This is a genomic window from Dactylosporangium sp. McL0621, assembly GCF_049995355.1.
In the GTDB taxonomy this organism is placed as follows: Bacteria; Actinomycetota; Actinomycetes; order Mycobacteriales; family Micromonosporaceae; genus Dactylosporangium.
Genome location: NZ_CP188259.1, coordinates 11,196,810 through 11,251,128, shown reverse-complemented (window position 1 = coordinate 11,251,128; position 54,319 = coordinate 11,196,810). Strand labels below are relative to the sequence as shown.

General features: G+C 72.4%; 58 protein-coding genes and 2 riboswitches (1 of these 60 running past the window's edge). Of the genes, 31 read left to right on the top strand and 27 right to left on the bottom strand.

Annotated elements, in window-relative coordinates:
• On the bottom strand, positions 1–263 hold the 5' portion of the coding sequence (locus tag ACPPVO_RS53275) for an ABC transporter ATP-binding protein (protein WP_426507072.1). 1,066 nt of this gene lie to the left of the window's left edge; only the first 263 of its 1,329 coding nucleotides appear in the window; its start codon is at positions 261–263; its stop codon lies beyond the left edge, outside the window.
• Positions 264–833, bottom strand: a complete 570-nt coding sequence (locus ACPPVO_RS53270) for an ECF transporter S component (protein WP_360381812.1) — start codon at positions 831–833, stop codon at positions 264–266. It abuts the gene before it with no gap.
• Positions 834–911: 78 nt separating this feature from the next.
• Positions 912–1,029: riboswitch (TPP riboswitch) on the bottom strand.
• A 52-nt stretch (positions 1,030–1,081) separates the two neighbouring features.
• Between ACPPVO_RS53270 and ACPPVO_RS53265 the strand changes: the two genes are divergently transcribed.
• A complete protein-coding gene (locus tag ACPPVO_RS53265) occupies positions 1,082–1,912 on the top strand; it encodes an alpha/beta fold hydrolase (protein WP_426507069.1) in 831 nt (276 codons plus the stop codon).
• A gap of 53 nt (positions 1,913–1,965) precedes the next feature.
• A complete protein-coding gene (locus tag ACPPVO_RS53260; RefSeq protein ID WP_426507067.1) occupies positions 1,966–3,852 on the top strand; it encodes an acyl-CoA dehydrogenase family protein in 1,887 nt (628 codons plus the stop codon).
• 1,045 nt (positions 3,853–4,897) lie between these two features.
• Here the strand turns inward: ACPPVO_RS53260 and ACPPVO_RS53255 are convergent.
• Positions 4,898–5,278: an FAD-dependent oxidoreductase gene (locus ACPPVO_RS53255; protein WP_426507065.1), complete on the bottom strand. Its 381-nt coding sequence runs from the start codon at positions 5,276–5,278 to the stop codon at positions 4,898–4,900.
• 34 nt (positions 5,279–5,312) lie between these two features.
• On the opposite strand from ACPPVO_RS53255, the gene ACPPVO_RS53250 reads away from it, so the two are divergent.
• Complete coding sequence (locus ACPPVO_RS53250; RefSeq protein WP_426507064.1) at positions 5,313–5,498, top strand: hypothetical protein; 186 nt, start codon at positions 5,313–5,315, stop codon at positions 5,496–5,498.
• Here the strand turns inward: ACPPVO_RS53250 and ACPPVO_RS53245 are convergent.
• From ACPPVO_RS53245 to ACPPVO_RS53220, 6 genes are read right to left on the bottom strand one after another with little or no spacing between them, the layout of a single operon-like run.
• A complete protein-coding gene (locus ACPPVO_RS53245) occupies positions 5,481–6,077 on the bottom strand; it encodes a hypothetical protein (RefSeq protein WP_426507062.1) in 597 nt (198 codons plus the stop codon). The genes ACPPVO_RS53250 and ACPPVO_RS53245 overlap by 18 nt on opposite strands.
• A 53-nt stretch (positions 6,078–6,130) precedes the next feature.
• Positions 6,131–6,895 (bottom strand): hypothetical protein, encoded by a 765-nt coding sequence (locus tag ACPPVO_RS53240; RefSeq protein WP_426507060.1) that lies wholly within the window; start codon positions 6,893–6,895, stop codon positions 6,131–6,133.
• Entirely contained in the window at positions 6,885–7,184 is a 300-nt protein-coding gene (locus ACPPVO_RS53235; RefSeq protein WP_360381822.1) for an ArsR/SmtB family transcription factor, read from the bottom strand. Before ACPPVO_RS53235 ends, ACPPVO_RS53240 begins: the two co-directional genes overlap by 11 nt.
• The gene (locus ACPPVO_RS53230) at positions 7,171–8,040 is read right to left on the bottom strand and encodes a metal ABC transporter permease (protein ID WP_426507058.1); all 870 of its coding nucleotides are present in this window, start codon (positions 8,038–8,040) and stop codon (positions 7,171–7,173) included. The genes ACPPVO_RS53235 and ACPPVO_RS53230 overlap by 14 nt, the downstream gene beginning before the upstream one ends.
• Positions 8,040–8,777, bottom strand: coding sequence for a metal ABC transporter ATP-binding protein (locus ACPPVO_RS53225; protein WP_426507056.1), 738 nt, complete (start codon positions 8,775–8,777; stop codon positions 8,040–8,042). Before ACPPVO_RS53225 ends, ACPPVO_RS53230 begins: the two co-directional genes overlap by 1 nt.
• Before the next feature lie 32 nt (positions 8,778–8,809).
• On the bottom strand, positions 8,810–9,058 hold the full coding sequence (locus tag ACPPVO_RS53220) for a DUF6703 family protein (RefSeq protein WP_426507054.1): 249 nt from the start codon (positions 9,056–9,058) through the stop codon (positions 8,810–8,812).
• Between the two features lie 32 nt (positions 9,059–9,090).
• On the opposite strand from ACPPVO_RS53220, the gene ACPPVO_RS53215 reads away from it, so the two are divergent.
• The 3 genes from ACPPVO_RS53215 to ACPPVO_RS53205 all read left to right on the top strand — a co-directional run bounded on the left by ACPPVO_RS53215 (position 9,091) and on the right by ACPPVO_RS53205 (position 11,518).
• Positions 9,091–9,411, top strand: a complete 321-nt coding sequence (locus ACPPVO_RS53215) for an antibiotic biosynthesis monooxygenase family protein (protein ID WP_426507052.1) — start codon at positions 9,091–9,093, stop codon at positions 9,409–9,411.
• A gap of 29 nt (positions 9,412–9,440) precedes the next feature.
• Positions 9,441–9,965, top strand: a complete 525-nt coding sequence (locus tag ACPPVO_RS53210) for a hypothetical protein (RefSeq protein ID WP_426507050.1) — start codon at positions 9,441–9,443, stop codon at positions 9,963–9,965.
• A 170-nt stretch (positions 9,966–10,135) separates the two neighbouring features.
• On the top strand, positions 10,136–11,518 hold the full coding sequence (locus ACPPVO_RS53205; RefSeq protein ID WP_426507048.1) for a glycine--tRNA ligase: 1,383 nt from the start codon (positions 10,136–10,138) through the stop codon (positions 11,516–11,518).
• A 150-nt stretch (positions 11,519–11,668) separates the two neighbouring features.
• Here the strand turns inward: ACPPVO_RS53205 and ACPPVO_RS53200 are convergent, their stop codons facing one another.
• On the bottom strand, positions 11,669–12,136 hold the full coding sequence (locus ACPPVO_RS53200; RefSeq protein WP_426507047.1) for an XdhC family protein: 468 nt from the start codon (positions 12,134–12,136) through the stop codon (positions 11,669–11,671).
• 71 nt (positions 12,137–12,207) lie between these two features.
• On the opposite strand from ACPPVO_RS53200, the gene ACPPVO_RS53195 reads away from it, so the two are divergent.
• From ACPPVO_RS53195 to ACPPVO_RS53185, 3 genes are read left to right on the top strand one after another with little or no spacing between them, the layout of a single operon-like run.
• Positions 12,208–13,203 carry a permease gene (locus ACPPVO_RS53195; RefSeq protein ID WP_426507046.1) on the top strand — a complete coding sequence of 332 codons (996 nt, stop codon included), beginning with the start codon at positions 12,208–12,210 and terminating at the stop codon, positions 13,201–13,203.
• Positions 13,200–13,919 (top strand): TIGR03943 family putative permease subunit, encoded by a 720-nt coding sequence (locus tag ACPPVO_RS53190; RefSeq protein ID WP_426507044.1) that lies wholly within the window; start codon positions 13,200–13,202, stop codon positions 13,917–13,919. Before ACPPVO_RS53195 ends, ACPPVO_RS53190 begins: the two co-directional genes overlap by 4 nt.
• Entirely contained in the window at positions 13,920–14,645 is a 726-nt protein-coding gene (locus tag ACPPVO_RS53185) for a histidine phosphatase family protein (RefSeq protein WP_360381837.1), read from the top strand. It begins immediately after the preceding gene.
• On the opposite strand, the gene ACPPVO_RS53180 is transcribed toward ACPPVO_RS53185, so the two are convergent.
• A complete protein-coding gene (locus ACPPVO_RS53180; RefSeq protein ID WP_426507042.1) occupies positions 14,609–15,373 on the bottom strand; it encodes a potassium channel family protein in 765 nt (254 codons plus the stop codon). The two genes, ACPPVO_RS53185 and ACPPVO_RS53180, sit on opposite strands and share 37 nt — an antisense overlap.
• A gap of 116 nt (positions 15,374–15,489) precedes the next feature.
• Here ACPPVO_RS53180 and ACPPVO_RS53175 point away from each other — a divergent pair, with 116 nt between their 5' ends.
• From ACPPVO_RS53175 to ACPPVO_RS53165, 3 genes are read left to right on the top strand one after another with little or no spacing between them, the layout of a single operon-like run.
• Positions 15,490–15,966, top strand: a complete 477-nt coding sequence (locus ACPPVO_RS53175) for a YcxB family protein (protein ID WP_426507040.1) — start codon at positions 15,490–15,492, stop codon at positions 15,964–15,966.
• 23 nt (positions 15,967–15,989) lie between these two features.
• Entirely contained in the window at positions 15,990–16,736 is a 747-nt protein-coding gene (gene cobF, locus ACPPVO_RS53170; RefSeq protein WP_426507038.1) for a precorrin-6A synthase (deacetylating), read from the top strand.
• Positions 16,737–16,738: 2 nt separating this feature from the next.
• Positions 16,739–17,131 carry a RidA family protein gene (locus ACPPVO_RS53165; protein WP_426507036.1) on the top strand — a complete coding sequence of 131 codons (393 nt, stop codon included), beginning with the start codon at positions 16,739–16,741 and terminating at the stop codon, positions 17,129–17,131.
• On the opposite strand, the gene ACPPVO_RS53160 is transcribed toward ACPPVO_RS53165, so the two are convergent.
• Positions 17,128–18,120: an aldo/keto reductase gene (locus tag ACPPVO_RS53160; protein ID WP_426507034.1), complete on the bottom strand. Its 993-nt coding sequence runs from the start codon at positions 18,118–18,120 to the stop codon at positions 17,128–17,130. The genes ACPPVO_RS53165 and ACPPVO_RS53160 overlap by 4 nt on opposite strands.
• A complete protein-coding gene (locus ACPPVO_RS53155; protein ID WP_426507033.1) occupies positions 18,117–18,515 on the bottom strand; it encodes a VOC family protein in 399 nt (132 codons plus the stop codon). The genes ACPPVO_RS53160 and ACPPVO_RS53155 overlap by 4 nt, the downstream gene beginning before the upstream one ends.
• A gap of 63 nt (positions 18,516–18,578) precedes the next feature.
• Here ACPPVO_RS53155 and ACPPVO_RS53150 point away from each other — a divergent pair, with 63 nt between their 5' ends.
• Entirely contained in the window at positions 18,579–19,169 is a 591-nt protein-coding gene (locus tag ACPPVO_RS53150) for a TetR/AcrR family transcriptional regulator (protein WP_426507032.1), read from the top strand.
• 44 nt (positions 19,170–19,213) lie between these two features.
• Complete coding sequence (locus ACPPVO_RS53145) at positions 19,214–19,957, top strand: zf-HC2 domain-containing protein (RefSeq protein WP_426507030.1); 744 nt, start codon at positions 19,214–19,216, stop codon at positions 19,955–19,957.
• Positions 19,958–20,129: 172 nt separating this feature from the next.
• Here ACPPVO_RS53145 and ACPPVO_RS53140 read toward each other — a convergent pair whose 3' ends face one another.
• The 6 genes from ACPPVO_RS53140 to ACPPVO_RS53115 all read right to left on the bottom strand — a co-directional run bounded on the left by ACPPVO_RS53140 (position 20,130) and on the right by ACPPVO_RS53115 (position 25,268).
• Positions 20,130–20,771, bottom strand: a complete 642-nt coding sequence (locus tag ACPPVO_RS53140; protein ID WP_426507028.1) for an HAD family hydrolase — start codon at positions 20,769–20,771, stop codon at positions 20,130–20,132.
• Positions 20,772–20,780: 9 nt separating this feature from the next.
• Entirely contained in the window at positions 20,781–21,104 is a 324-nt protein-coding gene (locus ACPPVO_RS53135; protein WP_426507026.1) for a hypothetical protein, read from the bottom strand.
• Between the two features lie 55 nt (positions 21,105–21,159).
• Positions 21,160–22,416: an NAD(P)/FAD-dependent oxidoreductase gene (locus ACPPVO_RS53130; protein WP_426507025.1), complete on the bottom strand. Its 1,257-nt coding sequence runs from the start codon at positions 22,414–22,416 to the stop codon at positions 21,160–21,162.
• Between the two features lie 205 nt (positions 22,417–22,621).
• Positions 22,622–23,851, bottom strand: a complete 1,230-nt coding sequence (locus ACPPVO_RS53125) for a deoxyguanosinetriphosphate triphosphohydrolase (RefSeq protein WP_426507023.1) — start codon at positions 23,849–23,851, stop codon at positions 22,622–22,624.
• A complete protein-coding gene (locus ACPPVO_RS53120; RefSeq protein WP_426507022.1) occupies positions 23,848–24,948 on the bottom strand; it encodes an AI-2E family transporter in 1,101 nt (366 codons plus the stop codon). Before ACPPVO_RS53120 ends, ACPPVO_RS53125 begins: the two co-directional genes overlap by 4 nt.
• Positions 24,945–25,268 carry a VOC family protein gene (locus tag ACPPVO_RS53115; RefSeq protein ID WP_426507020.1) on the bottom strand — a complete coding sequence of 108 codons (324 nt, stop codon included), beginning with the start codon at positions 25,266–25,268 and terminating at the stop codon, positions 24,945–24,947. Before ACPPVO_RS53115 ends, ACPPVO_RS53120 begins: the two co-directional genes overlap by 4 nt.
• 336 nt (positions 25,269–25,604) lie before the next feature.
• Between ACPPVO_RS53115 and ACPPVO_RS53110 the strand changes: the two genes are divergently transcribed.
• The 4 genes from ACPPVO_RS53110 to ACPPVO_RS53095 all read left to right on the top strand — a co-directional run bounded on the left by ACPPVO_RS53110 (position 25,605) and on the right by ACPPVO_RS53095 (position 27,414).
• The gene (locus ACPPVO_RS53110; RefSeq protein ID WP_426507018.1) at positions 25,605–25,958 is read left to right on the top strand and encodes a hypothetical protein; all 354 of its coding nucleotides are present in this window, start codon (positions 25,605–25,607) and stop codon (positions 25,956–25,958) included.
• A complete protein-coding gene (locus tag ACPPVO_RS53105) occupies positions 25,955–26,491 on the top strand; it encodes a hypothetical protein (RefSeq protein WP_426507016.1) in 537 nt (178 codons plus the stop codon). The genes ACPPVO_RS53110 and ACPPVO_RS53105 overlap by 4 nt, the downstream gene beginning before the upstream one ends.
• Positions 26,492–26,530: 39 nt before the next feature.
• Positions 26,531–26,956, top strand: a complete 426-nt coding sequence (locus ACPPVO_RS53100; protein WP_426507014.1) for a roadblock/LC7 domain-containing protein — start codon at positions 26,531–26,533, stop codon at positions 26,954–26,956.
• A gap of 86 nt (positions 26,957–27,042) precedes the next feature.
• Entirely contained in the window at positions 27,043–27,414 is a 372-nt protein-coding gene (locus ACPPVO_RS53095) for a hypothetical protein (RefSeq protein WP_426507012.1), read from the top strand.
• 101 nt (positions 27,415–27,515) lie between these two features.
• Here ACPPVO_RS53095 and ppdK read toward each other — a convergent pair whose 3' ends face one another.
• A complete protein-coding gene (gene ppdK / locus ACPPVO_RS53090; protein WP_426507011.1) occupies positions 27,516–30,167 on the bottom strand; it encodes a pyruvate, phosphate dikinase in 2,652 nt (883 codons plus the stop codon).
• Positions 30,168–30,516: 349 nt separating this feature from the next.
• Here ppdK and dusB point away from each other — a divergent pair, with 349 nt between their 5' ends.
• Entirely contained in the window at positions 30,517–31,584 is a 1,068-nt protein-coding gene (gene dusB, locus ACPPVO_RS53085; protein WP_426514863.1) for a tRNA dihydrouridine synthase DusB, read from the top strand.
• A gap of 4 nt (positions 31,585–31,588) precedes the next feature.
• Here the strand turns inward: dusB and ACPPVO_RS53080 are convergent, their stop codons facing one another.
• Positions 31,589–33,514, bottom strand: a complete 1,926-nt coding sequence (locus ACPPVO_RS53080; protein WP_426507009.1) for an ABC1 kinase family protein — start codon at positions 33,512–33,514, stop codon at positions 31,589–31,591.
• Positions 33,515–33,888: 374 nt separating this feature from the next.
• Here ACPPVO_RS53080 and ACPPVO_RS53075 point away from each other — a divergent pair, with 374 nt between their 5' ends.
• A complete protein-coding gene (locus tag ACPPVO_RS53075; protein WP_426507007.1) occupies positions 33,889–34,926 on the top strand; it encodes a glycoside hydrolase family 11 protein in 1,038 nt (345 codons plus the stop codon).
• A 60-nt stretch (positions 34,927–34,986) separates the two neighbouring features.
• Here the strand turns inward: ACPPVO_RS53075 and ACPPVO_RS53070 are convergent, their stop codons facing one another.
• Both ACPPVO_RS53070 and ACPPVO_RS53065 read right to left on the bottom strand, forming a co-directional pair.
• Positions 34,987–35,814, bottom strand: a complete 828-nt coding sequence (locus ACPPVO_RS53070; RefSeq protein WP_426507005.1) for an aldo/keto reductase — start codon at positions 35,812–35,814, stop codon at positions 34,987–34,989.
• Positions 35,815–35,823: 9 nt separating this feature from the next.
• A complete protein-coding gene (locus tag ACPPVO_RS53065; RefSeq protein WP_426507003.1) occupies positions 35,824–36,726 on the bottom strand; it encodes a TetR/AcrR family transcriptional regulator C-terminal domain-containing protein in 903 nt (300 codons plus the stop codon).
• A gap of 67 nt (positions 36,727–36,793) precedes the next feature.
• On the opposite strand from ACPPVO_RS53065, the gene ACPPVO_RS53060 reads away from it, so the two are divergent.
• From ACPPVO_RS53060 to ACPPVO_RS53050, 3 genes are all read left to right on the top strand, one after another.
• Positions 36,794–37,963 carry an FAD-dependent monooxygenase gene (locus tag ACPPVO_RS53060; protein WP_426507002.1) on the top strand — a complete coding sequence of 390 codons (1,170 nt, stop codon included), beginning with the start codon at positions 36,794–36,796 and terminating at the stop codon, positions 37,961–37,963.
• A 79-nt stretch (positions 37,964–38,042) separates the two neighbouring features.
• Entirely contained in the window at positions 38,043–39,587 is a 1,545-nt protein-coding gene (locus ACPPVO_RS53055) for a diguanylate cyclase domain-containing protein (protein WP_426507000.1), read from the top strand.
• A 70-nt stretch (positions 39,588–39,657) separates the two neighbouring features.
• A riboswitch (cyclic di-AMP (ydaO/yuaA leader) is annotated at positions 39,658–39,800 on the top strand.
• A 169-nt stretch (positions 39,801–39,969) separates the two neighbouring features.
• Positions 39,970–40,698: a hypothetical protein gene (locus ACPPVO_RS53050; protein ID WP_426506998.1), complete on the top strand. Its 729-nt coding sequence runs from the start codon at positions 39,970–39,972 to the stop codon at positions 40,696–40,698.
• 73 nt (positions 40,699–40,771) lie between these two features.
• Here the strand turns inward: ACPPVO_RS53050 and ACPPVO_RS53045 are convergent, their stop codons facing one another.
• The 3 genes from ACPPVO_RS53045 to ACPPVO_RS53035 all read right to left on the bottom strand — a co-directional run bounded on the left by ACPPVO_RS53045 (position 40,772) and on the right by ACPPVO_RS53035 (position 42,839).
• A complete protein-coding gene (locus ACPPVO_RS53045) occupies positions 40,772–41,044 on the bottom strand; it encodes a hypothetical protein (protein WP_426506997.1) in 273 nt (90 codons plus the stop codon).
• Complete coding sequence (locus ACPPVO_RS53040) at positions 41,041–41,556, bottom strand: SigE family RNA polymerase sigma factor (RefSeq protein WP_426506995.1); 516 nt, start codon at positions 41,554–41,556, stop codon at positions 41,041–41,043. The genes ACPPVO_RS53045 and ACPPVO_RS53040 overlap by 4 nt, the downstream gene beginning before the upstream one ends.
• Positions 41,557–41,804: 248 nt before the next feature.
• Complete coding sequence (locus ACPPVO_RS53035; RefSeq protein WP_426506993.1) at positions 41,805–42,839, bottom strand: polyprenyl synthetase family protein; 1,035 nt, start codon at positions 42,837–42,839, stop codon at positions 41,805–41,807.
• Between the two features lie 375 nt (positions 42,840–43,214).
• Here ACPPVO_RS53035 and dnaG point away from each other — a divergent pair, with 375 nt between their 5' ends.
• The gene (dnaG, locus tag ACPPVO_RS53030; RefSeq protein ID WP_360381893.1) at positions 43,215–45,065 is read left to right on the top strand and encodes a DNA primase; all 1,851 of its coding nucleotides are present in this window, start codon (positions 43,215–43,217) and stop codon (positions 45,063–45,065) included.
• 38 nt (positions 45,066–45,103) lie between these two features.
• Positions 45,104–45,646, top strand: a complete 543-nt coding sequence (locus tag ACPPVO_RS53025) for a hypothetical protein (RefSeq protein ID WP_426506991.1) — start codon at positions 45,104–45,106, stop codon at positions 45,644–45,646.
• A 259-nt stretch (positions 45,647–45,905) separates the two neighbouring features.
• On the opposite strand, the gene mptB is transcribed toward ACPPVO_RS53025, so the two are convergent.
• Positions 45,906–47,216 carry a polyprenol phosphomannose-dependent alpha 1,6 mannosyltransferase MptB gene (gene mptB / locus ACPPVO_RS53020; RefSeq protein ID WP_426506990.1) on the bottom strand — a complete coding sequence of 437 codons (1,311 nt, stop codon included), beginning with the start codon at positions 47,214–47,216 and terminating at the stop codon, positions 45,906–45,908.
• Positions 47,217–47,270: 54 nt separating this feature from the next.
• Between mptB and ACPPVO_RS53015 the strand changes: the two genes are divergently transcribed.
• From ACPPVO_RS53015 to ACPPVO_RS52990, 6 genes are all read left to right on the top strand, one after another.
• Positions 47,271–48,200, top strand: a complete 930-nt coding sequence (locus ACPPVO_RS53015) for an ABC transporter ATP-binding protein (RefSeq protein WP_426506988.1) — start codon at positions 47,271–47,273, stop codon at positions 48,198–48,200.
• A complete protein-coding gene (locus tag ACPPVO_RS53010; RefSeq protein WP_360381901.1) occupies positions 48,200–48,961 on the top strand; it encodes an ABC transporter permease in 762 nt (253 codons plus the stop codon). Before ACPPVO_RS53015 ends, ACPPVO_RS53010 begins: the two co-directional genes overlap by 1 nt.
• A 3-nt stretch (positions 48,962–48,964) precedes the next feature.
• On the top strand, positions 48,965–49,738 hold the full coding sequence (locus tag ACPPVO_RS53005; protein WP_426506987.1) for an ABC transporter permease: 774 nt from the start codon (positions 48,965–48,967) through the stop codon (positions 49,736–49,738).
• A gap of 769 nt (positions 49,739–50,507) precedes the next feature.
• Positions 50,508–51,698: an ROK family transcriptional regulator gene (locus ACPPVO_RS53000; RefSeq protein WP_426506986.1), complete on the top strand. Its 1,191-nt coding sequence runs from the start codon at positions 50,508–50,510 to the stop codon at positions 51,696–51,698.
• Positions 51,695–53,266 (top strand): sugar ABC transporter ATP-binding protein, encoded by a 1,572-nt coding sequence (locus ACPPVO_RS52995; RefSeq protein ID WP_426506985.1) that lies wholly within the window; start codon positions 51,695–51,697, stop codon positions 53,264–53,266. The genes ACPPVO_RS53000 and ACPPVO_RS52995 overlap by 4 nt, the downstream gene beginning before the upstream one ends.
• Complete coding sequence (locus tag ACPPVO_RS52990) at positions 53,263–54,303, top strand: ABC transporter permease (protein ID WP_426506983.1); 1,041 nt, start codon at positions 53,263–53,265, stop codon at positions 54,301–54,303. The genes ACPPVO_RS52995 and ACPPVO_RS52990 overlap by 4 nt, the downstream gene beginning before the upstream one ends.
• Positions 54,304–54,319 lie beyond the last annotated feature (16 nt).

Sequence of the window (54,319 nt, the reverse complement as noted above, 5' to 3'; positions counted from 1 at the left end):
TGCGGGTCCTGGAAGACGATCCCGGTCTCGCCGCGCGCCTGCCGCGCGGGGCGCCCGTCGAGCAGGACCTCGCCCTCCTGCTCGCCGGAGTCCTCGGCGAGCAGGCCGGCGAGCGCGGCGAGCAGGGTGGACTTGCCGGCCCCGGAGGCGCCCAGCAGCAGTACCCGCTCGCCGTGCTCGATGCGCAGGTCGAGGTGGCGGACCGCCCAGGCCTTGCGCCCGGCGTGCCGCCACCCGAAGTTCCTGAGCTCGACCGTGCTCACTCAGATTGCTACGCGTTCCCGCCCGGACGGGAACCGGTCCAGCACGCCCGTCCGCGCCAGCGCGCGCTGCAGCGCCCAGCTGCCGGCCCCGGCGACGACCGCGCCGCTGGCCACGACCAGCGCGGCGTAGGTCCACTTCTGCCCGGCGGTGAACGTGTCGCCGTAGTACACGCTCAGGTCGAACAGCGCCGCCCCGGCGCCGGACAGCGCGCCCGCGACGAGCGCATTGCCCAGCTTGTACCCGCGGTAGCCGGTCGCGGCGAAGCCGAACTCGCCGCCGATGCCCTGCACCAGGCCGGACACGACGACGGTGAGCCCCCAGGCCGAGCCGAAGAGCGCCGAGACGATCGCGGCCACGAGCTCGGTGTACAGCCCGGCGCCGGGCTTGCGGATCACGAGCGGCCCGAGGACCGCGGGGATGAGCCACACGCCGTAGATCACCGCGCGCCACGGCAGCGCGAAGCTGTCCAGCGCGTTCCACAGGTTGTTCCAGGCGTAGAACACCCCGGCGAAGGCGACGGCGATGATGGACGCGACGACGATGTCGACGGTCCGCCAACGAGTCTGCATTGTTGGATACCTCCCAGTTCAGGCGAACCAGAAGGAGACGCGACGCCGCACCGCCGGGGTACGGCGGCATGGCGTGCTGGCGTGAGGTGACCGAGCTCCCTGCGCTGGCATTACCCAGATCAGGTTCGAGGGTCTGCGGGGCCGGTTTGACGCGGCCGCCGCACTCTCAGCGCTGTGCGCTCCCCTGTCGGATGTGCAGTTGTTTCCCGACGGTAACAGTGAACGTCGTCTGCTCGTAGTCTCGGGTCATGAAAATCACGGCGCGCTCGCTCACGTTCGATGTGTTCGACGGCGGCCCCGAGGACGGCGAGCCGGTGCTGCTGCTGCACGGCTTCCCGCAGCACAGCGGCGAGTGGGCGGACGTCGCCCCGCGGCTGCACGCGGCCGGGCTGCGCACCTACGCCCTCGACCAGCGGGGCACCTCGCCGGGCGCCCGGCCCGCGGAGGTCGAGGCCTACCGGATCACCGAGTGCGCCCTGGACGTGGTCGCCGTCCTCGATGCGCTGGACATTCCGGCGGTACACCTGGTGGGGCACGACTGGGGCGCCATCTGCGCCTGGCACGTGGCGCTGCGGCACGCCTCCCGGGTGCGCACGCTCACCGCGGTTTCGGTGCCGCACCCGCACGCCTCGGCCTACGCGTACGCCAACGATCCGGACCAGAAGGAGCGCTCGGCGTACATCAAGCTCTTCCGGCAGCCGGGGAAGGCCGAGGAGGTGCTGCTGGCCGACGGCGGGCGGCGGCTGCGGGCAATCTTCGCCCCGCTGGCCCACGCCGACGCCGACGCCTACGTGCGGGCCCTGCTCGAGCCGGGCGCGCTGACCCCGGCGCTGAACTGGTACCGCGCGATGAGCCCCCTCGACCTGGTCGGCCTCGGCCCGGCGACGGTCCCGACCACGTATGTCTGGAGCGACGGCGACGTGGCGATCGGCCCGACGGCGGCCCGCGCCTGCGCCTCCTACGTCGCGGGGGACTACCGGTTCGTCCCGCTCGCCGGGATCAGCCACTGGATCCCCGATGAGGCGCCCGCCGAGGTAGCCGCGGCGATTGTCGGCATAGTCAACGCTACTCGCGGGTAATAACCTGGAGGTTCAGGAGCGTCCACCTGGGGGTGTCCATGGTTTCGACGTCGGTGCGCGCGGAACGCGAGGCGCGCAAGGTCATCGAGGAGAACCGCGAGACCGAGTGGAGGAAGCCCAGCTTCGGCAAGGAGCTCTTCCTCGGCCGGCTCCGCCTCGATCTCATCGACCCGCTGCCGGAGCTCGACCCCGCCGCCGAGGCCCGCGGCGTCGAGTTCCGCGAAAAGCTCACCGCCTACGTCGAGACCGTCGACGGGCAGCAGATCGAGCGCGACGCGCGCATCCCCGACGAGGTGCTCCGCTCCCTCGGCGAGCTGGGCGCGTTCGGGATGAAGATCGACCAGAAGTACGGCGGGCTGGGCCTGACGAACCTCGACTACTGCCGCGCGCTCATGCTCGTCGGCTCGGTCAACCCGTCCATCGGCGCGCTGCTGTCGGCGCACCAGTCGATCGGGGTACCGCAGCCGCTCAAACTGGTCGGCAACGACGAGCAGAAGCAGCGGTTCCTGCCGCGGCTGGCCGCCGGCGAGGTCTCGGCGTTCCTGCTCACCGAGCCGGAGGTCGGGTCGTACCCGGCCAACCTGCGCACCGCCGCGGTGCCCACCGAGGACGGCGACTACCTGCTCAACGGCGTGAAGCTGTGGGCCACCAACGGCACCCTGGCCACGCTGTACGTGGTCATGGCGCTGGTCCCGAAGAGCGAGGGTCACAAGGGCGGCATCACCGCGTTCGTGGTCGAGGCCGACGCGCCCGGTGTGACGATCGAGCGCCGCAACGCGTTCATGGGCCTGCGCGGCCTGGAGAACAGCGTGACCCGCTTCCACGACGTACGGGTGCCGGCGGCCAACGTCATCGGCGGCGAGGGCAAGGGCCTGCGCATCGCGCTGAGCACGCTCAACACCGGCCGGCTGTCGCTGCCGGCGATGTGCGTCGGGGCCGGCAAGTGGTGCCTCGGCGTAGCCCGCGAGTGGGCCGCCGAGCGGGTCCAGATGGGCCGCCCGATCGGCACGTACGAGGCGATCGCCAAGAAGATCGCGTTCATCGCCGGCTCGACCTACGGCATGGAGGCCATGCTCGAGGTCTCCTGCCGCCTCGCCGACGACAACCGCAACGACATCCGCATCGAGGCCGCGCTGGTCAAGCTGTACGCCTCGGAGCTGGCCTGGAAGGTCGCCGACGAGCTCGTACAAATCCGCGGCGGCCGCGGCTACGAGACCGCCGACTCCCTGGCCGCCCGCGGCGAGCGGGCCGTGCCGGCCGAGCAGATCCTGCGCGACCTGCGCATCAACCGCATCTTCGAGGGCTCGACCGAGATCATGCACCTGGCCATCGCCCGCGAGGCGGTGGACGCCCACCTCTCCGTGGCGGGTGACATCATCGACCCCGAGGCGGGCCTGGGCCGCAAGGCGAAGGCGGCCGGGAAGGCCGGCGGCTTCTACGCCAAGTGGCTGCCGACCCTGGTCACGGGCAAGGGCCAGCTGCCGGGCGGCTTCGCGGACTACGGCCCGCTGGCCGTCCACCTGCGCTACGTGGAGCGCGCGTCGCGCCGCCTGGCCCGCGAGACCTTCTACGCGATGGCGCGCTGGCAGGGCAAACTGGAGCACAAGCAGGGTTTCCTGGGCCGCGTGGTCGACATCGGCGCGGAGCTGTTCGCGATGTCGGCGGCGTGCGTGAAGGCGCGCACGGAGCTGGCGGCCCGGCCGGAGGGTCTGGAGCTCGCGGACCTGTTCTGCCGCCAGGCGGCGCTGCGCGCGGATGCGCTCTTCCACGACCTGTGGACCAACGCGGACTCGGTGGAGTTGTCGGCGGCCAAGCGTGTTCTGGCCGGGCGGTACCTCTCGCTGGAGGAGGGCGTCGTGGCGGCGCCGTCTGATGGGTCTACTACGTCTACCTGGTCGCCGGGTCCCTCTGCTGAGCAGGATGTGCGGCGGCGGTTCTGAGTTTTTGTTCGCTGGGCGGCTCCCGGGCTTTTCTTTGTGCTCGGGGGCCGCTTTTTTCGATATGTCGGGCGCTTCGCGCCGCGACATATCGGATTTTTCGCCTGACGGGGTTTATGTCGGCTTACTTGGACTTTGGGACTGACAATCGACGCTCGGCCGATGGTGGCGGGAGCTTGCGCTCCCGCAATGTGTAAGCGTGGTCCTGGTTCGTTGTTGCGTGCGGTTATTCCTCTTGGCCGTGGTTTGCCGGCGGGTTCGTGCGGGTCGTCATTCGGTGGTCCCGGATTTGTGCGCTATATGAAGTGGGGCAGCGTTGTTCGGGGGTGGGTTGGGATAATTGTGGGGTGGTGGGGCAGATATCGTTGTTCAGTCGGGCGCAAGTGGCTGCTATGCGGGATCGGACTCGGGCGCGGAATTGGTCGCCTTCTCAGGATGCGTTTCGGCGGGAATGCAAGGAGCGTCGCTACTGGGGGTTGAAGCGACGGTATGCGGAGAAGCTTCGGCGGGAATTTGGCAGTGAGGCGGCTGGGTATGCGAGCTTCGCTCGGCGGGCGGCTGAGGCGAAGGCGAACTACGAGCAGCGGGCTGCTCTTGCGTCAGGCGGGTCGGCTCCGGTGGTTGAGCAGGCCGAATGCCCGATCCCGTCGGTCCCGCAGGTTGAGCAGGCTAGGTGCGCGGTCCCGCCGGTCCCGCCGGCAAGGTGCGCGGTCCCGCCGGTCCTGCCAGTCCCGCAGGTCGAGCAGGCCAGGTGCGCGGTCCCGCCGGTCCTGCCAGCTGAGGAGGTCAGGTGCGCGGTCCCGCCGGTGCTGCCAGCTGAGGAGGTCAGGTGCGCGGTCCCGCCGGTCCTGAGGAGGTCAGGTGCGCGGTCCCGCCGGTCCTGCCAGCTGAGCAGGCTAGGTGCGCGGTTCCGCCGGTCGCGCCAGCGGGGAAGGCCGAATGCCCGGTTCCGCCGTCCGAGCAAGCCGCAGATCCAGTCCCGCCAGTTCCGCAGGAGCAGGTCAGCGCCGACAATCACAGCGAACCCGCGCCGACCCGGCCTCATATGTCAAAAACGGCACCACGATCGCGCACGGTCCGCCAATGCCTCAAGCGGCGGAACAATCAACCGCAACTCGCCCCGGCCGGCGCGGACATCAACCGAATTCCCCGCCGACGCAACTATAACAAAGCCCCGCCCGAAGCGCCGACCGCCGATTCGTTCGCGACGCTTAAGCGAACCTTGTGAGCGATCCACGGTGTCGAAACCGCGCGGGAGCATGACCCGCTCGTACGCGGCGACCGCCTCCGGCAATGGTGCGCTCCGCAGCGAACCGGCCAGCGTTGCCGCGTCCTGCAAGGCGGTGTTCGCGCCCACTCCGCCCGTCGGGGGCGTGGTGTGGATCGCGTCGCCCAGCAGGGTTACCGCGCCGGACGGCCATGGGTCCACTCGCTCGCCCGCGCGGATCGTAGCCGGTCACCGGGTGGCCGAAGTGTACGACGTCGTCCAGGCCGGTCAGCAGGGCCCGGCGCAGCTGGCGACCACCACGCTGCCGCACGTGATCGAGCCGCTGTGCGGTGCCGATCCCCGCTCACCGGAGTTCGTGACGCACTACGCGGACCAGGTCGCCGCGCTCACGGAGCTCCTGACCTCAGCGCAGGCCGAGTGAGCGCAGCTCCAGGCGCGCCAGCGCCTCGACGGTGTCGGGGTCGCCGCGGCGCCACTGGGCGGCCACCTCGGGGTCGATGCCCACGAGGCGCTTGAGCGGCTGGGTGGCCAGGGCGCGCAGGGCCAGCAGGTCGCGGCCCGCCGTCGCGGTGCGCAGCCGCGCGGCCGAGGCGGCCCGGCGCGCCCACCGGATGCGCAGCGGCAGCCACACGCCGACGACGAGCACGATCGGCAGCACGACGACGACCACGGAGAGGATCCACGCGAGGTTGTTGACGATCTCCTGCTGGTCCCGGCCGGCGTTGGCGAGCGAGTTGGCGGCCTCCGCGGCGTCCTTGAACGGGGCCGCGATCGAGTCGCCGACGCCGGGCACCTTGTTGATTTTGTCGCCGGCCGAACTGAGGTTCGAGGCCAGCCCGTTGCCGGCGCCCTCGAGCTTCCGGCCGGGCACCGCCAGCTTCTGGATGAGGTCGAACAGGGCCATCCCGACCCGGATCCAGGCGTACACCCAGACGACGACGAGCGCGTCGGTGAGCAACTGCCGGATGGCGGCGGGGGCGCGGTCGGCATAGAGCTTCATGGCTTCAGCGTGGCGCACCGGCCCGCTCGGCGCAGCGCTCGTAAACCCTCGGACTACTGCAGCGCGTCGTAGAACGAGTCGGGCGCCTGCTCGACCGTCGCCGAGTCGGGGCGGTTGATGGTGATCGTCTTGCTGCCGAAGTCCGCGAATGCCGCCGTCGTCGTCGAGGCGGGGGCGGTGCCCACGGGCGGGGTGTGGGTGACCAGCTCGGTGACGTACCCCCCGGCGTTGACCTTCGCCTCGAAGGGAACGCTCTTGAGCGCCTCGCTCGCGCCCGCGGAGGCGGTGAGCGGGTTCCTGGTCTTGTCGAGGGTGCCGCTGAACGCGCCCGGGCCGGTCCGCGTCACGGTCACGATCTCGTCGCCGATCGAGCCGAGGCCGGTCGGGCTGCCCGTCGCGTCCAGGCCGAGCTTGGACAGCGACTTGACCTTGCCGAGGTCCAGGTGCGCCCAGCGGTCGGTGGTCAGGCCGGTGACCTTGAGGTACAGGTCCGGGCCGACCAGCACCGCCGCGATGTCGATCTTCCGGTCGGTGGTGAGCAGCTCGGCCTGGTAGGCGGTCGCCTTCTGCTTCGGGTCGGCCGCGCCCTCGCCGTGCATCGTGCCGAGGGTGCCGAGGTCGGAGTCGATCGTGAACGACATCGTGGACTGGTTGGTCTTCGCGACCGCCGCGCGGAACACCGACGCCGGGTCGGTCGCCGCGGGGGCGGCGCTGGCCGGCGCCGCGGAGCCGGGCGATGCCGGTTCGGCGGAACCGGTACATCCGGTGAGCCCGAGCACCGCCACCAGCGCCACGGCGGCGAGGCGGTCAGCCCTCACGCGCGTGGCTGACGGCGTCGGCGACGATGTGCGCGATGTGCTCATCGATCAGAGCGTAGGCGATCTCGCGACCCCGTCGCGAACCGCGCACGACCCCGGCCCCGCGCAGCACGCGCAGGTGCTGGGACACGAGCGGCTGGGGCGCGCCGAGCGTCTCGACCAGCTCGTGGACGCAGCGGGGCCCGCCCGCGAGCTCGGTGACGATCCGGATGCGCAGCGGGGCGGAGAGCGCCTTGAGCAGCTCCCCGGCGGCCTCGTAGCCGTCGTGCGGGTGCTCAGGCGACGACACTGGCCTCGACCTCTTCGGTCTCGGCGGCGCTGCGGTGGCGGGCCCGGCGGGCGGCCCGCACGGCGGCGACGCCGACGGTCACGCCGAAGAAGCCGGCGATCGCCAGCAGCACGACGGTGGCGCCCGGCCCGGTGTCGATCGCGGTGGACAGCCACACGCCGAGGCCGGAGACGAGCACGCCGATCCCGACGGCGGTCAGCATGGTGGCGCGGAAGCCGCGGGTGACCTGCTGGGCCGTCGCCACCGGCACCACCATGAGCGCGCTGACGAGCAGCAGCCCGACGGCCCGCATGGCGACGGTGACGGTGACCGCGGTGGTGATCGCGAGGATGAGGTTGAGGGTGCGCACCGGCAGGCCGGAGACGCGGGCGTACTCCTCGTCGTGGCAGACCGCGAAGAGCCACGGCCGCAGCAGGATCGCCACCGTGAGCACGGCGACGCCGAGGATCAGCATGACGGTCAGGTCCTGCCGGCTGGTCGTGAGCGGGGAGCCGAAGAGGTACGTCACCAGGCTCCGGCTGCTCTGCTCGTCGGACAGGTTCACCAGGACCACGCCGCCGGAGATGCCGCCGTAGAAGAGCATGGACAGCGCGATGTCGCCGGAGGTGCGGCCGCGCTCCCGGACCAGCTCGATGACCACGGCCCCGGCCGCGGCGGCGAGCACCGCCATGATCACGGGGGACCGGTGCAGCAGCAGGCCGAGCCCGACGCCGGTGAGGGCGACGTGCCCGAGCCCGTCGCCGATCAGCGAGAGCCGCCGCTGCACCAGGTAGGTGCCGATCGCGGGCGCGGACGCGCCGGTGATGAGCGCCCCGAGCAGGGCGCGGACCATGAAGTCGTACGCGAAGATGCTCATCAGGCCGCCGCGACGTGCGGAGGCACCGGGCCGTGGCCGTCGGCGTGCGGGTGCACGTGGTCGTGGTCGGTCGGCGGGGCGCCGTCGTGCACGATCTCGCCGCGGCTGACCACGACCGCGCGGGTGATGAGCGGGCGCAGCGGCCCGAGCTCGTGGGCGACGAAGACGACGGTGCCGCCCTGGGTCACGAACCGGCGCAGGCACCCGGCGAACAGCTCCTGGCTGACCGCGTCGACGCCGGCCGTCGGCTCGTCGAGCACCAGCAGCTCCGGCCCGCCGGCCAGCGCGCGGGCGATGAGCACCCGCTGCTGCTGCCCGCCGGAGAGCACCGAGACGGGCTCGCGGGCGCGGTCGGCCAGCCCGACCCCGGCGAGGGCGTCGGCCACGGCGCGGCGGTCGGCGGCGGAGGCGGGGCGCAGGAACCCGCGGCGGGCGAGCCGCCCCTCGGCCACGACCTCCCCGACGGTCGCGGGCACGCCGGAGCCGGCCCCGACGCGCTGCGGGACGTAGCCGATGCGGTGCCAGCCGCGGAAGCGCCGCAGCGGGGTGCCGAAGAGCCGCACCTCGCCGCCGGCCAGCGGGGCCAGCCCCATCGACGCCTTCACGAGGGTGGACTTGCCCGACCCGTTGGCGCCGAGGACGGCGACCACCTCGCCGGCGCGCACCGACAGCGACACCCCGTCGAGCACGGGCCGGCCATCGTAGGCGACGACCGCCCGTTCGACCTGGAGAACCACCCTCCGAGCGTGCCCGATAATGGGAATCGTTGTCAACTTGCCTTGTACGCCACCGCCGCGATCAGCAGCGCCAGGATGAGCACGCGGGGGACCCGCACCGGCGGCGGCGTGACCTTCCACGTCCTGCTCAGCAGCCAGATGAGGCCGGCGGCCAGCACCAGCAGCACCGCGGCCCCCACGATCCCCGGCAGCCACAGCCCGAGGAAGACCAGCGCCGCGGTGGCGAGGAAGGCGGCCGTCTTGTTCATCCGGGAGAGGCGGAAGAGCACACGCTCGGTCATGGGGCTGGGAGTCCTTCCGTATGCTCGGCGGCATGCTCGTGATGACCAGGTTCGTCGTCGAGGAGGACGACGGCTTCGCCGGACGTGCCCACGACGCGCTCGCCGCCCTGGCGGCCTGCCCAGGGTACCTTCGCGGCCGCCTCGGACGTGCGTTCGACGATCCACGCCACTGGAGCATCGTCACCGAGTGGGCGTCCGTGGGGGCCTACCGGCGCGCACTGTCCAACTACGACGTCAAGGTGCACGCCACCCCGCTGCTGGCCCAGGCGCTCGACGAGCCCTCGGCGTTCGAGGTGCTGGCCGAGAGCGCCCCGGGGGGCGAGCTCACGGTCACCGCCAGTGACCGGGCCTGAAGCGCGCACGGTTGGATAGGCTGAACGCCATGATGCCGCCGCAGGTCGGCCCGCCACCCCTCTGGGAGCAGCCCGACGAGGTCCCGCCGCCGCCGCGCGGGCCGGGCGTGGTCGCGCCCTTCGCCTCGCCGCCGCGCGACCGTGACCTGCGCGGGCTGTGGTGGGGGCTGGGCATCGGCGGGCTGATCCTCGTGCTGTGCTGCGTCGGCGGCGTGGTCGGCGTCACCATGCTGCTGCCCTACGCGGACTCGATCGGCAAGAGCCAGGTCGCCGCCGTCGTCGAGGACTACCTGACCGCCGTGCGCGACGAGGACTACGCCACCGCGCGGCGCCTGCTCTGCGACGACCAGCAGCGCACCCACTCGCTGGGCTGGTTCGAGGACCACTTCGGCTCGACCCCGGTCACCGACTTCACGGTCGACGCGGACAACGTGACGATCAGCAACACGATCACGGTCCCGGCCCGGGTGCGCGAGCAGACGACCTGGGTGGACCGGCGCTACACCATGGAGCAGGCCGGCACCCGGTACCTGATCTGCGGGGGAGTCGACTGAGCGCACCGCGGCGCGGAGCGCTCGGGCTCGCCCGTTAATCTGGTGCGGCTCGACGCGGCGTAACCGTACCGTCGATGGTGACGTTTGACGGTTTGCCCGGGTACGACCAGTCCGGACATCACATAACCAGCCTTGCCGACAGCCAGTCGCCGTGAGGCCGAGGAGGAACCATGGCCGCAGATCGCATCGATTCCGTCGTCAGCCTCGCGAAGCGCCGCGGCTTTGTCTTCCCGTCGAGCGAGATCTACGGAGGCACGCGCTCGGCCTGGGACTACGGCCCGCTGGGCGTGGAGCTCAAGGAGAACGTGCGCCGGCAGTGGTGGCGCAACATGGTGCAGCAGCGCGACGACATCGTCGGCCTCGACTCCGCCGTGATCCTCGCCCGCGACGTCTGGGTCGCCTCCGGCCACGTCGACGCGTTCGTCGACCCGCTGACCGAGTGCGCCTCGTGCCACAAGCGCTTCCGGGCCGACCACCTCGAGGAGGCCTGGGTCGAGAAGAACGGCGCGGGCAAGCCGTTCGTGCTCGGCGAGATCAACTGCCCGAACTGCGGCAACAAGGGCACCTTCAGCGAGCCGCGGATGTTCAACGGCCTCATGAAGACCTACCTGGGCGCCGTGGAGAACGACGAGGGCCTGCACTACCTGCGCCCCGAGACCGCGCAGGGCATCTTCGTCAACTTCAACAACGTGGCGGGCGCGGCGCGCAAGAAGCCGCCGTTCGGCATCGCGCAGATCGGCAAGAGCTTCCGCAACGAGATCACCCCCGGCAACTTCATCTTCCGCACGCGCGAGTTCGAGCAGATGGAGATGGAGTTCTTCGTCGAGCCGGGCAGCGACGAGCAGTGGCACGAGTACTGGCTGCAGGAGCGCTGGAACTGGTACATCGGCCTGGGTATCTCCGAGGCGAACCTGCGCTTCTTCGAGCACCCGAAGGAGAAGCTCTCGCACTACTCGAAGCGCACGGTCGACATCGAGTACCGCTTCCGCTTCGGCGGCCAGGAGTTCTCCGAGCTCGAGGGCATCGCCAACCGCACCGACTTCGACCTCACCACCCACTCGAAGCACTCCGGCGTCGACCTGTCCTACTTCGACCAGGAGAAGAAGGAGCGGTGGGTGCCGTACGTCATCGAGCCCGCCGCCGGCCTCACCCGCGCGGTGCTGGCGTTCCTGCTCGAGGCCTACGACGAGGACGAGGCGCCGAACACCAGCGGCTCCGTCGACAAGCGCACGGTCATGCGCTTCGACAAGCGGCTCGCCCCGGTGAAGGCGGCCGTGCTGCCGCTGTCGCGCAACGCCGACCTCTCGCCCAAGGCCCGCGACCTGGCCGCCCAGCTGCGCAAGCGCTGGACGGTCGACTTCGACGACGCGCAGGGCATCGGCCGGCGGTACCGCCGCCAGGACGAGATCGGCACGCCGTACTGCCTCACGGTGGACTTCGACACCCTCACCGACAACGCGGTCACCGTGCGCGACCGCGACACGATGAGCCAGGAGCGGGTGTCGATCGACCAGGTCGAGACCTACCTGATCGAGCGCCTCCCGGGCTGCTAGGGGCTGTATCGAAGTGGATGGCCGGGCTGCGGCGGACTCAGACGCCGCCTGGAACCACCCCGATACAACCCCGGTATCGGGGCGCGCCCGGCGCGGCCCCAGCCGACGCCTGAGCCTCGCCTCGCTCCGGCCCCCACTTCGATACAGCCCCTAAAAGACGAACCCGCCGGGCCGGTCGTTCCTGTCGGCGACCAGCCCGGCGAGGGTCGCCAGGGCGATCTCGGCCGGGGTCCGGGAGCCGATGTTGAGCCCGATCGGCCGGTGCACGCGCGCGATGTCCGCCGCGGCCACGCCCAGCGCCTGCAGCGCCGCGATGTGCGGGCCCGTGTGCCGCGGGCTGCCCATCACGCCGATCCAGCGGGCCGGCGTCCGCAGCGCGTCGCGCAGCGCCGGGCCGAGCTCGGGCCGGTCGTGGTCGCACACCACCACGTCGGTGTTCGCGTCGATCGCCACCCCGTCGAGGCCGGGGTCCGCGAGGGCTACGCGGTAACCGAGCGTCGCCGCGAAGTGCAGCAGCTGGGTGGCGACCGGCGAGTCGAAGACCGCTACCACCGCCCGCCCGTCCGGGGCAAGGTCGACCGCCCCGTGGGCCAGTGCGCACGCCTGTGAGTCGAACATGGCCTCACGCTCCGAAGTGTTCGCCGCCGCTTCATGCCGACGGTACCAATCGAAGGGGTAGCCTCCTCGTCGTGACGGTGACCGAGGAGCGGCAGATCGAAGCACCCCCGCGACGAGGCTGGCGCCCCGGGTCGGTCGAGGTGCTCGCGGCCGTGCTCGTGCTCGTGGTGCTGCTGCGGGCCCCGATCACCCGCTCGCTGGCCACGCCGGCGCTGCAGACCTGGCTGACCGTGTTCGTCTCGGTGCTCACCCAGGCGATCCCGTTCCTGGTCTTCGGCGTCGTGCTCTCCGCGGTCATCGCCGTGTTCGTCCCGCCGTCGTTCTTCGCCAAAGCGCTGCCGTCACATCCCGTGCTGGCGGTACCGACGGCATCGATCGCCGGCGTCGTGCTGCCCGGCTGCGAGTGCGCGTCCGTGCCCGTGGCCGGCGCGCTCGTGCGCCGCGGGGTCACCCCGGCCGCCGCCTTCGCGTTCCTGCTCGCCTCGCCCGCCGTCAACCCCGTCGTGCTGGTCTCCACCGCCGTCGCCTTCCCGGGCCAGCCGCAGATGGTGGTGGGCCGGGCCGTGGCCAGCCTCGTGGTCGCCTGCCTCATGGGCTGGCTGTGGCAGGCGTTCGGCAAGGGCAGCTGGCTGCGGATGCCGTCGCGCGCGCACCTGGACGGGATGGGGAAGTGGCCGGCGTTCTGGGCCTCGGTGCGCCACGACGTGCTGCACGCCGGCGGGTTCCTGGTCATCGGGGCCGCGTCGGCCGCCGTCATCGCCGTCGTGGTGCCCAAGTCCTGGCTGGAGCACGTCGCCGCCAACCCGGTCCTGGCGATCGTGACGCTGGGCCTGCTCGCCGTGCTGCTGTCGATCTGTTCCGAGGCCGACGCGTTCGTGGCCGCGTCGCTCACCCAGTTCTCGCTCACCGCCCGGCTGGCGTTCCTCGTCGTCGGGCCGATGATCGACCTGAAGCTCTTCGCGATGCAGGCCGGCATCTTCGGCCGCCGGTTCGCGGTGCGTTTCGCGCCCGCCACGTTCGTCATGGCGATCCTCGTCTCCGCGATCCTGGGACCGGTGCTGTTGTGAACAAGCAGGCGCAGGCCGTCATCCTGCTGCTCGTGGGCGGGGCCGTGCTGCGGGCCTCGCTGTCCGGGCAGTACCTCAACTACGTCAAGCCGGGCCTGCAGCCGTACCTCGTCACCGCCGGCGCGATCCTCGTGCTCGCGGGCGCGTTCACCCTCTGGTACGAGCTGCGGGGCCACAAGGCCGACGCCGACGCCGACGACGACGGGCACGGCCACGCGCACGGCGGCCCCAAGGTCGCCTGGCTGCTGCTCGCCCCGGTGCTCGGGCTGCTGCTGTTCGCCCCGCCGGCGCTGGGCTCCTATGCGGCCGGGCGCTCCGGCTCGGCGGTGACCGCCCGCTCGGAGTACGCGCCGCTGCCCGCCGGCGACCCGCTCACCCTGACGATGCTCGACTACGCCTCGCGGGCCGTGTTCGACAAGGGCGTGTCGCTCGGCGAACGCCGCATCCAGCTCACCGGCTTCGCGATGCGCGGGCCGCAGGACCAGTGGCTGCTGGCCCGGATGATGGTCAGCTGCTGCGCGGCCGACGCCCGCCCGGTCAAGGTCGCGCTCGACGGCGAGCTGCCCGAGGGCCTCGCCGACCAGCAGTGGGTGCGCGTGACCGGCAAGTACAGCGGGCGCGAGATCACCGATGACGTCAACGGCGAGGCGATCCCGTTCATCTCGGTGTCGGACGTCACCTTGATCCCGGTGCCGCAAGAGCAGTACGAGTCGTAGATGGACTCCTCCCGTCCCGCCCTGCTGGTCCTCGTCCGCCACGCCGAGTCGGCGCGCAACCAGGCCAAGAAGGGCAGCGTGTACTTCGCCGACGACGCCGCCCGCCAGGTGGTGCGCGGCGTGCCGGACCATCTCATCGAGCTGACCGCCGACGGGCGCAAGCAGGCCGAGCAGACCGGGCACGCCGTCCGGGAGCGCTTCGGCGCCTTCGACTACGTCTTCACGAGCGGGTACGCGCGCACCGAGCAGACCGCCGAGGGCGTGCTGGCCGCGTACAGCACGGCGGAGCGCGCCCGGATGCGGGTCAAGGCCGATCTGTTCATCCGCGAGCGCGACCCCGGCTTCGCCTACGACATGACGACCGCGGAGGCCGAGGCGGCGTTCCCGTGGCTCAACGAGTACTGGCAGACCTTCGGCGGTTTCATGGCGCGCCCGCCCGGCGGGGAGAGCCTCGCCGACGTCGTCGGCCGCGTGCACACGTTCCTCGACGGGCTGCTGCGCGACCACGCCGGCCAGAAGGTCATGATCGTGACCCACGGCGGGACGCTGCGCTGCTTCCGGTTCCTGCTGGAGGGCTGGACCTACGCGCAGGCCCAGAAGTGGCCGCCGGGACAGTCCCCGGCCAACTGCGGGGTCACCACCTACCGGGACAACGGCGAGCACCTCGAGCTCGCCGACTACAACCGGGTCTACTGGACGGTGGGCTCGGCCGCCGACGGGATCTGAGACCGCAGGTCCGCGACCTCTTCCCGCAGCGCCCGGACCTCGGCGAGCACCTGCGCGATGTCGCTCTTCGTGGCGTCCTGGGTGTTGTCGTCCTTGACCGAGATCCGGTCCACGATCCAGGTGGCAAGCGAGCCCGTCACGAAACCGATGAGCCCGATCCCGCCCATCATGAGCCCGACCGCGACGAGCCGGCCGTCCGTCGTGACCGGGAAGTGGTCGCCGTACCCGACCGTCGTGATCGTCACGCACGCCCACCACACGGCCTCGCTGTAGCTGGTGATGTTCGCGTCCGCGTTGCCGCGCTCGGCGTCGAGCACGGCCAGCGCGGCGACGAAGATGAGCAGGATGCTCGTCGCGCCGACGTACAGCGCCAGGCGCCCGCGCGCCCAGGCCTCCGTGCGCCGGGTCAGCACCAGGACCGCGGTGAACAGCCGCAGGACGCGCAGCGGGCGCAGCACCGGCAGCAGCAGGACCGCCAGGTCGAACAGGTGCCCGCGCACGAACTGGACCCGGCGCACGTGCAGCAGGAACCGGACCGCGTAGTCCGCGACGAACAGTGTCCAGATCGCGATGTTCGCGGCCTCGCAGGCGTCGTGCCAGGCCCGGCCGAGGCCCGGGCGCAGGATCGGCACGGCGTACGCGACCAGGAACACCACCGCCAGCGCGGTGAGCGGCCCCGCGGTGCGCCGCTCCCAGGCATCGGCGCGCTGGTCACCGCGGATGTCCATGGCCACAGCATGCACCCTCGCGCCATGTTCCAAGGTCACGGTTCTGTGCCCGGGGGTGCTCCCGGCGGGCCACCCGAATGGCGTACCCTACGGCAGCAATCGATGAACGGGGACTGATGCTGATCACGCTGACGGTCCAGCCCGACGGCGGCCGGACGCGCCGGTCGGTGCGGGCGCGCATGCGGGGCAGTCTGCGCACGTGGAACCTCGCCGGCGGCGGCCTGGCGGTGGCCGGCCTCGGCGCGCTCGTCCTCGGCATCCCGATCGGCGCCGGCGTGCTGCTGCCCCCGGGACTGATCATCCTCGTGGGCCCGTGGCTGCTGACCCAGGCCGCGGCCAAGGCTCGCACCGGGGTGTACGCCGAGACCGCGACCTACGAGCTCAGCGACGACGGCGTGCGGGTCTTCACGCCGAGCCTGCGCACGGGGTACCTCTGGCCGGCCGTCGAGCGCGTCGAGGACAACGGCGAGTTCTGGATCGTCGTGGTCGGCGGCACCGGGATGCTCGTGGTGCCGTTCACCCTGCTGCCGGAGCCGGAGGAGCGCAAGATGCGCGACTTCCTGACGGAGCAGGGCCTGCTCGTACCCGTGTAGGCCGGCTTTCCTACGATTGCGGCATGCGTAAGGTGTTGATCATCGGAGTCGGTGCCGGTGACCCGGAGCACGTCACCGTTCAGGCGATCAACGCCATGAACGCCGTCGACGTGTTTTTCGTGCTCGACAAGGGCGAGGCGGCCGCGGAGCTGACCGAGGCGCGCAAGGCGCTCGTGGAGCGCTACGTCACCCGCCCCGGCTCCCGCACCGTCGTCATCGCCGACCCGCCCCGCGACCGGGCCGCGGCCGACTACACGGGCGCGGTCGAGGACTGGCGCGACGAGCGGGCCCGGCGGCTCGGCGCGGCGTTCGCGCACGAGCTCGGGCCGGACGGCGTCGGGGGCATCCTGGCCTGGGGCGACCCGGCGCTGTACGACGGCACCATCCGCGTGCTCGACGCCATCGGCGGGGTGGAGTACGAGGTCGTCCCGGGCATCAGCAGCGTGCAGATCCTGACCGCCCGGCACCGCGTCACGCTCAACCGCGTGGCCGGCCCCGTGCACATCACGACCGGGCGGCGGCTCGCGGCGCAGTGGCCGGCCGGGTGCGACGACGTCGTCGTGATGCTCGACGCCGGGCTTTCCTGCCGGCGGTACCGCGACGAGCCGATCGACATCTACTGGGGTGCGTACCTCGGCACGCCCGACGAGATCCTCCGCCACGGCCGGCTCGGCGAGGTGCTCGACGAGATCGAGGCCGTGCGGGCCGAGGCGCGGGCCCGAAAAGGCTGGATCATGGATACGTACCTGCTGCGGCGCCTACAGTCCTAGGTATGCATCAGCCGATCATGCCCGACGGGATGGCCCGGCCGGCGGCGCGCTACGCCCACGCCACGCTCGTCACCAACCCGGCCCGCTGGCTGCACCTCGCGGGCCAGGTCGGCATCGCCGCCGACGGGACCGTGCCCGACGGGGTCGCCGCGCAGGCGAAGGTCATCTGGCACAACATCGCCCTGGTGCTCGCCGAGGCGGACATGTCCGCCGACGACGTCGTGAGCATCACGACGTACGTGGTCGCGGGGGCCGCCGAGGACGGGCTCGCGCAGGCGATGGCCGAGCGCGACACCTTCATGTCGGGGCGGCTCGTGGCGAGCACGCTGCTGACCGTGCCCGCCCTGGTCCGCCCCGAGTGGCTTATCGAGATCGTGGTCGTGGCCGCGGCCTAGAGCGCGGCGCGGCCCAGCACCCACGGCTCGGTCTGGCTGATGAAGTCGGCCGGGAAGCCGGCCTTGAACCCGGTGGCGGCCTCGAGCCGGCCGGACATCTCGGGCGTGAGCTCGATCTGGGTGCAACGCAGGTTGTCGAGGAGCTGGGCCTCCGTCCGGGCGCCGAGCATGGGCAGCACATCGGGCCGCTGCCGTACCCAGGCCAGGGCCACCTGGGCCGGGGATGCGCCGAGCTCGCCGGCGACCTCGCGGACCGTGCGGGCGACGTTGAGGTCGTGCTCGCTGATGTCGGCCCGGTTGAGACGGCCCTCTTCGGACAGGTCGTACTTGCCGGTCAGGACGCCGCCGCCCAGCGGGCTCCACGCCGTCACCGACAGGCCGAACGCGTCCGCCATCGGCAGGAGCTCGCGCTCGGCGTCGCGGTTCACCAGGCTGTACGGCACCTGGAGGCCGGCGAACGGGGTCCAGCCGCGCCACTCGGCGAGCGTGTTCGCGCGGGCCACGAGCCAGGCGGGGGCGTCGGAGATCCCGAGGTACAGCACCTTGCCCGCCGCCACCGCGTCGTCGAGGGCGCGCACGGTCTCCTCGATCGGCGTGTGCCGGTCCCAGATGTGCACCCAGTAGACGTCGACGTGGTCGGTGCGCAGGCGCCGCAGGCTCGTCTCCAGCGACAGCCGCAGGTTGCGCCGGTGGTTGCCGCCGCCGTTGGGGTCGGTGGCGTCGCGCGTGACCGTGTACTTCGTGGAGAGCACGAACCGATCGCGCCGGCCCTGCAGCAGCTCGCCGAGGATCTCCTCGCTGGCGCCGCCCCGGTAGTTGATCGCGGTGTCGACCATGTTGCCGCCCGCGTCCGCGTACGCGTCGAGGATCTTCCGGCACTCCTCGATCGGGGCGCCGACGCCGCCCTGCTCACCGAAGGTCATCGCGCCGAGCACGAGCTCGGAGACGCGCAGGCCGGTGCGTCCGAATGTGCGGTACTTCATGCTCATGCGAACATCGCCGCCACGTGCCGCGCGATCTCGTCCGGTTCGACGTCGCGAAGGTGCTGGTCGATCGCCCAGCGGTGTCCGGACGGGTCCAGGAACTGCGCGGTGCGCTCACCCCAGAACGCGTCGTGCGGCGCCTCGAACGGCGTGGCGCCCGCGGCCAGCGCCGCCGCCCAGACGGCGTCGACGTCCTCGACGCGCACGTGGTACGCGGCCCTGCTCTGCATGGCGGCGCCGGCGACGGCCACCACCGTGTCGCCGACCCGCAGCTCGACGGTGAGCGGGCGGCCGTCGGGCCGGTCGACCCGGCTCGTCTCCCGGGCGCCGAGGACCTCGGCGTACCAGGCGGCGGCCGCGGCGGCATCGTCCACCACGAGATGGACGGCAATCTGTGTCATGCCTCGACCATACAAGCTGTCTGGTCACACTGTCCAGACATCGCATACGGTACCGTGGGAGCCGTGAACGCCCGTCGTGACGAGCCCTCGGCCGCCGAACTGCGCGAACGCGTCCTCGACGCGCTGCGGGCGCAGCTGGACGAGCGCACCTTCGACTCCCTCAGCGTGGCCGAGATCATCGCCGCCGCCGGGGTGTCCCGGGCGAGCTTCTACTTCTACTTCCCGTCCAAGCAGGCGGCGCTGGCCGAGCTGGTCCGCCGCGCGGTGGGCGCGGGCCACGAGGCCGCCGAGCCGTGGCTCTCCGGCGCGCCGGACCCGCGGGCGGCGCTGCGCCACGGCATCGCGGCCGGGGCCGACCTGTGGCTGGCGAACGCCGGGGTGCTGCGCGCGATCGTGGAGAGCTGGGGCTCCGACCCCCTGCTGCGCGAGCTGTGGCTGGGGCAGATGGCCACGTTCACCGCCGCCACCCTGGAGCGCATCGCGGACGACCCGGCCCTGGAGGGCGTCGACGTCCCGGCCCTGGCGGCGTCCCTGACCTGGCTGGGGGAGCGGGTGTACTACCTGGCCGCCTGCGGCGTCGCGCCGTTCGACGACCGCGAGGTGCTTGTCGACACCCTGACCCACCTGTGGACGCGGGCGTTGGGCGTTCCCTGAGGGCGGGGTGGAACTATCCGGGCCCGCCCGGCGACAATCCAACCGTGGAGTGTGAGCGGTACCGCGAGGCGCTGTCGGCCCGGCTCGACGGCGAGGACGAGCCGATCGAGCCGGCGCTGGTCGACGCCCACCTGGCGGGCTGCCCGGCCTGCCGCCAGTGGGAGCGCTCGGCCCAGGCCGTGACGCGCCTGGTGCGGCTGCAGCCGATGCCCGGCACCCCGCCGCCGGTGCCGACCCTCCTGGCCGGCTTCAAGCCCCGCCGCCGCCTGATCCTCCTGCTGCGGGTCCTGCTGGGCCTCTTCGGCCTGGCCCAGTTCATGCTGGGCATCGCGCAGGCCGCGAGCGCCGCCACCGCCAACCACCTCCACGACTCCGGCCACGTCTTCCACGAGTCGGCGGCCTGGAACGTGGCCATCGGCGCCGGCTTCGCCTGGATCGCCACGCGCCGGGCGACCCCCGCGGGCGCGCTGCCGATGCTCACCGCGTTCGTGGCCCTGCTGGCGCTGCTGAGCACGAGCGACCTGCTCAACGGCACCGTCGAGACGACCCGCCTGATCTCCCACGGGTTCGTGCTGGCCGGCTACGGGATCGTCCTGGCCCTGTCCCGCCCGGCGCTGGACCCGGGCCGCCCGCCGGCGAACCGCCAGGGGCCGCCGTGGCGGTGGCGCCGCCCCGCGGCTCTCGACGAGGAGCCCCCGGCCCCGGCGCCGGGCCCGTCGCGGCTGCGCCTGATCCAGGGCCAGGCGCGCGTCGCCGACCCCGCGCCCCAGCACCGCCGGGCCGCCTAGGGGCTGTATCGAAGTGGGGGTCGGAGCGAGGCAAGGCTCAGGCGTCGGCTGGGGCCGCGCCGGGCGCGCCCCGATACCGGGGTTGTATCGGGGTGTGACCGGGGTGGTTCCAGCCGACGCCTGAGTCCGCCGCAGCCCGGCCATCCACTTCGATACAGCCCCTTGGGATCCCCTACGGCAGCTGGTCGAGGGTGGTGATGACCGTCCCGGACGCCGCTGCCGCACTCCGGTCGAGGGTCAGCCCCTGGAAGCCGAGCGCCCGCGCGGCCGCCACGAGCGCGGGGTCGTCGTCGATGAAGAGGCACTCGTGCGGCTCGAGGCCGAGCAGCCGGCGGCCCTCGGCGTACATGCGCGGGTCCGGCTTGTTGCACCCGAGGACCTCGGAGATCGCGAAGCCCCGGAAGTACCGGGCGAGGTCCAGCGACTCGAAGATGCGCACGAGCCCGGCCCACGAGTCGGAGACCACGCTCATGCGCACGCCCTCGGCCTGCAGCCGGTCGAGGGTGCGCCGCACGTCGGGGAACACCTCGACGACCGGCCCCGCCGCGGGCGCCTCGAGCTCGTCGAGCAGCCGCGCCGAGGGCTCCCCGATGCCGAGCGCGGCGAGCATCACCCGGTGGTACTCGACCCGCTCGGGCGTAGTGGGGCTCTCGTCGAGAAACCGCTGCCCGGCCGCGATCGCGCCGTCGAACGACCCGGCCCCCGGATGGTGGGCGAGCACGATGACCTCGAAGTCGTACCGCGGGTTCCACCGCCCGCCGACCGGCCCGATCAGCACCCCGCCCGCGTCGAACATCACGCCCCGTGCCCGCATGCGGCCAGGCTATCGACACATCACGATCAGCGGGAACCCGCCGCAGCACCCGGCGACGACGGCGACGACGACCGCCGCGACGGCCCGCACGCCGCGGGCGGGGGAGCGCCGCGCCGGCGGCAGGACCTGCTCGACGAGCACCGCGCCGATCCAGACGACGACGAGCAGCGGCAGGTAGACGTCCCACCGCTCGTCCCGGAACGCGCTCGCGTTGCCGTTGGCGCCCCAGTTCGGGCACTGGTGCTTGTCGGTGATCGGGTCGAGGTACAAGACCAGCAGCACCAGGCCGGCCAGCCCGGCGAGACAGGCCCACAGGCCCCGGAGTCGCTCCATTCGGGCGAGCGTAGCGACGGGTTGTGGAGAGCCTGTGGGCCGCGGGTGAAGATCGTCAGTCGAGGAGCTTGTCCAGCGGGACGTCCGGGTCCGCGAGCTTCGCCAGGTCGACGGCGGTGCCCTTGTGGCCCGCGCGGACCAGGGCCTGGATCGGCTCGGTCACGTCCCAGACGTTGGCGTTCATCCCCGCCAGCACGCGGCCGTCCTTCGTCCAGAAGGCGATGAACTCCGGGGCCTTGCCGCCGGCGATCGACGGGTCGCCGCGGAACACCACGCGGTCGTAGCCGTCCCGGGCCGCGTACCCGCTGTACTCCATGCCGAGGTCGTACTGGTCCGAGAAGAAGTACGGCACCCGGTCGTAGGTGACCTCCTCGCCCAGCAGGGCCTTGCCCGCCGCCTTGCCGCCGTTGAGGGCGTTCGCCCAGTGCTCCACCCGCACCCGCCGCCCCAGCAGCGGGTGGTCCAGGTTCACCACGTCGCCGGCGGCGTACACGTCGGCGGCCGAGGTGCGCAGGCCCGCGTCGACCAGGATGCCGTTGTCGACCGCCAGGCCGCCGTCGACGGCGAGCTCGGTGTTGGGCTGGATGCCGATGCCGACCACGGCGACGTCGGCCGGGATCTCGGTACCGTCGTCGAGCACGACGGACGACAGGGTGCCGGAGCCCTTGAAGGAGGCGACCTTCGACCCGAAGCGGAAGGTCACGCCGTGGGCCTCGTGCAACTCGCGGTACACCCGCGCCACCTCGTCGCCGAGGACCGCCTGCAGCGGCAGGTCGGCCAGCTCGACCACTGTCACGTTGGCGCCGTGGTGGCGGGCCGCGGCCGCGGTCTCCAGGCCGATCCAGCCGGCCCCGACGATGACGACGTCGGTCGCGGTGCGCAGGTGCTCCAGCAGCGCGTCGGACTCGTCGACGGTGCGCAGGTAGCGCACGCCGTTGAGCGTGGCCCCGGGGACGTCCAGCATCCGCACGCGCGAGCCGGTGGCCAGCAGGAGCCGGTCGTAGTGCAGCTCATCGACGCCGTCGAGGGTGACGGTGCGGGCGGCCGGGTCCAGGTGGGTGACGCGGGTGGCGAGGCGCAGGTCGACGTCGTGCTCGGCGTACCAGCCGGGCTCGTGGACGAACGCCTTCTCGCGCGCGCCTTCCTTGCCGTGCAGGTGGTCCTTGGACAGCGGGGGGCGCTCGTAGGGGCGCTCGGTCTCCTCGCCGATCAGGATGATCTTGCCGGTGAAGCCGTCGGCGCGCAGCGTCTCCGCCGCCTTCGCGCCGGTGAGGCTCGCCCCGACAATCACAAACGTGCGCTCATCAGCCATGGTGTAAGCCTGTCACGAACCGGCCACGCGCGCGTGCCACGCCACGGCGGGTCCAGCCGCCTACGATCCCGTGCCCGGCAAGCGGGCCGCCTGGCAAGCGGGCCGCCTGGCAAGCGGGCCGCCTGGCAAGCGGGCCGCCTGGCAAGCGGGCCGCCTGGCAAGCGGGCCGCCCGGCAAGCGGGCCGCCCGGCAAGCGGGCCGCCCGTCAGGCGTGCGTCCCGGTCAGCCGAGCGTGCCAGGCCAGGGCCGACTGGTCGGTCAGGCTCGCCACCTGGTCGATCACCACCCGGAGGCGGGCCGCGTCGTCCGGCGCCGCCCGCCACATCGGCGCGAAGACCGGGTCGAGGCCCTCGGGCGCCCGCTCCAGGAGCCGGGCCACGAGCGACTGCAGGATCGCCACCTCGTCGGCGTAGCGCTGCGCGGACCCCGGCCGGCGCATGACGTACCGCAGCGCGATCCCCTTGAGCAGGGCGCAGTGCGCGCGCACGAGCGGCGGCACGAGCAGGTCGGCGGCGTAGCGGCGCAGCGGGGCCGGGCCGTGGCGCTCCCGGGTCGCCGTGACCGCCGCGGCGGCGAAGCGGCCGGTGAGCAGGCTGGTCATGCGCTTGAGGGCGATCTGCGCGGCGTGGCTGCCGTCGTAGTCGTCGAGCGGCTCGAACACGGGGTCGGCGAGCAGCTCCAGCAGGATCGCCTCGAGGTCGGCGGCGGACTCGTGGGAGTACGCGGCGGCGACGTCGGCGCACAGGGCCGCGCGCTCGCCGGCGTCGACCCGCAGCGGGGCGAGGTGCACGTACCCGCCGTGGATGCCGTCCTCGAGGTCGTGCACGGAGTAGGCGACGTCGTCGGCCCAGTCCATCACCTGGGCCTCGAGGCAGCGGCCCGGGCCGGCCTCGGCGCGCAGCCAGGCGAAGACGGCGGCGTCGTCCGGGTACACCCCGAATTTGCGGTTGCCCGGAGTGCGGAACCACGGGTACTTCGACACCGCGTCCAGCGCGGCCCGGGTCAGGTTGAGCCCGGCCTCCGGCACCTTGGCCTCGAGGCGGGTCAGCACCCGCAGCGTCTGCGCGTTGCCCTCGAAGCCCCCGCACGCCCCGGAGACGGCGTCGAGCGCGTCCTCGCCGTTGTGCCCGAACGGCGGGTGCCCGAGGTCGTGGGCGAGCCCGGCGGTGTCGACCACGTCGGGGTCGCAGCCGAGCCGGGCGCCCATCTCCCGGCCGATCTGGGCGACCTCCAGCGAGTGCGTCAGCCGGGTGCGCAGGAACGCGTCGGCGCCGGCCGTGTGGACCTGGGTCTTGGCCGCCAGCCGGCGGAAGCCCGCGGAGTGCAGCACGCGCGCGCGGTCGCGCTGGAAGGGTGTCCGGCCGTTGTCGGCGGACGTGGTGACCGAGTCTTTCTGGGGCTCCGGCACGAAACGCTGGACATCTGCGGTGGTCACGCTTCGAGCTTAGAAGAGTCCTCATCTCTGGGCGCCGGGATCGGTACCGGCGGCTCGGCCGGGGGTTCGCGGGCCGGCGGCTCGTTGAGCGCCTCCACCATCGGGGTCATCAGCACCTTGATCGCGGCGACGATCGGGATGGCCATGAGCGCGCCGACGACGCCGAGGATGGCGCCCCCGGTGAGCGCGGCGAGCAGGACCGCGACCGAAGACAGGTCGACGGTGTTGCGCAGCACGCGCGGCGCGATGAGGTAGTTCTCCAGCTGCTGGTACGCCACGAAGAACAGGACCACCACGACCGTCGACGTCACGTCGCCGGTGACCAGCGCGACGATGCAGCAGCCGGCCGCGCCGACGGTGGCGCCGATCATCGGGATCAGGTCGGTGAGCGCGACCCACACGGCCAGCGGCAGCGCGAAGGGCACCCCGAGGGCGATCAGGCACACGAACGACGACACGCCGGCGAAGAGGCTGATGATCAGGTTGCCGATCATGTAGCCGCCGACCTTGTCGACGACCACGTTCACCGCCTGCGCGGCGCGGGGCCGGCTCGACCGGGGCACCAGCCGGACCAGGCCGCGGCGGATGCGCGGCAGGTCGGCCATGAAGTAGATGGTGAGCACGGTGACCAGCAGGACGTTCACCAGCGCGCTGAAGATCCCGGTGACCACGCCGAGCGCGCCGCCGCCGACCTTGGCCGGCAGCGTCTTGGCCAGCTCGGTGAGCCGTTCGGTCAGCCCGTACCGGTCGGCGATCTCCCGGTAGGTCCGCGAGCGCTCCTGCAGCTCCTGCTGGTAGTGCGGGATGTTGGCGAGCAGGTCGCCGGCCTGCCCGACCAGGGGCGGCACCAGCGACCAGACGAAGCCGGCGAGCACCGCCAGCACCAGCACGCCGATGATGCCCACGGCGATCGAGCGCCGCACGCCGTGGCGGATCAGCAGCCGTACCGCGGGATCGAGGCTCACCGCCACGAACAGCGCGATGAGCACCTGGACCAGCACCTGGCGCACGGAGTAGACCGCGAACGCCCCCGCGGCCACCGTGAGCAGGCCCAGCCCCGCGGCGATGGCCAGCCGGTAGGTTTTTGTGAAGGTCATCGCTTCGGCCGGATGATGCAGAATTCGTTGCCCTCGGGGTCGGCGAGCACGACCCAGGCGTCATTCTGCTCAACGGCATCGACGTGCCGGGCACCCATGTTCACCAGCCGCTCCATTTCGGCGTCGAGGTCGTCGGGGCGAAGGTCGAGGTGAAGGCGGTTGCGGGCGCGCTCTTCATGGTGCTGGAGGGTGAAGACGATGCGGGGATGGCCGTCGGCGGCCGGGCCGATCACGACCTCGTGCGGGGCTACGCTCTCGACGCGGTGGTCGAGCACCTCGGCCCACCAACGGGCGAGGCGTTCCGGGTCGACGGCGTCCACGATCAGGGCGTACCAGCAACTCCCCATACACACCTCCGGTCGACGTGGGCACCCACCATACGCCGGGTGAACGGCCGTCGCAGCCGTGCGAAAAGCCGGGGGGGCCGGGCAGCTTAGTACCTTTCCGGACGCCTCAGGAGCCAAACGTGCGTATTGCAAAATTCAAAGGCTGATCAGCCAGACGAACGTGCCCGAAAGCACAGAGTAGTCGATCAATGAACGCGGGGTAACTTGCCCGGAGCGCATGGTTACGGGCCGGCGAACGGCCCCGCGCGTCCGCGATCAGCCAGTCAGGAGCAAGTGTTGCCTGCTATCGATGATTGTCTCCGCCGCGCCATGACCATCCGGGGTGCGATCGGGGCCAGCCTCATCGACTACACCACCGGCCAGACCCTCGGCCTCGAAGGCGGCCAGGAGAACGCCGCACCGCACGCCGACCCGACCGCCGCGGCCCTGGGCACGGCGAGCGTCATCCATGCCGCGATGCAGACCGCGGCCTACGCCCCGGCCGTTCCGGGGGACACGGTGGAGGACGTCATCATCAGCACATCGGCCGCGTACCACCTGATCCGGCCGGTACGCACCAGCTTCGACTCGCGACTGGTCCTCTACGTCTGGCTCGACCGCAACGAGGGCTACCTGGCCATGGCCCGCCGGCGCATCCGCGCGCTGGCCGACGACCTCGCGTGAACGCGGTCGCGGTAGGGGCGAAGGCGGGCGCCCCCGGCAAGCAGCCCCGGTTTCCCCGGGGTACCTCGCCCGCCAAGGCCCTCGGGCAGCTGGCCGTGCCGGTCCCGCGGCCGGGACTCGACCGGGTGCTGTTGTCCGGCCTGCAGTGGGAGATCGTCCTGCACGCGGACGGGCAGCGCACCCCGCAGGAGCTGGCGGGCCTGCTGGGGCGCTCGGCCTACGCCGTGACGCTGGACGTGCGTCGGCTCGCGGCGGCGGGGCTGGTCGTGCCGCCGCAGGAGCCCGACGAGAAGCCGCAAACAGCAAAAGCGGCGGCGGCGGTACCGCATGAGCCCGCCCCGGAACCGCCGGAGGAGTCGCTGCCGCAGCGCCTCCCCGGCACCTTCACGTTCGAGGAACCGGCCCCCGCCCCGGCGCGCCGGGAACTGCCGGCCGGAGTCAGCGCCCTGGCGGTGCTTCCGGGGGCGATCGACAAGGTGCCGGACGACTCGCTGCTGAAGCGGATCCGGGCGGCGCTGCAAGCGCTGCGGTAGGGCCGGCGCCCGCCGCGGCGGAAAGGAGGAGACGATTCGATGAGGACCGACGCGGAGCTACGCGGCGAGCTGCTCGCGGAGCTGGGCCGGCTGCGCAGGGCGGTACCGGAGATCACCGGGTGCCTGGTCGCCAGCACGGACGGCCTGCTCATCGCCGACGACGCCCAGGCGGTCATGGTCGAGGGCGTCGCGGCCCTGGCGGCGGCCTGCCTCGGCGTCAGCCAGCGCATCGCCGACAGTGCCGGTCACGAGGACTTTCAGGAGGTGCTCATCAGCAGCACGGGAGGGCACGTCGCGATGTACCTGGCCGGCCACGGCGCGGTGCTGCTGCTGCTCACCCGCGCCGACGCGAACGTGGCCCGGCTGCACCACGAGGCCCGGCGGGCCACCGCACTGGTGTCCCGGGTGATGGCCGACGCCGCGCTGAGCTTCGCGCAGTCCGTGCCGGAGCCGGCGGCATGGTGAGCCGCAACGGTGGACTGCACCGCAGATCCCGGCGAAGTACCGAATCTTCCCCCACTTCCCCCAGCCCAAAACTCTCGGAGGTAGCCATGGCGGACATGGAGACTGCACTCAAGGAACTCATGCAGATCGACGGCGCGGTCGGCGTTGCGCTCGTCGACTACAACAGCGGGATGGCGCTCGGCGTCCTCGGGGGGTCGAAGGACCTCGACCTGACCGTCGCCGCGGCCGGCAACACCGATGTGGTGCGGGCCAAGATGCGCACGATCGAGATGCTGAACATGAAGGACGGCATCGAGGACATCCTGATCACGCTGGCCAACCAGTACCACCTGATCCGCCCGGTGACCGGCCGGTCCGGCAAGGGCCTGTTCCTCTACCTGGCGCTCAACCGCCAGCGGGCGAACCTGGCGCTGGCCCGCCACACGCTGTCCCGCGTCGAGGACGACATGGAGGTCTGACCCCTCCACTGAGAAGAAGGCCGGGGCGCCGTTGCCCCGGCCTTCTCAGTGCTCACCGGGGACTCGAAACCCGGTGAACTTTCACCTGTGTCCGGCTCACATCAGCGGGAGTCGGACCCGGTGGTCTCGATGGCCGCGCGCCCGGCCTCCAGGCGGGCGACCGGCACGCGGAACGGCGAGCAGGACACGTAGTCCAGGCCGACCTCGTGGAAGAAGTGCACGGAGTCGGGGTCGCCGCCGTGCTCGCCGCAGACCCCGAAGTGCAGGTCGGGCCGGGCCGCCCGGCCCTCGTCGACCGCGATGCGGACCAGCCGGCCCACCCCGTCGCGGTCGATGGACTCGAACGGCGAGACGCCGAAGATGCCCAGCTCGAGGTACCGCCAGAAGAAGGCCCCTTCGACGTCGTCGCGGGAGAACCCCCAGCCCATCTGGGTCAGGTCGTTGGTGCCGAACGAGAAGAAGTCCGCGGCCTGGGCGATGTCGCCCGCGGTGAGCGCGGCCCGGGGCACCTCGATCATCGTGCCGATCTTCACCTCGACGTCGAACTCGCCGATGATCTTCTCGGCCTCGGCGCGGATCGTCTCCAGCTCCTGCACCGCGCCGACCAGCGGCACCATGATCTCCGGGTGGGAGTCCGGCACGGCCGCGGCCGCCTCGACGATCGCCCGGACCTGCATGGCGAAGAGGCCGGGGATGACCAGGCCGAGGCGCACGCCGCGCAGGCCCAGCATCGGGTTCTCCTCGTGCATGCGGCGCACGGCGTCGAGGAGGTCCTTGTCGCGCCCGGGGTCCTCGCCGCGCTCCTCGGCCACGGCGACCTTTACCGCGAGGTCCTCCAGGGGCGGGAGGAACTCGTGCAGGGGCGGGTCGATCAGCCGTACGGTCACCGGTAGTCCGGCCATCTCGCGGAACAGGTCGGTGAAGTCGTCGCGCTGCAGGGGGAGCAGCTCGGCCAGGGCGGCCTCGCGCTGTTCGGTGGTGCGGGCCAGGATGAGCCGTTCGACGAGGGCGCGGCGCTCGCCGAGGAACATGTGCTCGGTGCGGCACAGGCCGATGCCCTGCGCGCCGAAGCGCCGGGCCCGGGCCGCGTCCTCGCCGGTGTCGGCGTTGGTGCGCACCCGCAGCCGGCGGCGCTCGTCGGCGTGGGTGAGCAGGCGGTGCACCGCGGAGACCAGCGCGTCGGCCCGGGGGTCGAGGGTGCCCTCGAAGTACTGCACCACGGGCGAGGGCTGCACGGGCACCTCGCCGACGTAGACGCGGCCGGTCGTACCGTCGACGGAGATGACGTCGCCCTCCGAGACCACGTGACCGTCCACCGTGAACTGTCCCTTGTGGAGGTTCACGTCGAGCTGGTCGGCCCCGCACACGCACGTCTTGCCCATGCCGCGGGCCACGACAGCGGCGTGCGAGGTCTTGCCGCCCCGGCTGGTGAGGATGCCCTGGGCGGCGATCATGCCGGGCAGGTCGTCGGGGTTGGTCTCCCGGCGCACCAGGATGACCTGCTCACCCTCCTTGGCCAGGGCCACCGCGTGCTGGGCGTCGAAGACCGCCTTGCCCACGGCCGCGCCCGGCGACGCGCCGACGCCGCGGGTGAGCTGCTCCGGCGCCCCGGACAGGTCGAACGTCGGGAACATCAGCTGGGCCAGCTGCGCGCCGGTGACCCGCTGCACGGCCTCGTCGAGGTCGATGACGCCCTCGTCGACGAGGTGCGTGGCGATCACGAACGCGGCGGCCGCGGTGCGCTTGCCGACGCGGGTCTGCAGCATCCAGAGCTTGCCGCGCTCGATGGTGAACTCGATGTCGCACAGGTCCTTGTAGTGCTCCTCGAGCGTGGACATGATCGACATCAGCTCGTCGTAGCTGGCCTTGTCGCGCTGCTCGAGGTCCTGCAGCGGCATGGTGTTGCGGATGCCGGCCACGACGTCCTCGCCCTGGGCGTTGGCGAGGTAGTCGCCGTACACGCCGCGCTCGCCGGTGGCCGGGTCGCGGGTGAAAGCGACGCCGGTGCCGGAGTCGGCGCCGAGGTTGCCGAAGACCATGGCGACCACGTTCACGGCGGTGCCGAGGTCCGAGGGGATGCGCTCCTGGCGGCGGTACAGCACCGCGCGGTCGGCGTTCCAGGACCGGAACACGGCGCCGACGGCGAGGTCGAGCTGCTCGCGCGGGTCCTGCGGGAAGTCGCGCCCGGTGTGCGCGCGGAAGATCTGCTTGTACGCCCCGACGAGCTCCCTGAGGTGCCCGGCCGCGAGCCCGACGTCGTCGCGGGTGCCGGCGCGGTGCTTGGCGTCGTCCAGCGCGTGCTCGAACTCCTCGCCCGGCACGTCGCAGACGGTCTTGCCGAACATCTGGATGAGCCGGCGGTAGGAGTCCCAGGCGAAGCGCTCGTCGCCGCCCGCCTGCCCGGCCAGCCCGGCGACGCTGTCGTCGGTCAGCCCCACGTTGAGGACGGTCTCCATCATGCCGGGCATGGAGAACTTGGCGCCCGAGCGCACCGACACCAGCAACGGGTCGGCGGGCTCGCCGAGGCGGCGGCCCATCTTCTGCTCGAGGGCGGCGAGGTGCTCGGAGATCTCGTCCCGGCCGGGCATCTCGCCGGTCTCCAGGAACGCGCGGCAGGCATCGGTGGTGATCGTGAAGCCGGGCGGCACCGGCAGCCCCAGGTTGGTCATCTCGGCCAGGTTGGCGCCTTTGCCCCCGAGCAGGTCCTTGAGGTCCCGGTTGCCCTCTTCGAAGTCGTACACGAACTTCTGCACAACGCCTCCATACCCACTGAGCCCTCGTTTAGGTCCTGGGTGTGCGGGCCACCGTAAGTCGTGTTTCCGGTTCGCGGCCATGCCGGGTGACAAGTCTGACAAGAAACGGCACACCCTTCGATTCGCACTGCATTTGGGAGCGGTCCCACGAGCAGAAACACGCATCGGCACCCTTGAGAGCGCTCTCTTTTCGCTGTTTCGGGTCGATGCATTTTTATGTTTCGGCGACGCCGTTTCCGCGCACTTCCGCGCTTTTCGCGTTTGGGCCGCACCGTGGGGACGTGGGACCATCGGTGGCGTGTTGCAGCTCGGACCTCACACCGTCGACCCGCCCGTCGTGCTCGCCCCCATGGCGGGCATCACCAACGTGGCCTTCCGCCGGCTGTGCCGCGAACAGGGCGCGGGCCTCTACGTGTGCGAGATGATCACGACCCGGGCCCTGGTCGAGCGCAACCCGAAGACCATGTCGATGATCCAGTTCGCCGAGGGCGAGCACCCGCGCAGCCTGCAGCTGTACGGCGTGGATCCGGCGACCATCCGCAAGGCCGTGGAAATGGTCGTCGACCAGAACCTGGCCGACCACATCGACATGAACTTCGGCTGCTCGGTCCCGAAGGTGACCCGCCGTGGCGGCGGCTCGGCCCTGCCGTGGAAACGCCGCCTGTTCTCCTCGATCGTCAACTCGGCCGTCTCGGCCGCCGCTCCCGCGGGCATTCCGGTAACCGTCAAAATGCGCATCGGCATCGACGACGATCACCGCACGATGCTTGACGCCGGCCGCATCGCCCAGGACGCGGGCGTCGCCTGGGTCGCCCTGCACGCCCGCACCGCCGCCCAGCGCTACTCGGGCGAGGCCGACTGGTCGGCGATCGCCGAACTGAAGTCCGCCCTGAACATCCCGGTCCTGGGCAACGGCGACATCTGGGAGGCGACGGACGCGCTGCGCATGATGTCCGCCACGGGGTGCGACGGCGTCGTCATCGGCCGCGGCTGCCTGGGCCGCCCCTGGCTCTTCGCCGACCTCGCCGCCGCCTTCGCCGGCTCGCCGGTGCGGACCCTGCCCACCCTGGGCGAGGTGGCCGCGCTCATGCACCGCCACGCGTCTCTGCTGGTCGACTGGTGGGGCCGCGAACGCGAGGGCGTCACGGACTTCCGCAAGCACGTGGCCTGGTACCTCAAGGGCTTCCCCGTTGGCGGCGAGCTCCGCGCGGCCATGGCGACGTCGTCGTCGCTGGACGAGCTCGGCGCGCTGCTGGGGCAGCTGGCGCCGGACGTGCCCTTTCCGCGCGAGATCCTCGGCCAGCCCCGGGGGCGCACCGGCACGCCGGCGAAGGTCGTCCTGCCGCAGAACTGGCTCGAGGACCGCGACACCGACGAGGTCCCGGAAGGCGCCGAACTCGACGACTCCGGCGGCTGAGCGCCTACGGGTCGCGGCGCAGGGCGGCGGTCAGTGTGCGGAGCATCAGTACCGCGCTCAGCACCAGAAGGTTGTACCCGAACAGCTGGAAGAGGCCGAGCCCCGCCGACACCGACGGCCCGCCCTTGATACCCAGCAGCAGTACCGCCATGACTCCCGTTACCGCGCCCAGGAAGGCGAGGGTCACCTGCCGCACGAGGCCCGACACGTAGCGCCGCTCGCGTTCGTCGGCGAAGAGGCGTACGCCGACGCTGAGGCGGCCCTGTTCCACCGCGCTGGTGATCCGGTCCACGCGCCTGGGCAGGCGGCGCAGGAGTGGTAGCAGCTTCAGGGCCTCGTCCGTGGCCGCCTGGCGTAGTGACGGGGGGCTGAACCGGTCCGTCATGCGGTTCGCCGCGAAGGTGCGCGCCTCGTTGATGATCTCGTACTCGGGGGCCAGGACCTTCAGGGTGCCCTCCAGCGTCGCGACTGCGCGGAACACTGCGGCCACCGCCGGGGGTACGCGTAGGCCGTGGGCGCCGAGGATGCGGAAGAGGTCCACGAACATGTCCAGCCGCGGCGGTACACCCGGGGAGAGGTGGCTCGCCATGAACTGGCCGAGCGCCCGTTCGAGGGTCTGCTCGTCGAGCTCCTCCGGGCGGTCCACGACCTCGAGCAGCGCGTCGCTGAGGCCGGCGCGGTCGCGGCGGTCGACGGCGATGAGGAGGTCCTGCAGCGCCACCTGCACGTTGGCGTCGATCCGGCCTACGGTGCCGAAGTCGAGCAGTGCGATCCGGCCGTCGTCGAGGACGAAGACGTTGCCCGGGTGGGGGTCGCAGTGGAAAATCCCGTCGATCATGATCTGTTCGAGCATGAACAAGAGCAGCTCGGTGGCTCGGGCGGCGCCTTCGGGCGGTACCACCGCAGCCCCTAACGGCTCGCCGGAGAGCCGTTCCATGACGAGCACCCGCGCGGTGGACAGCTCGGCGTCGATCCGCGGGACGACGACCGCGGGGGAGACGGCCTCGCGGGCCAGTGCGGTGCTGCGCACGGCCGCCGTGTTGGCCGCCTCGACGCGGAAGTCGAGCTCCTCGGTGAGCGCGTCGGCGAAGCCCTGCGCGAGGTCCTCGATGCCGATCGCGCGGGCCCAGCCCATCCGCTGGTGCAGGCCGTGCGCGAGGGAGGTGACGATGTCGAGGTCGCGCTCGACCAGCGGCCGGATGCCCGGGCGCTGGACCTTGACCACGACCTCGGCGCCCGAGCGCAGGGTCGCGCGGTGTACCTGGGCGATGGAGGCGGCCGCGATGGGCTCCTCGTCGAAGGCGGCGAAGATGGTCTCCGGCTCGGTGCCGAACTCCTCGACGAGGACCTCACGGATCTGCGGCCAGGGGACCGGCGGCACCTCGTGCTGCAGCTGGCCGAGCTCGGTGATGAACTCGGGCGGCAGTAGGTCGCGGCGGGTGGAGAGCACCTGGCCGAGCTTGATGAAGGTGACTCCGCCCTCCTCCAGCGCGAGCCGCAGGTGCCGGGCGAGGCGGGCCCGGCCGCGACCGGCGACGCGGGGGCGGCGGCTGCGGAAGTACGGCCCGAGCCCGTGCCGCATGCCGATGGCCGCGATCTGCGTGTAGCGCCGCGACCGGGCGAGTCGTCGCCTCAGGCTCCGGACCCAGCTCACGGGCGTGCCTCCGGGCGGCACCACGAGCTCGGCGAGCATCAGGAAGGCCATCGTGACGAGCAGCGCGGCCCCGATGACCACGGTGAGCAGGAACGGGTGGCGCTCGACGCCGCCCACCCCGCGGGCCACGACGCCGGCCGTGAACAGCGCGACGAAGCAGGCCGCCGCGGTGCGGACGATGCCGATCCGGAGGCCGAGCAGCCGCCGGGCGCCGACCACGATCAGGCCGATCACCAGCAAGAGCGCGAGCGTGCCGAAGATGGCGAAGGGGAGCATGGTCGTGATCGTTCCAGAGCGCGTTGCTTCGCGTGGCCCGAAAGGTGCTCGAAACTTTCGATACCGGAGGCCCGGAACTGCTGCTTACACGCAGGATGCGGTCGGGTCATAGTGGGTCTGACGTGGGCTCCATCGGTCGGACGGTCCGCGTAATCTCCGGAAGTCTTCCGATAATTCTTGCCAGCCGGGCAATCTCGTGCTCATAATTTCGCTAGCTCGCGTTCGACGGTCATCGATCCAGGGTTCGCCCGCCCGCGACCCGGATGTCCCGGCCGCCGAGCGCATGGCCCGGCCGGTCCGTGCCTGGTGCGCGTCGATGCGCCCCGCATCGCCGGTCGAGCCGTCCGCCCGCCCCTCCGAGGAGGAAGCAATCCATGAACGACACCCCCGCGCACCCGACCGGTCACAGGCGCCGCCGCACACGGCTGCTCATCAGCGTGGCCAGCGCCGTGGTCCTGGCCGCGGCGTCGCTGACGGTCGCCGGCACCGCGCACGCCGAGGCCGACCGGACCGTCACCTCGAACACGACCGGTACCCACAACGGCTACTTCTTCTCGTACTGGAAAGACAGCGGCAACGTCACCATGAACCTGGGCGCCGGGGGCAGCTACAGCGTCCAGATGAACGGCATCAACAACTCCGTGGTCGGCAAGGGCTGGAACCCCGGCTCCACGTCCCACACGGTGAACTACTCCGGATCCTTCAACTGCGGCGGCAACTGCTACCTCGCCCTGTACGGCTGGATGACGAACCCGCTCGTCGAGTACTACATCGTCGAGAACTTCGGCTCGTACAACCCCAGCAGCGGGGCCACCCGGCTCGGGTCGGTCACCAGCGACGGCAGCACCTATGACCTGTACCGCACCCAGCGCGTCAACCAGCCCTCGATCCAGGGCAACGCGACGTTCTACCAGTACTGGAGCGTCCGGCAGCAGCACCGTACCGGCGGCACGATCAACGTGGCGAACCACTTCAACGCGTGGCGGCAGGCCGGCCTGACGCTCGGCAGCCCGAACTACCAGATCATGGCCACCGAGGGCTACCAGAGCAACGTGAGCTCCAACATCACCGTCAGCGAGGGCTCCGGCGGGGGCGGCAACACCGGCGGCCCGACCGGCGGACCCACCACCGGCGGCGGCGGGGGCGGCGGCTGTACGGCGACGCTGTCCGCGGGCCAGAAGTGGGGCGACCGGTACAACCTCAACGTCGCGGTGTCCGGGTCCAGCAACTGGACCGTGACGATGAACGTCCCGTCGCCGGCGACGATCAGCTCGACCTGGAACGTCAACGCGACCTGGCCGAGCCAGTACGTGATGGTCGGCAAACCCAACGGCAGCGGCAACAACTTCGGCGTCACGATCATGGCCAACGGGCAATGGACGTGGCCGTCGGTCTCCTGCAGTTCCGGGTGACGCCGCGGATCTGAGCACGGCATGCGTGGCGCGGCGGCCGAGGGCCGCCGCGCCACCGTCCTAGAACTCCTCCCAGGTGGCGGGGTCCTGCTTGACCGGCAGTTGCGCGACCGAGTCCACGGCGGCCATGTCCTCGCCGGTGAGCTCGAAGCCGAACAGGTCGGCGTTGGCCCGCTGCCGCTCCGGGTCGGAGGAGTGCGGTACCACGGTGAGGCCGCGCTGCACCAGCCAGCGGAGCACGACCTGGGCGGGGGTGACCCCGAGCCGGTCGGCCGCGGCCACGATCCCGGCGTCCTCGAGCACGCCGGTGTTGCGCTCCAGCGGGCTCCACGCCTGCACGACGGTGCCGCCGCCCTGCACGGCCGCCACCAGCTCGGGCCGCGCGTGCGACGGCGAGACCTGCAGCTGGTCGACGGCGGGGACGATGCCCGTCTCGGCGACGACGGCCGCGATGTGCTCGGGCAGGAAGTTGGAGACGCCGAGCGTGCGGATCAGGCCCTCGCGGTGCAGGTCGGCCATCTCGGCGTACGAGTCGGCGTAGCGCCCGACGGCCGGCAAAGGCCAGTGGATGAGGTACAGGTCGACGTAGTCGAGGCCGAGGCGCTCCAGCGAGGCCTCGAGGGCGGCGCGGGTCGAGCCGCGGCCCTGGTCGGAGCCGCGGAGCTTGGTGGTGACGAACAGCTCGGCGCGCGGGAGGCCGGACTCGCGCACGGCGGCGCCGACCGCGTCCTCGTTGCCGTACGACGCCGCGGTGTCGACCAGCCGGTAGCCGGCGGCGAGCGCGGCCAGGACGGCGTCGGTGGCCGCGCGGCCCTGCAGCGGCCAGGTGCCGTAGCCGGCGACGGGCATCCGGTGGCCGGAGTTCAGCGTCACGGTTGGGATCTGCATGGTCCAACCCTACGGACTCAGCAGCGCCGCCAGGCCGTCCAGCAGGCGACCCAGCCCGAACTCGAACAGGGTGTCCAGCTCGTAGTCCACCGCGTCCGGGCCCAGGGCGGCCAGCCGGGTGAAGGCCGGGAACGCGCCGCCGGCCGTGATCCGCGCGAACCGGGCCTCCTGGGCCGTGAACCACTCGACGTTGTCCACGCCCGTGTCCTGCTCGGCGTTGGCCTCCCACTCCAGGTTCACCGCCGTGCCGCGGACGTGGCTGGCCAGCATCATCGTGGCGTGCATGGCCACCGGCAGGGCCATCCCGGCCCGCTCCAGGGCGGCCAGGTTCCACTCCGTGTGGGCCATGGCCCGCTCGGCCATCGGCGGGCGGGTGAACGACATCACCTCGGCCACCCACGGGTGACGCCGGTAGACGCCCCACTGCAGCCGCGCGGACGTCGCCAGGCTCGCGCGCCAGCCGGTCGACGGGTCGGAGCCGGGCAGCGGGGCCTCGGCGAACGCCGCGTCCGTCATCAGCAGCAGCAGCTCCTCCTTGCCGGCGACGTGGCGGTACAGCGTCATGGTCGGCATCCCGAGCGCGGCGGCCAGGCGGCGCATCGACAGCGCGGTCAGGCCGTCGGTGTCGGCGAGCCGGATCGCGGTCGCCACCAGCCGGTCCGCGGGGGAGGGCGCCGCGGACGCGCGGGCGCGGGGGCGGCGCGCCACCACGGTGCCGATGCCGGGCTGGGGCTCGACCAGGCCCTCCTGGCGCAGCGCGGTCAGCGCCTTCGTGGCCGTCGCCATGGCCACGCCGTAGGTCCGCATGAGCTCGCGCGTGGACGGGACGCGGTCGCCCGGGCGCAGGTCGCCCGCGGCGATGGCGGTGCGGATCCGCGCGACGATGCGCTGGGAAGGGGGCTCGGGCTGCACTAGTGCACACCCTACCGTCGCTCGCGCATCGTTGAGCGCCCGGACGCGGTGTTCGTACGGTGTACGCATGACGAGGGTACTGATCTGCGGCGCGAGCATCGCCGGGAACGCCGTGGCCGCGCCGCTGGCCCGCGCCGGGTGCGAGGTGACGGTCGTCGAACGGGCGCCGGGGATCCGGGCCGGCGGGTACGCCGTCGACATCCGCGGGGTGGCGCTCGAGGTCGCCGAGCGCATGGGACTCGCGGCGCCGGCGCGGGAGTGCGGTACCGACACCGAAGGGACGAGCTTCGTCGACGGCAGCGGCCGGCGGATCGCCACGCTGCCGCTCGGGTTCGGGGTGCTCGACCCCGCCGACATCGAGATCATGAAGGGCGACCTCACCCGGCTGCTGCACGCGGAGGTGCCCGCGGGGGTCGAGTGGATCTTCGGGGACACGGTGGCCGAGGTGCACGGGGGCGACACCGTGACGGTCCGGCTCGCGAGCGGCGGCGTGCGGGAGTTCGACTACGTGGTCGGCGCGGACGGCATCCATTCGCGCATCCGGGAGCTGGCGTTCGGGCCTTCGCAGCGGTACCTGCACCACCTCGGCAGCGTCAGCGCGGTCTTCACGGCCCCGAACGAACTGGGCATCGAGCGCTGGCAGCTGGTGTACTCGATGCCGGGCCGGGTGGTGAGCGTCAAGACCGACCGGGGCTCGGACACGGTGAAGGTGACGCTGCTGTACGGCGGCCCGATGCCCCCGCGCGACCGCGCCGAGCGGGTGCGCGGCGTCGAGGCGGCGTTCGCCGGGGCCGGGTGGGTCGTACCGCGGCTGCTGGAGCTGATGCGGGCCGCACCCGACCTCTACGTGGCGCCGAACGCCCAGGTCAGGATGCCCGGCTGGACGGCCGGGCGGGTCGCGCTCGTCGGCGACGCCGGCTACGCCCCCTCCTCGCTCACCGGGCAGGGCACCGGCATGGCGCTCGTGGGGGCGTACCTGCTGGCCGGGCTCATCGCGCGGAACGCGGACCTGGCCGGGTACGACCGCGACCTGCGCGAGTTCGTCGACGTCAACCAACGCGCCGCGCTCATGCCGGCCCGGGCCTTCGCGCCGAAGTCCGAGCTCGCCGTGCGGCTGCAGCACCTCAGCATCCGCATGCTGCCGTACCTGCCGGGGCGGAACCTCATGATCGCGGCGATGACCCGCGAGGCGCGCCGCGCGGCCGGCGCCCTGACACTGCCCGCAGTAATCTCCTGACCCCAAAGGGTTTACTTCAGATCCGGTTTGATGCGTCGATGTAGGGGTGCAAGGTCGGCCGGACCCGGGTAGGCGCGCGATGGGTGATCGTGATGCGGCGATGGCCGCCATCCGCTCCGTGTACCTCATCACCGGCCGCATCAACACCGGCACCACGCTCGCCGAGACCCTCCAGCTGATCGTGGACGCGGTGGTCGACGGCATCGGGTTCGCCGTCGCCGTGGTCAACTACCTGCACCCCGAGGGCGAGTACGAGGCGGTCGCGCTCGCCGGCTCCGAGGAGGCGCGCGCGACGCTGCTCGGGGCGCGCTACCCGGCCGAGGTGCTCGACGAGTACCTCGAACGCGCGGAGGCCTGGGGGCAGCTGCGGTACCTCCCGCACGAGCGGCACAGCGCCCACATCCACTCCTGGGTGCCCGACGAGGTGCCCGGCGGCGACGGCGTGCCCGAGGAGGAGCGCTGGCACCCGCTCGACGCCCTGTTCGCGCCGCTGCGGGCGCCCGACGGCGAGCTGGTGGGCATCCTCGGCGTCGACCTGCCCGCCGACGGGCGCCGGCCCGGGCCGCTGCAGCGCGAGCTGCTCGAGATGCTCGCCGCGCAGGCGGGCATCGCGATCAACAACGCCAACCTGGTCGAGGCCCTGCAGCGGGAGCGCCGGCACCTCGCGGCCAGCGAAGAGGCCTTCCGGCTGGCCTTCACCGGCGCCGGTACCGGCATGTGCATGATCGGCGTCGACGGCGCGACCCAGGCCCGGCTGACCCGCGTCAACCCCGCCCTGTGCGAGCTGCTCGGCCGGGCCGAGGCCGAGCTGCTCGAGCGGCCCGTCGCCGACCTGCTGCACCCCGACGACCTCGACCTGGCCCGGCTCGCCTTCGCCGCCGCGACGACCGGCAAGGGCATCCCGGTGCGCGACTACGAGATCCGCTGCGTGCGCGGCGACGGCGCCGTGATCTGGGTCGCCACGACGCTCTCGCTCGTGGCCGGGCCGCCCGCCTTCGGCATCCTGCAGGTGCAGGACATCACCGGGCGCAAGGCCGCCGAGGCCGACCTGGTGCGCCGCGCGTCCCTGGACCCGCTCACCGGCCTGGCCAACCGCGACGCCCTGGCGTCCCCCCTGGCCGCCGCGGTGCGCCGCGCCCGCGCCGGGCGGGGCGACAGCGCGCTGCTCTTCTGTGACCTCGACGACTTCAAGTCGGTGAACGACACGCTCGGCCACGACGCCGGGGACGCGGTGCTCATCGCCGTGGCCCAGCGGCTGTGCGCGCTCGTGCGGCCCGGCGACACCGTGGCCCGCCTCGGCGGCGACGAGTTCGTGGTGCTGACCGAGGACGTGGCCGGCCTCGACGCGGCCGGGGTGGCCGCGCTCGTCGACCGGGTCGAGCGCGCGGTCGCGGCGCCGGTGGTGCACGACGGGCACGTGCTGCGGGTGCGCGTCAGCGTCGGGGCGGCCGTGATCGATGCCACGGTGGGGGATGCGGGCGCGGCCCTGCGAACCGCCGATCGGGCGATGTACCAGGTGAAAGGCTACCGCCACGGGCGCGGGATGACCGATCGGGTGACAGCGCACGGTGAGCGTTCCGGTGCACCGGGTGGTATGCCATTGGTCCGGCTGGCCGAGGGCTGAACGGCCGGTTAGTGTCGGATGGTCTGCCGCGGTCGACGCACCCCGAACAGCGGGGTCACCGCGCAGGCGCCGTCGAGCCGCGCCGTCCACTTCGGCGTCGCGGGCCGGGGACCCATCGCAGTCCTTGGGGTGTATCCGTGACCGAGTCACGGTAGGGCGAATCCTCCCGTCCGAACCCGTCAGCTAACCCGGTAGGCGGCACCGGAAGGAGAACCACGCGTGCTCGTCGACGCCCTGTGTCGTCTGTCTCCCGGACGGGTGATCGCCAGGACCTGAGCCTGGCCTGTCACACCCGTTGACCGTTCGCCGCCGCCGCGCGATCCCTTTGGCACCACGGGATCGTGCCGATGGCGCGCGCCCGCATCCGTCCGAGGAACCCATCTTGCTGAAACCGCTGTCGCTCAAACCATTGCCACGCCAGTTCCAGCCCCGGCATCGCCGGGCCCTGCAACCAGTCAAGCCCGCGGTCGTGTCGGCCGTCATCCTGTCCGCAACGCTGCTCGCGTCCGGCTCGGCCGGCCGCTCCGCCGCCGGCCCGCCCGGTTCGCCGGTCGCCGTCGCCGCGGCCCCCGCGCCCGCCTACGCCCGGGACGCCTCGCTCGTCGTGACCGAGCTCGACGGGCAGGCCACGCTCGGCGACGCGCCCGCGCCGGCCACGCCGCCGCCGCCCGCCCGGCCGCGGCCGGTCGCCGGGCTGGACCAGACCCAGATGAACAACGCCGCCGCCATCGTCAAGCAGGGCCGCGCCCAGGGCGTGCCGGACAAGGGCCTCGTCGTCGCGGTGGCCACCGCGATGCAGGAGAGCGACCTGTACAACGTGGCGAGCCCGACCGTCCCGTCCTCGATGAAGCTGCCGCACGACGCCGTCTCGACCGACCACGACTCGATCGGGCTGTTCCAGCAGCGCGCGAGCCAGGGCTGGGGCAGCGTGCCGGAGCTCATGGACCCGGCGCACTCGGCGATGCTGTTCTTCAACGCGCTCGCCCGGGTGCCGGGCTGGCAGGGGATGAGCGTCACGGGTGCCGCGCAGGCGGTGCAGCGCTCCGCGTTCCCGGGGGCGTACCAGAAGCACGCCGACCGGGCCGGGCAGGTGGTCGCGGCTATCGCCTGATTTTTCTCAGAGCTACCGCGGCGTCCGCGGTGGTCCGGACCGTAACTCCCGTGGCCTCACCGTCCGCCGTTGGTCACGGCGGTTCCCGGCCGGTGGCCGGTGAGGTTTCGGGCGGGGAAGCGGCCGGTACCGGGGTCGACGCGGGCGCAGGCGGGACCGGGGCCCGGGGGGCGTTGAGGGCGAGCGTCGTCACGACGGTCAGCGCGAGCGCGGTCGCGGCGCCGGCGGTCGCGGTCCGCCGAAACCGGCGCCGGCGGCCGTCGGCGACCACGCGGGCCAGGTCGACGCGGGAGGCCGGGGCCTCGTCACCGCCGTGCATGAGGCGCCGCAGCTGCCGGTCGTTCATCGTGTCCTCCCCGCGTCCAAAGGGTCCTCGAGCAGGCGCCGCATCGTGGCGAGCGCGGCCGAGGTCTGGCTCTTGACCGTGCCCGGGGCGCAGCGCAGGACCCGCGCGGTCTGCTCGACGGACATGTCGCAGAAGAACCGCAGCACCAGTACCGCGCGCTGGCGGTGCGGCAGCCGCGCGAGCGCCGCGTGCAGCTCCAGCCCTTCCGGTACACCTTCCAGCGCGACGTCCTCGGCGCACCGCTCCGGCAGCCGGTCGACGGGCGACTCCCGCGCCGCCCAGCCGCGGCGCCGCTCGTCGATGAAGCGGTGGACGAGGACCGTGCGCACGTACGCGTCGACGTTCCCGGCCCGCCGGATGCGCCGCCAGCGCACGTACACGTCGGTCAGGGTGCGCTGGACGATGTCGTCGCCGCGGGTCCAGTCGCCGCACAGCAGGTACGCGGCGCGGCGCAGCCCGGGCAGTCGTTCCCGTACGAACTCGTGAAACTCATCCTCGATGGCGTCGGCCATACCCCTTAGGCGTCGGCGGGGCCCGGAACGGTTCGGCGGTTGCGGCGGGTCTTGTGCTTTACCGCGCGGTCGCGCGGGTCCGTGCTTACCGCGCGGCCTTGTGCTTTACCGCGCGGTCGCGCGGGTCCGTGTTTGCCGCGCGGCCTTGTGCTTTACCGTGCGGTCGCGCGGGTCCGTGCTTGCCGCGCGGGTCTTGTGCTTTACCGCGCGGTCGCGCGGGTCTGTGCTTGCCGCGCGGGTCTTGTGCTTTACCGCGCGGTCGCGGTGGCTCGGCGGGCCAGGGCGACCAGCTCGGCCACGGCGGCGGGGGAGGGCGAGGCGAGATCGAGCGTGAGCAGCGCCTGGGAGAGCAGCTCGTCGGCCTGGCGGCGGCACCACTCGCGGGCGCCGGACTGCTCGATGGTCTTCGCGGCGCGCTCCAGGTCGGCGTCGCTCAGGCGGGTGCGGCCCTCGAAGAGCGCGGCCAGCTCGTCGGCGCCGGCCGCGATCGCCGCCGCGACCGGCAGCGAGCGGCGCCGGCGGCGCAGGTCGGGCCCGATGCCCGCGAGGTCCTCGGTGAACTGCACGGCCAGGCCCAGGCGCACGCCGAACAGCCGCAGCCGCTCGACCTGGGCCGGGTCGCCGCCGCCCGCGGCCGCGCCGAGGGCGCACGCGCAGCCGAACAGGGCGCCGGTGCGCTGCTCGACCATGGCCAGGGTGTCGCGCAGCAGGTCGGTGCGCTCCTCGCCGGCCGGGGTCGCGCCCGGGCGGGTGTCGCGCAGGGCCAGGGAGGCGTGCTGGCCGTGCAGGAGCTCCTGCACGGTATCGCCCAGCACGCGCAGCATCGCCCGGTCGGGGCTCGCCTGTCCGGACCGCTGCCGGATGCGCGCGGGGCTGCTGCGGGTGGGGTCGCCGGTGGCGATCACGTCGAAGGCCAGCGCCAGCAGCGCCTCACCGCCCAGCGAGGCGGGCTCGGCGCCGACCACGCCCCAGGCGGTACCGTCGGCGTGCTCGTCGACCAGGTCGCGGCGGATGGCCGACCAGTGGTGCATGAGCTCGACCGCGACCGCGGAGGGCACGGCGTCGTGCGGGTCGCCGCCGACCGCGTCCGCGCAGACCAGGGTCAGGGCGCTGCGCACCGAGACCGCCGGCGCGTCCACCCCGCCCCAGGTGAGGTGGTGCCAGCCCAGCTGCAGCTCGGCGACCTCCCGCGACGGCTCGGGCAGCCGCCCGATCGCCGTGCGCAGGGGCGGGTCGACAAGCCTCCCGGCCCAGCGCAGCACGTCGTCCGTGGTCCTCAGCACGATGACCACCGCGGTCGCACCACCCATCGCAAATCGCACAGTCAGCGGGTACTGGAAGATCGGGCCGCGCCGATGCGGCCGCCGGGCTCTCGTGAGCCTGGTCAAGTATGCCGGTGCCGCCGGGCGGACATGCCGGATTCCGCAATGGAGGGGTCATGTGGCGAAGACCGCGGTCGCCCGTACGGTGCGTGTCGGGACAAAATCCGCGTGTCGCGCCGCCGGTCGTGCTGGGTCCACAGTAGATGGTCCGGTCCAGGGCCATAGGGCCGCACCTTCGCGCCGGGTGCCGCCCGGAGGGGCGGTGCGGCCGCGCGAGTCGTAAATTGTCGTAGCCGCGAGGCAGGATAGGCGTGGACGGACTGGGGGAGGTGGCGGTTGGCCGGCAAGATCAAGGACGAGGACATCGCCCTGGTCCGGGAGCGCACGTCGATCGAGGACGTGATCTCCGAGCACGTCACGCTGCGTTCGGCGGGCGGCGGCAATCTCAAGGGGCTGTGCCCGTTCCACGACGAGAAGACCGCCTCCTTCAACGTCTCACCGACCCGCAACGTGTACTTCTGCCACGGCTGCGGCGCCGGTGGCGACGCGATCAAGTTCCTGATGGACCACGATCACCTCTCGTTCGTGGAGTCCGTCGAACGGCTCGCGTCCCGGGCCGGGCTGCAGCTGCACTACGTCGAGGCCGGCAGCGCGCCGGTGCGGCCCAGTGGCCAGAAGCACCGGCTCATCGCCGCGCACGCCGAGGCCGCGCGCTTCTACGCCGAGCAGCTCGGCACGCCCGGGGCCCGCAAGGCGCGCGAGTTCCTCGCGCAGCGCGGGTTCAGCAAGGAGGCGGCCGAGCGCTACGGGTGCGGCTTCGCGCCCGAGGGCTGGGACAACCTCGCCAAGCACCTGCGGGTGAAGGGGTTCTCGGCGACCGAGCTGACCACCGCCGGGCTGTGCCGCGAGGGGCGCTCCGGCGGGCTCATCGACCGGTTCCGGCGCCGGCTGGTCTGGCCGATCAAGGACATCGCGGGCGAGGTCATCGGCTTCGGCGCGCGGAAGCTGTTCGACGACGATGACGGGCCGAAGTACCTCAACACGCCCGAGTCGCCCCTGTACAAGAAGTCGCACGTGCTCTACGGCATCGACCAGGCCAAGCGCGAGATCGCCAAGCAGAGCCGGGTCGTCATCGTGGAGGGCTACACCGACGTGATGGCCTGTCACCTGGCCGGCGTGCCGGTGGCCGTGGCGACCTGCGGCACCGCGTTCGGCGGCGACCACATCTCGGTGCTGCGGCGGCTGCTCATGGACGCCGACGGCTACGGCGGGGAGATCATCTTCACCTTCGACGGCGACGCCGCCGGGCAGAAGGCGGCGCTGCGCGCGTTCGAGGACGACCAGCGCTTCGTCGCCCAGACGTTCATCGCCGTCGGGCCCGACAACATGGACCCCTGCGAGCTGCGCCTGGCCAAGGGTGACGCGGCCGTGCGGGACCTGGTCGCCGACCGGCAGCCGCTGCTCGACTTCGCGCTCCGCTCGGTCATCCAGCGCTTCGACCTCGACACCGCCGAGGGTCGCGTCGGCGCCCTGCGGGCCACGGCGCCGCTGGTCGCCAAGATCAAGGACCGGACGCTGCGGCCGGAGTACGCGCGCAAGCTCTCCGGTGACCTCGGCATGGAGCTCGAGACGGTGCAGCGGGCGGTCGCCGCGGCGGCCAAGGGCGCGGTCGACCCGATGCCGCCCCCGCAGCAGCGGCGCGTGCTCGCCCCCGACAGCGCCGAGGCGCTCGTCGAGCGGGAGGCGCTGAAGCTCGCGCTGCAGGAGCCGGTCCTCGCGGGGCCGATGTTCGATGCGATCGGCCCGGAGATGTACACGCACCCGACCTACGCCGCGCTGCGCACCGCGGTGCTGGAGGCGGGCGGCGCGTCGAGCGCGACCGGCGGCGCGGTCTGGATCGAGCAGGTCCGCGAGGCCTGCCTGGACCTGGCCTCGGGCGCGACGGTGGCCGAGCTGGCGGTGGAGCCGCTGCGGCTGGACGGCGAGCCGGACCCGCGCTACGTCGAGGTGACGATCAACCGGCTCCAGCTCATGGCGCTGAACCGGACGATCGCGGAGCTCAAGTCGAAGCTGCAGCGGATCAACCCGGTCAGCAGCGCCGACGAGCACCTGCGGCTGTTCAGCGAGCTGGTGTCGCTGGAGCAGCACGCGCGGGCCCTGCGCGATCGCGGCGCGAGCCGCTGGTGAGCCGGTCGGGCATCTTGAACGAAACGAGGTCATAGTCCGTGTTCGGGTTCTTGCAGCGCAGAAGGCTGCCCGCCGAGCGCCGGCCGAAGCTCGGGCCGGACGAGCGCGTCGTGGCGTGGGCGGGCGCGACCGGCGACAACGTCCTGGTGGCGACCAACCACGGGCTGTGGCTGCCCGGCGCGGACGAGCGGCTCGGCTGGCACGAGATCCACAAGGCGACGTGGTCCGGGCGGCAGCTCGCCGTGATCGCGGCGCGGGAGGTGCCGGTCGCGGACGGCGACTACGCGGTGATGGAGGAGCTGCCGCCGCTGGTCGTCACGCTGCTCGACCCCGACCGGGTGCCCGAGCAGGTGCGCGTGCGCGTCAACAAGTCGATCGCGCACACGTCGCACCATCCGCTCGAGGAGCTCACCGGCGCGCGGGGCGGGGTGCGCGTCGTGGGGCGGCGGGTGCCCGGGGTCAACGGGCTGCGCTGGACGGTGCGCTACGACGAGGGCGTCGACGCGTCCGCGCCCGGCGTGGCCGAGTACACGGCGGAGCTTGTCGCGTGGGCGAGGTCAGGCGTCGGCACGGTCGCGTGAGCGCGGCCGGGACGTCGGGCGGCGGCGCCGCCCGGGACTGACGGCGAGGCGCACCACGACGGAGGGAAGTCAGCCGTCGGCACGGTTGCGTGAGCGCGGCCGGGACGTCGGGCGGCGGCGCCGCCCCGGGACCGACGGCGAGGCGCACCACGACGGGGGCGAAGTCAGGCGTCAGCGCGGTCGCGTGAGCGCGGCCGGGACGTCGGGCGTCGGCGCCGCCCGGGGACTGACGGCGAGGCGCACCACGACCGGGGCGCCGTCAGGCGTCGGCTCGGTCGCGTGAGCGCCGCCGGACGAGGCGCACGACGACCGCGGTGACCAGGGCGACGTCGAGGAACGCGCCCGGCACCTTCGTCTTCGTGGCCAGGCCCAGGCTGTCGGGCAAGGTCAGGAACGGCAGCGCGACCACCGCGACGTGCACGCCCGTGCGCAGGCGCCCGGTGAGCTCGGTGCCGGCGAGGACGGCGATGCCCGCGAGCGCGTACCAGGCGTAGAAGACCGGGCCGAGCACCGCCGTGGCCAGCATCGCCAGGCCGGCCGCGGTCAGCACGGCGTCGATGTCGGTGCGCCGGCGCAGGGCGCGCAGCCAGAGCCACAGCAGCAGGGCGGCGAGGACCGCGAAGCCGATCGCGCGGGCGGCGGCGACGACGGTACCGAACGCATCCGGCCGGCCCGCGACCCGCAGCACGTAGCCGGCCGCCATGCCCACGCCACTCGGGATCGACAGCCACTGCACCAGCCCCGCGGTCGCGCCCAGCGCGCGCAGGAAGCCCAGCCCGTGGCCGGTGACGGCGGCGAGCAGCGCGTAGGTCGCGACCGTCGCGGCCACCGAGATCGTGCGGCGGCGCAGGACCGGCAGCAGCAGTACCGCGAACGGCAACGCCACCAGCGCGGTCACCTTGACCGCGGCGGCCAGCCCGAACGCGATCCCGGACAGTCCGGCCCGGTCGCGGGTCGCGAAGACGAAGCCGGCGAGCACGAACCCGGCCACGAGGATGTCGTTGTGCGCGCCCGATATCACGTGTACCAGCACGAGCGGGCTGGCCGCGAGGACGGCGTTGCCGTCGGTGAGCCGGTGCGCGGCCGCCACGCAGAGCACCAGACCGAGGATCGCGACGAGCCGGAACAGCCCGACGGCGACGAGCAGGTGCCCGTGCGCGAGCCAGGCCACGGCGCCCGAGATCGCGAACCACAGCGGCCCGTACGGCGTCGGGGTGTCGCGCCACAGCGGCGGGACCTCCGACAGCCAGGTGCAGGGCAGCGCCGACGGGCCGTGCTCGTAGAGGTTGATGCCGGCGTCGAAGAGCTGACCCTGGCAGGCGTACGCGTACACGTCCAGCGCGCCCATGGGCGGCGCGACCAGCAGCGGCAGGCTCCACAGGGCGGCCGTGACCAGGAGACTCCGGGGCTGCTCGCCGCGCAGGTGCCACCAGGCGTAGGCCAGCATCAGCAGCGCCACGAACCACACGCAGACGCCTGTCACCCAGGCGGCGTCGTGCGTCCCGGGCTTGCCGGCCAGGAATCCGCTCAGCGCCAGCAGGGTTGAGGCGGCCAGCCCGAGCCATCGCACCTGGGCATCCTAATGGCCCCGAAAATTGTCGTACCCCACGGCTAGGGTCGGGTCGTGGTCGAGAACAGGGCATTGATAGCGGCGACGGCACTGGTCAAACGATTCGGGGATTTCGCGGCTGTCGATGGCATCGATGTCCGGGTGGCGGCCGGGGAGGCGTTCGGGTTCCTGGGGCCCAACGGCGCCGGCAAGTCCTCCACGATGCGGATGATCGGGTGCGTGTCGCGGCCCACGAGCGGGCGGCTGAGCATCCTGGGCCTGGACGCGGCCCGGGACGGGCCGGCGATCCGGGCGCGGCTCGGGGTGTGCCCGCAGCAGGACACCCTCGACCCGGAGCTCACGGTGCTGGAGAACCTGGTGGTCTACGCGCGGTATTTCGGCATACCGCGCCGCCTCGCCCGCGAACGGGCCCGGGAGCTGCTCGACTTCGTGCAGCTCGGCGACCGGTCCGGCGACAAGGTCGAGCCGCTGTCGGGCGGCATGAAGCGGCGGCTGACGATCGCCCGGGCGCTGGTGAACGAGCCCGACCTGGTGCTGCTCGACGAGCCGACGACCGGGCTCGACCCGCAGGCCCGGCACCTGGTGTGGGAGCGGCTCTTCCGGCTCAAGCAGCGGGGCGTGACGCTGGTGCTGACCACCCACTACATGGACGAGGCCGAGCAGCTGTGCGACCGGCTCGTGGTGATGGACAACGGCCGGATCGTCGCCGAGGGCTCGCCACGGGAGCTGATCGCGCGGCACTCGACCCGCGAGGTGGTGGAGGTCCGCCTCGACCTCGACAACAGCGACGCGCCCGACAAGCTCGACGGGATCGGCGAGCGGGTCGAGGTGCTGCCCGACCGCACCCTCGTCTACACCGAGGACGGCGACGCCGCGCTGGCCGAGATCGCCGCGCGGGGGCTGCGGCCGTCGAGCACGCTCGTGCGCCGCGGCTCCCTGGAGGACGTGTTCCTGCACCTCACCGGCCGGACGCTGGTGGAGTGATGGGGACGCTCGCGGTGTTCGAGTACCACCTGGTGTCCTACCGGCGCATCTGGCGCGGGTCGGTGCTCAGCTCGTTCGCGCTGCCGGTGATGTTCCTCGTCGCGATGGGGGTCACCGTCGGCGGCTACGTCGACGCGCGCCCGTCCGGCCTCGGCGCGCCCTACCTCGACTGGATCGGGCCGGGGCTGCTCGCCTCGACGGCGCTGCAGGTCGCGGTGAACGACGCGACCTGGCCGGTGTATTCGATGTTCCACTGGATCCGCAGCTACCACGCGATGCGGGCGACTCCGGTGACGTCGGCCGGGATCCTGCGCGGGCACCTGCTGTACGTCGGGCTGCGCGTCGGCGTCGCCACGCTCGCCTTCCTGCTCGTGCTGCTGCCGTTCGGCGCGCTGCACTCGTGGTGGGCCCTGGCGACGTTCGCGCCGGCGATCCTGACCGGGCTGGCGTTCGCGGCGCCGTCGTTCGCGTTCGCCGCGGCGGTGGACAGCGACGGGTACTTCGCGGTGCTGTTCCGGCTCGTGGTGGTGCCGATGACGCTCTTCGCCGGGGTGTTCTTCCCGGTCGGCGGGCTGCCGGCGCCGGCCCGCGCCCTCGCCTACGCCTCGCCGCTGTGGCACGGGGTCGAGCTGTGCCGCGCGGCGACGCTGGGCACGGCGACGGCCTGGGGCGTGTGGGCGCACACCGCGGTCCTCCTCGCCTACGCCGCGGTCGGCTACGCCCTCGCCGTGCGCGGGTTCGCCCGGCGGCTGGAGGACTGAGCGATGCTGCTCGGGGGCGCCCTGTCCGTGGCCGCGCGCAACGTGGCGGCGGCGCGGCACATGACCTACTGGCTCGTGCTGGTGTCGGGGTTCGCGGAGCCGATGCTGTACCTGTTCTCGATCGGGGTCGGCGTCGGCCGGCTCGTCGGCGACGTGCCGATCGGGGGCGGGCGGGCGGTGTCCTACGCCGAGTTCGTGGCCCCGGCCACGCTGGCCGCCTCGGCCATGACGGGCGCGATGGCCGAGACGGTCATGAACTTCTACGGGAAGCTGAAGTTCATGAAGCTGTACGACGCGACGCTGGCCACGCCGGTGACGCCGCTGCAGCTGGCCTCGGGCGAGCTGCTGTGGGCCCTCGCCCGCGGGGCCTTCTACTCGGCCGCGTTCCTCGTCGTGATGGTCGTCCTGGACCTCACCACCTGGGCGCGGGCCCTGCTCGCCTTCCCGGCCGCGATGCTTGTCGGGTTCGCGTTCGGCGGGCTGGGGATGGCGGTGTCGACGTTCCTGCGCTCGTGGCAGGACTTCGACTACGTGAACGTGGGGCAGTTCGCGCTGTTCCTGTTCAGCGGGACCTTCGCGCCGCCGGCGGGCTACCCGCCGCTCGCGCGCGCGGTGGTGGAGCTGACGCCGCTGTTTCACGGGGTGGAGCTGATTCGCGGCCTGAGCCTGGGCGTGTGGTCGTGGGGTCTGGCGGGGCACGCGGCGTACCTGGTGGCGCTGGCCCTGGCCGGCCTGTGGCTGGCCGGTCGCCGCCTGGGCCGGCTGCTCCTGACGTGACCCGGCCGCCGCCCCGCCTGGGCCGCTGCTTCCGACGGGACCTGCAGCCGCCCGTCTGGGCCGCCGCTTCCGACGGGACCTGCAGCCGCCTGGCTGAGCCGCTGGTTTCGACGTGACCCGGCCGCCGCCTGGCTGGGCCGCTGCTTTCGGCGTGATCGGCCGCCGCCTGGCTGGGCCGCTGCTTTCGGTGTGGCCCGTCCCGGCCTGTCTGGGCTGCTGCTTCCGACGGGACCTGCAGCCGCCTGGCTGGGCCGCTGCTTTCGACGTGATCGGCCGCCGCCTGTCCGGGCCGCTGCTTCCGGTGTGGCCGGCGCTTGGGCGGCTGCTCCTGGCGTGACCCGCCGGCGGTGGGCGGTGCGTATGAAACGCTCACCCGCCGGCGGTGGTTGGTGTGCCGGGAGCGCTCACCCGCCGCAGTGGTCGGTCGGTATGGGAGCACTCACTCGCCGTGGGCGGGCGCCGTGTCCCGAACGTTATGGTGCGCGATTCGCCCCGATTTTGGCGCTGGTGATGATCTCGCCATAGGCCTCTTGAGCTGCTGTGATGTTCTTATTTCTGGAACGGGCGAACTTCCGTTGGAATCAGCAAAAGTTTGGTAACGGGCGCCAGAAGGTCTAGACGGGGTTCTCGGCAGCGCCTAGAGTCTCGACGCAACACGGGTGTAACGCGGGCCACACAGGCCGGCAATCATCCCGGTTCCGGCGGTGTGGTGGTGTTGCCGCAAGTCGCGGTGCGCCAGGGGACTGCGACCTGACGAGGAGGTGCCTCAATGAACACGGTCAGCGCCATCGACAACCCGGTTCAGTCGCGCCTGCTCCGGCTGTTGCGGGACACCGGGGCACTGTCGCGGGCCGAGCTGGCGGACCGTCTCGAGGTACCGCGGCCGCGGCTGCTGGCCGACCTCGACGCGCTCGTCGCCACCGGGCTGATCCGTGAGGCCGGGCCCGCGGCCAGCCGGGGCGGGCGGCGCTCGACGCTCGTGGAGCTCAACCCGGGGCTGCGCTTCGCCGCGGTCGACCTCGGGGCCAGCTCGATCGACGTCGAGATCACCGACGGGCGGCTGGAGCCCCTCGCCGCGTACGGGGAGCCGGCGGACATCCGCTCCGGACCCAAGGTCATTCTCCAGCGCGTCAACGAGATCCTGCACAAGTTCCGGGCCGAGGGCGCGTACGAGCGCCTGAACGCCATCGGGATCGGGGTGCCCGGGCCGGTCAGCTTCCGCGACGGCGTGCCCGTGTCGCCGCCGATCATGCCCGGCTGGGACCGGTTCCCGGTGCGGGAGGCGCTCGGGCGCGAGCACAACTGCCCGGTCGTCGTCGACAACGACGTCAACATCATGAGCATCGGCGAGCGCTACGGCGGCGTCGCGCACTCGGTCGACAACCTGCTGTTCCTCAAGGTCGGCACGGGGATCGGGTGCGGCATCTACCTCAACGGCGAGGTGTACCGGGGCACCGACGGCTGCGCCGGCGACATCGGCCACATCCAGGTCGACAGCCACGGGCCGGTGTGCTCGTGCGGCAACGTCGGCTGCCTGGAGGCCCTCTTCGGCGGCGGCGCGCTCGCGCGGGACGCCACGGCGGCGGCGCGCAGCGGTGCGTCGCCCGCGCTCGCGGACCGGCTCGCCGCGGGCGGCTCGGTGACCGCCAAGGACGTCGCCGACGGCGCGGCCGAGGGCGACGTCACCTGCATCCGGCTGATCCGCGACGGCGGACGGCGCGTCGGCGGGGTGCTCGCCGGCCTGGTCAGCTTCATCAACCCGTCGATGATCGTGGTCGGCGGCGGCCTGGCCGGGCTCGGGCACATCCTGCTCGCCGAGATCCGCAGCGTGGTGTACCGGCGCTCGCTGCCCCTTGCGACCGGCAACCTGCCGGTCGTCCTGTCCGAGCTCGGCCCCCGCGCCGGCGTTGTCGGCGCCGCGGTGCTGGCCAGCGAACTCGCATATGGACGGCCATCATGACAGATCCCCCGGCACCCGACCGCGAAGAAGTCCTCCGCCTCACCGACGTCGTCAAGACCTTCCCCGGCGTGCGCGCGCTCGACGGCGTGCAGCTGGAGGTCCGGGCGGGCGAGGTGCACTGCCTGCTCGGGCAGAACGGCGCCGGCAAGTCCACCCTCATCAAGGTGCTCGCCGGCGTGCACGCCCCGGACTCCGGCGAGGTCCGGTGGCTGGGCGAGCCCGCCTCCTTCGGCAGCCCGCAGGCCGCCATGAAGGCCGGCATCGCCACCATCTACCAGGAGCTCGACCTCGTCGACGGGCTCAGCGTCGCCGAGAACATGTACCTCGGCCACGAGCCCGGCACCGCCGGCTTCGTCGGGCGCCGCACGATGCGCCGCGGCGCGGCCGCGATCCTGGCCCGCCTCGGCCACCCGGAGATCCCGGTCGCCCGGGAGGTCGGCAAGCTGCCCGCCGCCGCGAAGCAGATCGTGAGCATGGGCCGGGCGCTGTCGCGGGAGGCGCGGCTGCTCATCATGGACGAGCCGAGCGCCGTGCTCGCCCACGACGAGGTCCAGAACCTCTTCCGGATCGTGCGCGGGCTCACCGGCCAGGGCATCGCGGTCATCTACATCTCGCACCGCCTCGACGAGATCCGCGAGATCGGCGACCGGGTCACGGTGCTCAAGGACGGGCGCACCACCGCCGCGAACCTCGACGCCAAGACGACGCCGAACCGCGAGCTGGTGAGCCGGATGACCGGGCGCACCATCGAGTACGTCTTCCCCGAGCGGCCGGCCCCGAAGACGGGCAGCCCGCTGCTGCTGCGGGTCGACGGGCTGACGCTGCCGGGCCGGTTCGCGGACGTGTCCCTGCGTGTCCACAGCGGAGAGATCGTGGGCATCACGGGCCTCGTCGGCTCGGGCCGGTCCGAGGTCCTCGAGTCCATCTACGGGGCGCGCCGGCCTTCCACCGGTACCGTCGAAATGCTTGGAAAAAAGGTTCGCAAGGGCAGCGTCAACGCGGCCGTGCGGGCCGGCATCGGCATGGCGCCCGAGGAGCGCAAGAGCCAGGCGCTGCTGCTGGGCGAGCCGATCTACCGCAACGTCACCCTCGCCGGCTTCGCCCGCTACGCCCGCGGCGGCTTCACCGACGCCGGCCGCGAGCGCGCCGTCGCCGAGGACGTCACCCGCCGCCTCGACCTGCGCCCGGCCGACGTGCGCCGGCCGGTGCGGACGCTCTCCGGCGGCAACCAGCAGAAGGTCGTCGTCGGGCGGTGGCTGCTCGGCGGCACGAAGCTGCTGCTGCTCGACGAGCCGACCCGCGGCGTCGACGTGGGCGCGCGGGCCGAGCTGTACCAGGTCATCCGCCGCCTCGCCGACGAGGGCGTCGGCGTGCTGCTCGTCTCCAGTGAGGTGCCCGAGGTGCTCGGCCTCGCCGACCGCGTGCTCGTCATGCGGGAGGGCCGGCTCGTGCGCGAGGCGCCCGCCGGCGAGCTCGACGAAGACACCGTGCTCGACCTGGTCATGGCCGGGTCGCTGCTCGACGGAGCCGATCTGACGAGCATTAGCCCCGAAGGGACCGCCGTATGAGCACCGCCACTGAACCGGTGGACGTCCATGACGCGCCCCGCGTGACCGCGCAGGGCTGGTGGCAGCGCGAGAGCGCGGACCACGCCAAGCGCAACCTGGCCCTGATCGGCGTGCTGCTCCTGCTGCTGGTCATCGGCGCCATCACCAAGCCCGAGATCTACCTCGACGCCGAGCGTCTGTGGAACAACGAGCTGACGGTACTCACCCAGGCCTCCAGCATCGGGGTGCTGACCATCGGCATGACCTTCGTGATGATCAGCGGCGGCATCGACCTGTCCGTCGGGGCGCTGCTCGCCCTGGCCAGCGTCTGGTGCACCACGGTCGCCACGCAGAGCTACGGCACCTTCTCCATGCTCTTCGCCGCGGTCGCGGTCGGCGCGGTGGCGGGCCTCATCAACGGCGGCCTGATCGCGTACGGCCGGCTGGTGCCCTTCATCGCGACGCTCGCGATGATGCTGTCGGCCCGCGGGCTCGCCCAGAGCATCTCCGGCTCGCAGACCCAGATCAACCACGACGCGTTCATCAACGGCTTCGCCACCACCAAGCTCCTCGGCGTGCCGGTCGTGGCCATCATGTTCCTGGTCGTGGTGGTGCTGGGCTGGGTGCTGCTGAACCGGACCACGTTCGGCCGGCGGACCATCGCCATCGGCGGCAACGCCGAGGCCGCCCGGCTCGCCGGCATCAACGTGCGGCTGCACACGGTCCTGCTGTACGTCCTGTCGGGCGTCTGCTGCGGCATCGCGGCCCTCATCGTGGTCTCGCAGACCACCTCCGGCAGCAACACCCACGGCGACCTGTACGAGCTCGACGCGATCGCCGCCGCCATCATCGGCGGCACCGCGCTGACCGGGGGCCGCGGCACCGTCGTCGGCTCGCTGCTCGGCGTGCTCATCTTCACGCAGATCACCAACCTGTTCGTGATCAACAATCTGCAGACCGACGCCCAGCGCATCATCAAGGGCGGCATCATCGTCGTCGCCGTACTCATCCAGGCGTTCCCGGTCATCTCGCTCTGGCGCCGCCGAAAAGCGTCCTAGCGCCGCCGCAGGGTCC

Coding starts and splice junctions, on each gene's coding strand:
- ACPPVO_RS53230 (WP_426507058.1), bottom strand. CDS start 8,040: ATGAGCATCTTCGCGTACGACTTCATGGTCCGCGCCCTGCTCGGGGCG.
- ACPPVO_RS52995 (WP_426506985.1), top strand. CDS start 51,695: ATGACAGATCCCCCGGCACCCGACCGCGAAGAAGTCCTCCGCCTCACC.
- ACPPVO_RS53210 (WP_426507050.1), top strand. CDS start 9,441: ATGATGCCGCCGCAGGTCGGCCCGCCACCCCTCTGGGAGCAGCCCGAC.
- ACPPVO_RS53070 (WP_426507005.1), bottom strand. CDS start 35,814: ATGCAGATCCCAACCGTGACGCTGAACTCCGGCCACCGGATGCCCGTC.
- ACPPVO_RS53075 (WP_426507007.1), top strand. CDS start 33,889: ATGAACGACACCCCCGCGCACCCGACCGGTCACAGGCGCCGCCGCACA.
- ACPPVO_RS53100 (WP_426507014.1), top strand. CDS start 26,531: ATGAGGACCGACGCGGAGCTACGCGGCGAGCTGCTCGCGGAGCTGGGC.
- ACPPVO_RS53080 (WP_426507009.1), bottom strand. CDS start 33,514: ATGCTCCCCTTCGCCATCTTCGGCACGCTCGCGCTCTTGCTGGTGATC.
- ACPPVO_RS53140 (WP_426507028.1), bottom strand. CDS start 20,771: ATGCGGGCACGGGGCGTGATGTTCGACGCGGGCGGGGTGCTGATCGGG.
- ACPPVO_RS53120 (WP_426507022.1), bottom strand. CDS start 24,948: ATGACCTTCACAAAAACCTACCGGCTGGCCATCGCCGCGGGGCTGGGC.
- ACPPVO_RS53215 (WP_426507052.1), top strand. CDS start 9,091: ATGCTCGTGATGACCAGGTTCGTCGTCGAGGAGGACGACGGCTTCGCC.
- ACPPVO_RS53060 (WP_426507002.1), top strand. CDS start 36,794: ATGACGAGGGTACTGATCTGCGGCGCGAGCATCGCCGGGAACGCCGTG.
- ACPPVO_RS53165 (WP_426507036.1), top strand. CDS start 16,739: ATGCATCAGCCGATCATGCCCGACGGGATGGCCCGGCCGGCGGCGCGC.
- dusB (WP_426514863.1), top strand. CDS start 30,517: ATGGCGGGCATCACCAACGTGGCCTTCCGCCGGCTGTGCCGCGAACAG.
- ACPPVO_RS53175 (WP_426507040.1), top strand. CDS start 15,490: ATGCTGATCACGCTGACGGTCCAGCCCGACGGCGGCCGGACGCGCCGG.
- ACPPVO_RS53040 (WP_426506995.1), bottom strand. CDS start 41,556: ATGGCCGACGCCATCGAGGATGAGTTTCACGAGTTCGTACGGGAACGA.
- ACPPVO_RS53000 (WP_426506986.1), top strand. CDS start 50,508: ATGAACACGGTCAGCGCCATCGACAACCCGGTTCAGTCGCGCCTGCTC.
- cobF (WP_426507038.1), top strand. CDS start 15,990: ATGCGTAAGGTGTTGATCATCGGAGTCGGTGCCGGTGACCCGGAGCAC.
- ACPPVO_RS53010 (WP_360381901.1), top strand. CDS start 48,200: ATGGGGACGCTCGCGGTGTTCGAGTACCACCTGGTGTCCTACCGGCGC.
- ACPPVO_RS53135 (WP_426507026.1), bottom strand. CDS start 21,104: ATGGAGCGACTCCGGGGCCTGTGGGCCTGTCTCGCCGGGCTGGCCGGC.
- ACPPVO_RS53110 (WP_426507018.1), top strand. CDS start 25,605: ATGACCATCCGGGGTGCGATCGGGGCCAGCCTCATCGACTACACCACC.
- ACPPVO_RS53095 (WP_426507012.1), top strand. CDS start 27,043: ATGGCGGACATGGAGACTGCACTCAAGGAACTCATGCAGATCGACGGC.
- ACPPVO_RS53055 (WP_426507000.1), top strand. CDS start 38,043: ATGGGTGATCGTGATGCGGCGATGGCCGCCATCCGCTCCGTGTACCTC.
- ACPPVO_RS53160 (WP_426507034.1), bottom strand. CDS start 18,120: ATGAGCATGAAGTACCGCACATTCGGACGCACCGGCCTGCGCGTCTCC.
- ACPPVO_RS53200 (WP_426507047.1), bottom strand. CDS start 12,136: ATGTTCGACTCACAGGCGTGCGCACTGGCCCACGGGGCGGTCGACCTT.
- ACPPVO_RS53270 (WP_360381812.1), bottom strand. CDS start 833: ATGCAGACTCGTTGGCGGACCGTCGACATCGTCGTCGCGTCCATCATC.
- ACPPVO_RS53245 (WP_426507062.1), bottom strand. CDS start 6,077: ATGAAGCTCTATGCCGACCGCGCCCCCGCCGCCATCCGGCAGTTGCTC.
- ACPPVO_RS53265 (WP_426507069.1), top strand. CDS start 1,082: ATGAAAATCACGGCGCGCTCGCTCACGTTCGATGTGTTCGACGGCGGC.
- ACPPVO_RS52990 (WP_426506983.1), top strand. CDS start 53,263: ATGAGCACCGCCACTGAACCGGTGGACGTCCATGACGCGCCCCGCGTG.
- ACPPVO_RS53185 (WP_360381837.1), top strand. CDS start 13,920: ATGGACTCCTCCCGTCCCGCCCTGCTGGTCCTCGTCCGCCACGCCGAG.
- ACPPVO_RS53220 (WP_426507054.1), bottom strand. CDS start 9,058: ATGACCGAGCGTGTGCTCTTCCGCCTCTCCCGGATGAACAAGACGGCC.
- ACPPVO_RS53205 (WP_426507048.1), top strand. CDS start 10,136: ATGGCCGCAGATCGCATCGATTCCGTCGTCAGCCTCGCGAAGCGCCGC.
- ACPPVO_RS53005 (WP_426506987.1), top strand. CDS start 48,965: ATGCTGCTCGGGGGCGCCCTGTCCGTGGCCGCGCGCAACGTGGCGGCG.
- ACPPVO_RS53155 (WP_426507033.1), bottom strand. CDS start 18,515: ATGACACAGATTGCCGTCCATCTCGTGGTGGACGATGCCGCCGCGGCC.
- ACPPVO_RS53130 (WP_426507025.1), bottom strand. CDS start 22,416: ATGGCTGATGAGCGCACGTTTGTGATTGTCGGGGCGAGCCTCACCGGC.
- ACPPVO_RS53180 (WP_426507042.1), bottom strand. CDS start 15,373: ATGGACATCCGCGGTGACCAGCGCGCCGATGCCTGGGAGCGGCGCACC.
- ACPPVO_RS53045 (WP_426506997.1), bottom strand. CDS start 41,044: ATGAACGACCGGCAGCTGCGGCGCCTCATGCACGGCGGTGACGAGGCC.